Source organism: Gordonia sp. LMA167 (assembly GCF_058130025.1).
Map to the genome: position 1 here is coordinate 5,396,084 of NZ_CM176708.1, position 57,671 is coordinate 5,453,754.

Sequence of the window (57,671 nt, forward strand, 5' to 3'; positions counted from 1 at the left end):
CGCCCTGCAGAAGTTCGCCGAGGCCGATCCGGATCTGTTCACCCGCTACTACTCCAACGACGTGCTCGCCCTGATCAGCCAGGCCTGGCTCGGCCCCTGGTATCAGGTGACCTCGGCCATCAACGTCGTCAATCCCGGCGGCGAGGCACAGAACCCACACCGTGACTACCACCTCGGGTTCATGACCACCGACACCGCAGCGCGGTTCCGGGCGCACATCCATCGCCTGTCGCCGATGCTCACCCTGCAGGGTGCCGTCGCGCATGTGGACATGCCGATCGAATCCGGCCCCACGATGTATCTGCCCTTCTCGCAGACCTACGAGCCGGGCTACCTGGCGTTCAACCTGCCCGAGTTCCGGGAGTACTTCGCGAACAACTACGTGCAGTTGCCACTGTCGGCCGGCGACGCGGTGTTCTTCAATCCTGCGCTGTTCCACGCCGCGGGCCACAACACCTCGGCCGGCATCAAGCGCATGGCCAACCTGCTGCAGGTCTCCTCGGCATTCGGCCGCGCAATGGATGCGGTCGACCGGTCGGCCATCACGCGCAAGATCTATCCGGCGCTGCGTCGACTCGCCGCCGACGGCGACGCGCGCGGCGTCGCCAACGTCATCGCGGCCGCCGCCGAAGGCTATGCCTTCCCGAGCAACCTGGACCTCGACCAGCCGATCAGCGGCCTGACCGGGGAATCGCAGGCCGAGTTGCTGGCCCGCGCGATCACCGACGACTTCGACACGGCCCGCTTGGACGCCGAACTGTCCGCACTCGACGCACGGCACATCCCGTGACCGACAACCGACACGAGATGTTCGGGCAGGCATTGGCCGACAAGGTCGTACTGGTCAGCGGTGGGACCCAGGGCCTGGGTGCGGCGATCGTGCGCGCCGCGGCCGACGCCGGCGCCCGGGTCGCGTTCAGCGGACGCAACACCGAGAAGGGCAAACGCCTGGCCGCGGAGTTCGACGTTCGTCAACCGGTCGTGTTCATCGAGGCCGACCTGTCCGACCCGACAGCCGCGGCCAACACGGTGGCCACGACCGTGACCGAGTTCGGCCGGATCGACTGCCTCGTCAACTCGGCCGGGACCACCTCTCGCGGTTCACTTCTCGACACCACACCGGACCTGTTCGACAGCCATGTCGCGATCAACCTACGGGCCCCGTTCTTCACCATGCAGGCCGCGGTGAAAGACATGATCGGGCGCAAGGCATCGGGCAGCATCGTCAACATCATCACGATGTCGTCGTACGGTGGACAGCCCTATCTCGCGCCCTACTCGGCGACGAAGGCCGGCCTTGTCGGTCTGACGAAGAACGCGGCGCACGCCCACCGGTGGGATCGAGTCCGGATCAACGGACTCAACATCGGCTGGAGCGAGACCGACGGTGAGGCCGATGTGCAGAAGCGCTTCCACGGCGCCGATGACACCTGGGTCGAGCAGGCCAATGCCTCGCTGCCGATGGGCAAACTCGGTCAGCCCGACGAGATCGCCGATCTCGTCGTGTTCCTGCTGTCGGATCGCAGCGGGGTGGTCACCGGATCGGTGATCGACTGGGATCAGATCGTGATGGGAGGATTCGACTGATGGGACTGACGATCGGGGTCATCGGACTCGGACGGATCGGCGCATTCCACGCCGACACGCTCGCCGCCCTGCCGATGGTCGACGAGCTCGTGGTCACCGACGCCGTCGCCGCAGCGGTCGATGCGACCACCGCACGGCTGACGTCGGCCCGCGCGGTGACCGATGCCGACGCGTTGCTCGGCGCCGGGGTCGACGGCGTGGTCATCGCCAGTGCCACACCCACGCACGCCGAGCTCATCGAGAAGGCCGTCGCCGCAGGGATTCCCACATTGTGCGAAAAGCCGATCGCATTGTCGGTGGCCGACTCCGCCGAGGTCGTCCGGCGCGTCGGCGACTCCGGCGTGCCGGTTCAGATCGGCTACAACCGGCGCTTCGATCCGGCGATGGCCGCGGCGCGCGCCGCCGTCGCCTCCGGTGACCTCGGCTTCATCACCACGGTCCGGTCCACGACACTCGACCCGGCGCCCCCGCCATCGAGCTACATCGCCGCGTCAGGCGGGATCTTCCGGGATTGTGCCGTACACGACTTCGACACGGTCCGTTGGCTTCTCGGTGACGACGTGGTCGAGGTATACGCGACCGGCGGCACTCAGGGTGATCCGATCTTCGCCGACGTCGGTGACGTCGACACCGCATCGATCCTGCTGACCTTCGCGTCGGGCACCATCGGTGTGGTGTCGGTGACACGCTACAACGGCCGTGGATACGATTGTCGGCTGGAAGTGCACGGCAGCGCCGACTCAGTCGTCGCCGGCTGGGACGACGGCACCCCGGTCCGAAATCTCGCGCCCGACTGCGACTTTCCGGACGGCAATCGGCACAGCTTCTTCATGGACCGGTTCGCCGATGCCTATCGAGCCGAGCTCTCCGCCTTCTGTACAGCGGTGGCCGGCGGAACCGAGGAGACGGAGTCGATCTCGACTCCCTGCACAGTGCACGATGCACTGGAGGTCGCGCTGATCGCCGAGGCGGCCACCCGGTCGGTCGCCACCCACCAGCCCGTGCGCATCGAAGCCATCCGTGCCGAACTCGTTCACACACAGTGATTTCTCCACCAGCGACGTCCACCCCGGTCGTCCGCGACGACCCCCACATCGACAGTGAGGACCACCACCATGACCACCAGTGACCTGCGTATCGCCGCGGCCCCGATCTCCTGGGGCGTGTGCGAAGTCCCGGGATGGGGATATCAGCTCAGCCCCGAGCGCGTGCTGAGCGAGATGCGCGAACTCGGCATCACCGCCGCCGAAACCGGACCCGAGGGGTTTCTGCCCACCTCGCCGGCCGAACTCCGCGACACCCTGGACTCCTACGATCTGCGCTGCGTCGGCTCGTTCGTCCCGGTTGTGCTGCACGAGGCCGATCATGACCCGGCCCCCGCCGTCACCGAGGTCCTCGACCGGCTCGAGACATCGGGCGGCGATGTACTCGTGCTCGCAGCCGCGACGGGTGTCGACGGCTACGACGACCGGCCCGATCTGTCCGAGGACCAGTGGTCGACGCTGCTGGCCAACCTCGACCGACTGGGTGCGCTGGCCGAGCGGCGCGGGGTCGTCGCGGCGCTGCATCCGCATGTCGGCACCATGATCGAAAAGCGCGACGAGGTCTACCGCGTGTTGGAGAACTCGACGATCGGTCTGTGTCTCGACACCGGACACCTGCTGATCGGTGGCACCGACCCCCTCGAGGTCACCGAGGCGTTCACCGACCGGATCACCCACGCACACCTCAAGGACGTGAAACTGGAACTCGCCCAGCAGGTCCAGCGTGGTGAGATCACCTACACCGAGGCCGTGGCCCAGGGCATGTACGTTCCGCTCGGTGCGGGTGAGGCCCGGATCCGGCGCGTCGTGGCGACTCTGGTCGACGCCGGCTTCGACGGCTGGTATGTGCTCGAGCAGGACACGATCCTGGCTGACGAGGCGGACGGTGATGCGGCCGCGGGCAATGTCGCCGTCTCGATGTCGTTCCTGCGCAAGGCCGCCGAGCGACCGGTTCGAGTATGAGCGCCGAAGCGCAGCCGTTGCGGATCGGCATCCTGGGTGCGTCACGCATCGCCGAGTCGGCGATCGTCGGTCCCGCACAGGCACTCGGCCACCGTCTTGTGGCGGTCGCGGCGCGCGACCGCGGCCGAGCCGCGGCGTTCGCCGACAAATACGGCGTCGAACGGGTCCTCGACTCCTACGACGACGTGATCGCCGATCCCGAGGTCGACATCGTCTACAACCCGCTGGCGAACGCGTTGCACGGTCCGTGGAACCTCGCCGCGGTCCGCGCCCGCAAACCCGTGCTGTCCGAGAAACCGTTCGCACGCAACGAGGTCGAGGCGCGCGAAGTGGCCGACGCGGCTCGCACGGCCGGGGTGCCGATCCTCGAGGGCTTCCACTATCTGTTCCACCCCCTGATGGCCCGCACCATCGAACTGCTCGACGCCGGCACGATCGGTGCGGTGCGCAATGTCGAGGTGGTGATGGCGATGCCCTCACCCGGTGACGACGACCCGCGGTGGTCCTACGAGCTCGCGGGCGGCGCGCTGATGGATCTCGGCTGTTACTCCCTGCACGTCTCGCGCCTGCTCGGCCGGTGGTGCGGTGGCGCACCGGAGATCTCGGGTGGGCGTGCGATGTTACGCGGCCCACAGATCGATGAATCCGCCGTCCTCGACGTTCGGTATCCCAATGGCGCCAACGGAACCCAGGCCGTGTCGATGGTCGCCGGTGAGTATGTGTTCAGTCTGCGGATCGTCGGCGAGGACGGGAGTCTGTATCTGCACGACTATCTCGGACCCAACCGAGACGACCGGCTCACCGTCGTGTCAGCGAAACAGGGCACGGTCGCCGTCGAGCGACTCGGCACCCGGTCGACATACACCTATCAGCTCGAGGCGTTCGCCGCGGCGGTGCAGAACGGGGGCTCACTGCCCATCGGCCTTGATGACGCGGTCGAGAACATGCGGTACCTCGACAACGCCTATCGCGCCATCGGCCTCGAGCCGCGCTGAGGCCCCACCTCACGCCCTTCGGAACGGAACCCATCATGCGCATCGGACTGATCACTGACTCGGTCAATCACCTGCCCTTCGAGGACGCCCTCGACGTCGCGGTTGAACACAACCTGTCCTCGGTCGAAATCGCGACCGGGAATTGGTCGGAGGCACCGCACGCCGACCTCGACTCGCTCGCGTCATCCGCGCAGGCAAGGCGCGTGTTCTCCGACGCGATCACCTCGCGAGGGCTGGAGTTGAGTGCACTGACCGCCAACGGCAATCAGCTCCATCCGACCACCGGCAAACAGCACGACCAGGTGGTTCACGACACGATCGTGCTCGCCGGCGAACTCGGCGTACCGACGGTCGTCCTGATGTCCGGACTCCCCGGCGGCGCGCCCGGCGACAGCACGGCCAACTGGGTGACCACGGCGTGGCCGCCCGAAAACCTGGACATCCTGACCTACCAGTGGGAGCAGGTGGCCATTCCTTACTGGCGTGAACTCGCCGAGTTCGCCCGCACGCACGGAGTCCGACTCGCGATCGAGGCCTGCGGAAGCCAACTGGTACACAACGTGTCCGGCCTCCGGCGCCTCATCGACGCTGCTGGCCCGGATGTTGTCGGAGCCAACCTTGATCCGTCGCACCTGATGTGGATGGGCGCCGACATCCCGACTGTCATACAGGCTTTGGGCAGTTCGATCTTCCACGTTCATGCAAAGGACATCCGCGTCAACCGATGGGCTGCCGGTCCCGATGGACTGCTCGACACCGTCCCGATCACCAAGCCACATGAGCGTGCCTGGAACTACGTCACGTTGGGACTCGGACATCCCGACGGTGAGGCATTCTGGGCAGACTTCGTCTACCACCTTCGCTCCGTCGGCTACGACGGCACGCTCAACATCGAGCACGAAGACGCGCTCGTCAATTCGCTGGAGGGGGTCCGCCGCGCGGCGGACCTGCTGGCCAAGGTCGTGCTGCGCGCGGCACCGGATTGGTCGCCCGCCGATCTCTGAGCTGAGACCTTGATCCCTGGCAGGCAGCCGAGTCGCGCCCATGCCGGGGGCTTGGGTAGCATGATCAACGCGACTGGCGTAGCCGGGATCGACCGGCATGGAGCGAATTGAGTCAGACATCGACCGCCTGGGTGTCTGCGACGGTGAACGCTGGAGGCAGTCGCAGATGAATTCCGATTCGACCATCACCACCACCGACCCGCGTCATCGCGTGGTCATCATCGGTTCGGGCTTCGGTGGCCTCACCGCAGCCCGGCAACTGGCCAAGGCCGACGTCGACGTGACGGTGATCGCCCGCACCACCCACCACCTGTTCCAGCCCCTGCTCTACCAGGTGGCGACCGGGGTGATCTCGGAAGGTCAGATCGCGCCTCCCCTGCGCGTCATCTTGCGTAAACAGGACAACGTGCGGGTGGTCCTGGGCGATGTCGAGCACATAGACGTGCGCAGCCGCACCGTCACTTCTCGTCTGCTGCAACGGACCACGCTGACCGGCTACGACAGCATCATCGTCGCGGCCGGTGCCGACCAGTCGTACTTCGGCAACAACCGGTTCGCCGAGTTCGCGCCCGGTCTCAAGACGATCGACGACGCGCTGGAACTGCGCGGCCGCATCCTCGGCGCCTTCGAACAGGCCGAGTTGTCGATCGATCCGACCGAGCGCGAACGGCTCCTCACCTTCGTGGTGATCGGTGCCGGCGCGACCGGCGTCGAGATGGCCGGGCAGATCGCAGAGATGGCCACCAAGACCCTCAAAGGCGCCTTCCGCAACATCGATCCGACCGATGCCAAGGTCATCCTGCTGGACGCGGCACCGGTGGTCCTCCCGCCCTACGGCGGCAAACTCAGCGACCGTGCAACCGCACGGCTGGCGCGCAGCGGTGTCGACATCCAGATGGGTGCGATGGTCGTCGACATGGACTTCCACGGCCTGGTGGTCAAGGATCCCGACGGCACCCAACGTCGTATCGAGAGCCAGTGCAAGGTGTGGTCGGCCGGTGTCGCGGCCAGCCCACTGGGACGCCAGCTGGCCGAGCAGACAGGCGTGGAACTCGACCGCGCCGGCCGCGTGAAGGTGCGCGACGACCTGACGTTGCCCGATCACCCGGAGGTCTTCGTCGTGGGCGACATGGCGGCGGTCAATGGTGTGCCCGGCATGGCGCAGGGCGCGATCCAGGGGGCCAAGTACGCGGCAGCGGCCATCAAGGACGGCCTGAAAGGCCGGGTGCCGGACGCGCGCAAGCCGTTCTCCTACTGGGACAAGGGTTCGATGGCGACCATCGCCCGCTTCAGCGCGGTGGCCAAGATCCCGATCCCGGGCACCTCACGCAGCATCGAACTGGCCGGGTTCGTCGCCTGGATCGGGTGGCTCGTCCTGCATCTGGTCTACCTCGTCGGCTTCCGCAACCGCTTCACCACCCTCGTCGACTGGCTGTTCGCGTTCACCAGCCGCAGCCGCACTCAGCTCGCGATCACCGAGCAGCAGGTCTTCGCGCGCAACGCCATCGAGGCACTCGAGGAGCGCAACCGACTCGACGAGGCCGCCTGACCAGACTGTCTGACCAGGCTTCCGGGTGGTTCTTCCCCCGGGTGTTGTTTCGCCCCCCCAACTGCCGCCGCAGGACGAAACGATAGCCGGGGGAAGAACTTTCAGGCGACCACCGAGGCGCACCGCACGGTCTTGCCCGCCTCGCGGGCCTTGGTGGCCCACACCTCGCGAGCATCGGCGGGCAGGGCGATGAAGATGGCGTCGATGTCGGGGTCGTCGATGAGGTCCTCGTAGATCCCGTAGCTGACCATGATGCCGAGCCGGTCGGCGATCTCCCAGGCGACCGCGGTGGATGCGCTCGCGACGACTTCGATGGCACCGGAAACGGTTCCGGGCGTGCCCAGTTCACGGACCAACGCGTCATCACAGGTGTCGGCGAGCAGGCCCCACCGAACCGGCGCGCCGGCGGTTGCCGGATCGCCGCCCGCGGGCGGGGCCGAGGTCCCGCGCACCATCAGTTCGGGTTCCAGAGCAACGGCGCCGTAGAAACCGACGCCACCGGTGTTGGCGACCCGGCCGGAATCGCCCGTCAGCGATGCCACCGCGTCGACGGCGGCGCGGGCGAGTCCGACGACGTCCTGCCGGATGGTCGTGAGGTTCACATGCCCGAGCACTGCGTGGGGCCCGTCGTCGTAGCCGACGACCGACATGTCCTCGGGAACTCGTATCCCGTTGTGCCGCATGACATCGATGAATCCGACGGCCATCCGGTCGTTGGCCAGGAACGTCGCGGTCGGCAGGTTTCCCTCGGCGAGGAGTCGCTCGGCGGCCAGCGCACCGGCCTCCTCGGTGTAGTCGCCCACGAAGGTCCGGCATTCGTCGCGGTGGCCGGCCGCGGTCATCGCACCCAGATATCCGCGCAGGCGTTCGGCGGCACACGGGTGGTCACCACCCTCGACGTGAACGATAGAGCTGTGGCCGAGGTCGATCAGGTACTGCACCGCCAGGTGGGCACCACGCCATTCGTCGGTCCCGATGGTGACCGCGGTGAGGTCTGGGATGCGCTCACCGATCACCACGATCGGGACGTCGACTCCGATGCGGTCGCCGTGTTCAGCCCCGACCACGATGACGACCGCGCATCCCTGCCCGGCGAGATCGGTGACCGCACGCTCCCGCGTCCGGTTGGCGGTGTGCAGTCCCAGCGCCAAGCGGTACCCGGCACGCTCGGCCGCCCCGTACAACTCATCGACCAGAGTGGCCTCGAAGGCGCTCGACGCCCCGAAAACCACGCCCACCAGGCGTCCTTGGTCTGCCATTCCCCCGCCCTTTCCTCAGCTAAGAAAACGTATCCCGCGCGGTCATCGTCACGCCGGGAAATGGAAAACCCGCTCGGCTCCGTGCGGAGCCGAGCGGGTCGTCTGTCACCGGCCTTGCCCGGCTGTCAGCGCCGCAGCTCGTGCGACAGTGTGTCGAGCTCGTCGCCGCCGGCCATCTGCTGGGTGAGTTCGTCGAGGGTGATCTCGTCGTAGGTGCAGTCCAGCTTCTGGCGTCCACGGTTGAGGAGCACGAAGTGATCACCCACCATGTGCGCGTGGTGGGGGTTGTGCGTGATGAACACGACGCCGAATCCCTGATCCCGGGCAGCCGAGATGTAGCGCAGGACGGTGCCGGACTGTTTCACGCCGAGCGCCGCGGTGGGCTCGTCGAGGATCAGCACCCGCGCACCGAAGTAGATGGCGCGCGAGATCGCCACACACTGGCGCTGACCTCCCGAGAGGGAACCGATCGGCGCGTCCACATCGGGCAGGTCGATGCCCATCTTGAACAGCTCTTCCTTCGTGGTGGCCCGCATCGCCTGGATGTCCAGGGTCCGGAACGGCCCCTTGCGGAGTTCCTGGCCGAGGAAGAAGTTGCGCCACACCGGCATCAGGCCGACCACGGCGAGATCCTGGTAGACCGTTGCGATCCCGGCCTCGAGCGCGTGCTTGGGCGACTCGAACTTCGTCTCCTCGCCGTCGACCAGCAACTCGCCGTCGGTCTGCTGATGCAAACCGGCCATGATCTTGATCAGGGTGGACTTGCCGGCACCGTTGTCGCCGAGCACACAGGTCACCTCGCCCGCCTTCACCCGCAGACTGATGTCTTTGAGGGCGATGATGGCGCCGTAGGACTTGCCGACGTTGCGCAGTTCGATCAGTGGCACCTTGCCACCGCTGGACTCGGATTCGGGTTTGGTCTCGATTGCTGAACTCATCTCTGCTCTCACCTCTTCGCCGCGTAGTTGCGGAATGCGTTGTTGGCCACGACTGCGAACAGCAGCATCACGCCCATGAAGAACTTGAACCAGTCGGGATTCCAGCCGGCGTAGACGATGCCCTGGTTGACCATGCCGAAGATGAACGCGCCGATGGCCGCACCGATCGCCGTGCCGTAACCGCCGGTGAGCAGACACCCACCGACGACGGCGGCGATGATGTAGAAGAACTCGTTGCCCACACCCTGGCCGGACTGCACGGTGTCGAAGGCGAACAACAGGTGCATGCCGACGAACCAGGCGCAGAAGCCGACGAACATGAACATGCCGATCTTGACCGCGGTGACCGGCACACCGACCGCGCGCGCCGAGTCCTGGTTACCGCCGACGGCAAAGATCCAGTTGCCGATCCGGGTGCGCATCAACACCCAGGTGGCGGCGAGGGTGAACAGAATCCACCAGACCACGGTGATCCGCACCGACACCCCGAACACGTCGAAGGACGAGGCGAAGACCTTCTGGGCCGAGTCGAAGCCCTGCATGTCCGAGATCGACGGCGTCGCAACCTGACCGGTGACGAGCTTGGTGACCGCGAGGTTGATACCGGTGATCATCAGGAACGTCGACAGGGTGATCAAGAACGACGGGATCCTGGTCTTCATCACCAGGAAGCCGTTGAAGAATCCGACGCACAGAGCGAGGATCAGCGCGAGGAACGCTCCGACCCAGACGTTGAGGTGCAGATTGTAGGCCAGCATCGACGCCGCCAGCGACGAGAACGTCACTGCGACACCGGTGGAGAGGTCGAACTCGCCGCCGATCATCAGCACGGCGACGCCGCAAGCCATGATGCCGATGGTCGAGCTCGCATACAGAATCGTGGCCAATGCCTCCGGTGTCCGGAAGGGCGCGGCGACGATGCAGAAGAAAATGAAGATCGCGATCGCGCCGAACAGGGCGCCGATCTCCGGGCGCAACAGCAGCCGTTGGAACGGCTTCTGACGTCTCACTCGTTCATCGGTGACGACCTTGTGCGTGGACAGGTCGAGATCTTGCTGTGTACTCATCGGGGTTCCCTTCGTGAGCCCGCGGTCAGCGGGTTCCGCCCTTGGCGTACTCGGCGACGGCGTCGATGTTGGACTGGTCGATGAACGCCGGTCCGGTCAACACGGCCTGGCCACCGCCGATGGTGTTGGCGTTGGTGAGGTTGAGCCACAGCGAGTCGATCGCTTCATAGCCCTGGACGTACGGCTGCTGGTCGATCGCCCACTTGACGTCGCCCTTCTGGATCAGGTCGACCAACGCCGCGTTGGTGTCGAAGGTGACGACCTCGGCCTGCGAACCGGCGTTGCCCTTGGACTTCACCGCGGTCTGCGCGATCGGCGCGCCGAGGGTGACGACCGTGTCGATCGACGGGTCCTGCTGCAGCTTGGCCGTCATGGTCGCCTCGACCGAGGGCATGTCCTTGCTGTTGACGTTGAGGATCTCGAAGCCGCCACCGGTGAATCCCTGCTTCACACCGGCACACCGCGACTCCAGGGCGACCTGGCCCTGCTCCTGGATGACGCAGAGAACCTTCTTGCGGCCCTCCTGGGTCAGCCGCTCGCCCGCGGTCTTGCCGGCCAGGGTCTCGTCCTGCCCGAAATACTGCTGGACGCCCATCGCCTTCCAGTCATCGAATCCGGAGTTGAACGCCACCACCGGGATACCCGCGTCGATCGCCCGCTTGACCGCCGGGGCCATGGCATCGGGCTTGGCCAGTGTCAGCGCGATGCCGTCGACCTTGCTGTCGATCGCCGTCTGGACGAGGTTCGCCTGATTCGGTGCCTCGGGATCGGAGGAGTACTGGAGCTTGATGTTGTCCTTCTTGGCGGCCATCTCGGCGCCCTTGCGGATCAGGTCCCAGAACGAGTCACCCGGCACCTCGTGGGTGATCATCGCGATGGTCTTGGTGGGGGTACCCGCGTTGCCTGCGCCGCCCCCGCCGTCGCCGTTGTCGTCGGGGGCGCCGCCGGTGCTGGAACATCCGGCGATGATCAGTGCGGCGGACGACAGGGCCGCGGCGATTCCGATCAGCCGACGCGACCGGCGACGTTGCGTGGAATGCATCGTTGACTCTTCCTCTCGGTATGCAGAGTGTTCGAGGGAACACCCTCCTGTCGTAGATGTAATACCCGTCACACCCGCCCTGTCAAGACTTTGTAAGGACATTCGGTCCTAAATACCTATTTCAGGTTGGTCGCACGGCGCGTTCACCGGCTCCGGCGGGCAGACGGGCCGCCCCGTACACACACAGCACCATGAGCGTGGCAAGGACGAGGAACGTCGCCGAGTAAGCGCCGGCCGGTAAAACGGTGACGGCGGCGAACGCCGACACCGCGACCGCGCCGAGCGCGACACCGAAGGCCGACCCCAGCTCCTGGACCGCGGCGTGCACCGCATTCGCGTCGCTGAGTTCGGCCGCGTCGACGTCGGCGAACGCCAGGGTGTTGTAGGCGGAGAAGCCGATCGACCGCAGCGCGCCGGACACCACGAGCACCACCACGATCACCGCCGTCGCGGTACCGGGCCCCAGGACCGCCAGCGCGACGAACGCGACCACGGACACCACCAGATCCACCACCAGCACACGGCGGATACCCCACCGCCGCATCATCGGTGTGGTGAGTGGCTTGATGCCGACGTTGCCGACGAACAGGGCGGTCACCATGGCGCCTGCGGCGACCGGCGACCAGCCGAACTGCAGCTGGAACATCAGTGGCAGCAGGAACGGCACGGCGCTGATCACCAGGCGGTACACCGTCCCGAACCCCACCACCGAGGCGAACGACTGAATGCGCAGCACGTCCAGGTTGAGCAAGGGATGTGGCGAGACCCGCATCCGGCGCACCGCGCCGGCGCCGAGAACAGCTGCGGCGAGGACACACCCGACGATCACCGCCCACCGCGGCGAATCCGCGGCCACCTCCTGAGCGGCGAACATCGCGGCACCGACCGCCAGGGTGGTGAGTGCGACGCCGGCGACATCGAGTCGTCGGCGGCCGGCATGACTCTCGGCCGGACGACACCACAGCGCGGCCGCACCCAGACCGACGACGCCGATCGGGATGTTGATCGCGAAGATCACCCGCCAGTCGGAGTGCGTCACGATCAGACCGCCGATGAGTGGCGCCACCACCGGCGCGATCAGCGCCGGCCAGGTCAGATACGCGATGGCGCGCACCAACTGCGATCGCTGCACGGTCCGCAGCACCGCGAGCCGGCCGACGGGCACCATCATCGCGCCACCAGCCGCCTGCAGCACACGCATCGCGACCAGGGTCGTCAGGTCCGGCGCCAGCGCGCAGCCGGCCGATGCCAGCGTGAACACCGCCCCGGCAACGAGGAAGACCCGTCGCACACCGAAACGATCGGCCACCCACCCGGACAACGGGATCAGAACTGCGAGGGTGATCAGGTACGCGGTCACCACCACGGTCGCGTCCAACGGCCGCACGCCGAGGTCGGCAGCGATGGCCGGCAACGCGGTCGCGACGACGGTGGCGTCGAGGATCTCCATGAACATCGCGCCGGCCCCGAGCAGGGCCAGGGCGTACGGGAAGTCCGCGGGGCCCGGCGTCGCCCCCCGTCGCCGTCTCGCCAAGCCGCCGATCACCTCATCGACGCCGGTGATATCCAGGAAGCCTCTCGCACCGATGTCGTCATCGCGTCCAGCACCTCGGCGCTGCGCACCGCGTCGTCGATCGTGGCGCCGCCGGCCTCGCCGGCGATCGACCCACAGAAGTGTGCCGCCTCGATCACCTTGAGATCGTCGTAGCTCATCGGATTCGCCGCGCCCGGCTGGAAGGCCGCATAGTCACCGCTTCCTGGGCCGACGAATCGCGTCGCGACCGGCATGTCCTGGAAGTTGTCACCCCGACCGACCTCGAGCTCACCCATCCGCCGATAGTCCCACCGGACGACACCGGCCGTGCCGTGGATCTCGAAACCGTACGAGTTCTGCGCCCCGACCGACACCCGGCTGGCCTCCAGCACACAGCGGGCCCCCGACGCCATGCGCATCTGCGCGGACACGTAGTCCTCGTTCTCGACCGGCCCACGTTCGCCGCCGGAGGCGAGCTGATGACCGGAGGTGGCCCCGGTCGGTTTCGGCCGATCCGCGACGAAGATCGCGGTGTCGGCGACCAGGGAGTCGATGTCGCCGAGCAGGAACCACACCAGATCAGCACCGTGTGAGGCGAGATCGCCCAGCACCCCGTTGCCGCCGCGATCCCGCTGGAAACGCCAGCTCAGCGCACCGTCCGGATGAGCCGCATAGTCGCTGAACAGGCGGAACCGGGCGTGGGTGATCTCACCGATCTCGCCTGCGGCGATGAGCTCGCGGGCCGCGGCGACGGCGGGCACGTTGCGATAGTTGAATCCGACGGCGGTGGCCACCCCGGCGTCACGTGCCGCCGCGGCGACCGCACGGGCGTCAGCGGCGGTCAAACCGACCGGCTTCTCGATCCACAGGTGCTTGCCCGCGGCGGCGACCGCGACCCCGATCTCGCGATGCAGGAAGTTCGGCGCCGTCACGCTGACCGCACCGATGGTCGGATCCGCGACGACCTCGCGCCAGTCGGCGACGGTCGACGGAACGTCGAACTGGGCGGCGGCCTCGGCAGCGCGGTCGGTGACCTCGTCGGCGATGACCATCAGTCGCGGCACCGGCCTGATGTGCGGATAGTGGTGACGCAGGCGCGCATAGGCCTGCGCGTGCGCGCGACCCATCCAACCGAAACCGATGATGCCCACCGGCAGGACGACGCCGGCCTTCTCGTGTGTGTCGAAGCCGGCGGCAGTAGCGGTGTCCGCTGTCATCTGAGAGTCCTTTCAACGAGGGCCTATGACCCCTGTGATCCGTGACACTCACTATGCCAGGTAAGAATGTCAGGACAAAGTCTTGACTTTGGGATGTGAACTGACGCACAGTGGATGCCAGTGGATACGAAGGCCCGACGTCAGACCGCAGGGCCCCCACCTGTCCAACCACCAGCAGGGAGCAGTACGTGACCGCACAACACGAGACACCCACATTCGATGTGCTGGCCATCGGCCGCAGCGGTGTCGACATCTACCCACAACAGATCGGTGTCGGCCTCGAAGAGGTCACCAGCTTCGGCAAGTTCCTCGGCGGCAGCGCGGCGAACGTGACGGTGGCGGCGGCCCGGCTGGGACATACCAGCGCGCTGATCTCCGGCGTTGGCGACGACCCGTTCGGCCGGTACGTTCGCGGCGAGCTCGAGCGTCTCGGCGTCGACAACCGTTATGTGGGCATCGACGACGTGTACGCCACCCCGGTGACCTTCTGCGAGATCTTCCCGCCGGACGACTTCCCGCTCTATTTCTATCGGAAGCCGACCGCCCCGGATCTGCAGATCGAGGTCGCCGACGTCGACGTCACGGCAGTGCACGATGCCCGGCTGTATTGGTCGACTGTCACCGGACTGTCCGAGGAGCCGTCGCGCAGCGCGCACTTCGCCGCGTGGGAAGCTCGCGGTCGGCAGTCGCTGACGGTTCTGGACCTCGACTACCGCCCGATGTTCTGGTCCACCCCCGAAGCCGCCACCGAGCAGGTCCGGCGCGCCCTCGCCCATGTCACCGTCGCGGTGGGCAACAAGGAGGAGTGCGAGATCGCGGTCGGTGAGACCGACCCGCATGCGGCGGCCGACGCACTGCTCGACCTCGGCGTCGAACTGGCCATCGTCAAGCAGGGCCCGCGCGGCGTGCTCGGCAAGACCCGCTCGGAGACCGTCGAGGTCGCGCCGATCCCGGTGGATGTCGTCAACGGCCTCGGCGCCGGCGACAGCTTCGGCGGAAGCCTGTGCCACGGACTGCTCGAGGGCTGGCCGCTGGAGAAGATCCTCCGCCACGCCAATGCGGCGGGTTCGATCGTCGCCGGTCGACTCGAATGCTCGACCGCCATGCCCACCGCCGACGAGGTCTCCGCACTCGCCGAATCCGCCACGAACGCACAGGAGAAGATCAATGTCTGAGGTCGCCACGAAGGCGGGCCGTTCGGGAACGACCATCGGTCCCAACGGCATCACCGCACCGACCTGCACGACCTACGCCGACGTCACCGCTGTGCGCGCCACCCACCCGGGGGCGATCGCCGAGGCCTGGGCGCGACGCCGCCGCCGCTCGACCGTCACCGGCACCGACCGGCTCATGATCGTCGCCGCCGACCATCCGGCGCGTGGCGCGCTGGCGGTCGGATCGAACCCCACCGCGATGAACAGCCGCTCCGATCTGCTGGATCGGTTGCGCACCGCGCTGGCCAACCCCGGCGTCGACGGTGTGCTCGCGACCTCCGACATCCTCGACGACCTGCTGCTGCTCGGCGCGCTCGAGGACAAGGTGGTGTTCTCGTCGATGAACCGCGGCGGGCTCGCCGGCGCATCGTTCGAACTCGATGACCGGATGACCGCCGCCACCGCGAAGTGGACGATCGACTCGGGCCTCAACGGCGCCAAGATGCTGTGCCGTGTCGATCTCGCCGATCCCGGAACGCTGAACATGATGACCGCATGTGCCGCGGCCGTCGACGAACTCGCCGCCGGCCGGTCGATCGCGATGCTGGAACCGTTCCTGTCCTCGCGGGTCGACGGCAAGGTCCGCAACGACCTGAGCGCCGACGCCGTCATCAAGTCGATGCACATCGTCCAGGGCCTCGGTTCGACCTCGGCCTACACCTGGCTGAAGCTGCCGGTGGTCGACGAGATGGAGCGCGTCATGGACGCCACCACCCTCCCGACGCTGTTGCTGGGCGGTGACCCGCAGACCGCCCCCGACGAGACCTTCGCGAGTTGGGAACGTGCCCTGCGTATTCCGTCGGTGCGCGGCCTCATCGTGGGACGGACGCTGCTCTATCCGGGCGACGACGATGTGGCCACCGCGGTCGACACCGCGGTGAACCTGGTGAGCTGAGAGGAGACAGAGGTGAACTCGAAGTACTACATACCCGCCGGCTCGGGTACCGCGCCCCTGACGGTGGACGTCACACCCGAATCGGCCGGCTGGACCGAGTCGTCGCTGTTCGTCGTCGAACTCGGTGCCGGTGAGTCGATCACCCGCGACTCGGGCGACGACGAGATCATCGTCGTACCGTTGTCCGGGTCGGCCACGGTGTTCTCCGGTGGGCTGTCCTTCCGCCTCGAAGGTCGCGCAAGCGTTTTCGACGGGCCGAGCGACTTCGCCTACGTCGGTCGCGATTCGGAGTTCACCGTCAGCAGCGAGGCCGGCGGGCGGTTCGCCCTGTGCGGCGCCCGCGCGAAGAAACGGTTGCCGTTCCGCTATGTCCCGGCGGCCGACGTCGCCGTCGAACTGCGCGGAGCCGGGAACTGCAGCCGCCAGGTACACAACTTCGGCACCGCCGACGCGTTCGAGGCCGATTCGATCATCGCCTGTGAGGTCATCACCCCTGGCGGGAACTGGTCGAGCTACCCGTCACACAAGCACGACGAGAACTCCGAGGTGGAGTCGCAGCTCGAGGAGGTCTACTACTTCGAGATCGATCAGGGAGCCGATGGCTCACCGGGATTCGGCTATCACCGGGTCTACGGCACCCCCGAACGTCCGATCGAGGTGCTCGAGGAGGTGCGCAGCGGTGACGTCGTCCTGGTGCCGCACGGATACCACGGCCCGTCCATCGCCGCGCCCGGTTACCACATGTACTACCTGAACGTGATGGCCGGCCCCGGCGACGAACGCGCCTGGAAGATCTGCGACGACCCCGCCCACACCTGGCTGCGCGGCAGCTGGGAACACCAGGAAGTCGATCCGCGACTTCCGCTGCACGAGAAGCAGTCCCGCTGATGGATCTCGATACGCCACTCGCAAGCTCGCGGCTACTCGATCAGCGGGAGCACACTCCAGCCCCCATGCCGGCCGAGGGCGCTCCCCCGCTGATCGAGTAGCCCGAGGCTCTCCTCCCGCTGATCGAGTAGCCCGAGGCGCTCCTCCGCTGATCGAGTAGCCCGAGGCGCCAGCCGAGGGCGTATCGAGATCCCGCACCCACCCCGAACACCCACCCCACCGACCAGAAAGAAGCCATCGTGGCACCGATCAATTCCGGACGCGCCGGCGGCGTCACCGGCGTCCGCACCCCCCACGGTGAACCGACCGTCCGTCTCACCGTCGCCCAGGCGACCGTGCGTTTCCTCGCCAACCAGTATGTCGAGCGTGACGGGGAACGGTCCAAGTTCTTCGCCGGCTGCTTCGGCATCTTCGGACACGGCAATGTCGCCGGCCTCGGTCAGGCGTTGTTGCAGAACGAGATCGACGATGTGAACAGTGGCCGCGAGCTGTCACTGAAGTACGTGCTCGGCCGCAACGAGCAGGCCATGGTGCACTCCGCCGTCGGCTACGCCCGCATGAAGGACCGGCTGCAGGCGTGGGCCGTGACCGCCTCGGTCGGGCCCGGCGCGACCAACATGCTGACCGGAGCCGCCCTCGCGACGATCAACCGGTTGCCCGTGCTACTGCTGCCGGCCGACACCTTCGCCACTCGCGCCACCTCCCCGGTGCTGCAGGAACTCGAGCTCCCGTCATCCGGCGACGTCACCGTGAACGACGCGTTCAAACCGGTGTCCCGCTACTTCGATCGGGTCTGGCGCCCCGAGCAGTTGCCCGGCGCCCTGCTCGGCGCGATGCGCGTCCTCACCGACCCGGTCGAGACCGGCGCCGCCACCGTCGCCATCCCCCAGGATGTGCAGGCCGAGGCCTTCGACTTCCCGGAATCGTTGTTCGCCGAACGCACCTGGCATGTCGCCCGCCCGCTGCCGGAGCGCCGCGTCGTCGCCGAGGCCGCCGAGATCATCGCCTCGGCCAAGCGACCGCTGATCGTCGCCGGCGGTGGCGTGATCTACAGCCACGCCACCGACGCACTCGCCCGCTTCTGTGAACGCACCGGAATCCCGGTCGGCCAGAGTCAGGCCGGTAAGGGCTCACTGCCCTACGATCATCCGCAGTCCGTCGGCGCCATCGGCTCGACCGGCACCACCGCCGCCAACGCGTTGGCCGCCGACGCGGACGTGGTGATCGGCATCGGTACCCGCTACAGCGACTTCACCACCGCATCGCGTACCGCCTTCACCGGCGAGGACGTCCGGTTCGTGAACATCAATGTGGCATCCCTGGATTCGGTCAAGCACAGCGGCTACAGCGTGGTCGCCGATGCCCGCGAATCCATCGAGGCACTCGACGAGCTGCTCTCCGAGTACTCGGTCGATCCCACCTACCGCGAGCGTGTCGGAGTGCTCGCACAGGAGTGGGACGACATCGTCGAACAGGCCTACTCCCCGACCTCGGTCGGCACCAACATCGCCACCGGCGACGAGGCGCTGACCCAGGGTGCGGTCATCGGGCTGGTCAACGAGACCTCCGATCCACGCGATGTCGTCGTCTGCGCGGCCGGTTCCATGCCTGGTGACCTGCACAAGCTCTGGCGCACCCGCGATTCGAAGGGCTATCACGTCGAATACGGCTACTCGTGCATGGGCTACGAGGTCGCCGGCGGTCTCGGCGTCAAGATGGCCTGCCCCGACCGCGACGTCTTCGTCATGGTCGGTGACGGTTCGTACCTCATGATGGCGACCGAACTGGTGACCGCGGTTCAGGAGAACCTCAAGGTCATCGTGATCCTGGTGCAGAATCACGGCTTCGCGTCGATCGGTTCGCTGTCGGAATCGCTCGGTTCACAGCGATTCGGCACCAACTACCGCTACCGCGGCGAGAACGGTCGACTCGAGGGCGCCACGCTGCCGATCGACCTCGCGGCCAACGCGGCGTCACTCGGCGCCGACGTCATCCGGGCCGGCACCGCAGCCGAGTTCACCGACGCGATCAAGGCCGCGAAGGCCGCCGAGCGCACCACGGTCATCCACGTGGAGACCGACCCGCTGATCGGAGCACCTGACAGCGAATCCTGGTGGGACGTACCGGTGTCGGAGACCTCCACACTGGAGTCCACACAGCAGGCGTACGACGTCTACGAACAATGGAAGGCCGTGCAGCGGCCGTACCTCAACCCGACCGAGAACAACGGAGGAGACCAATGACCACGGATCTGCGCATCGCCGTCCTCGGCGTCGGCATGATGGGCGCCGACCACGTCGCCCGCATCACCGAGCGCACCAAGGGCGCCACCGTGACGGTGCTCAACGACTACTTCCCGGAGAAGGCCGAGGAACTCGCCGCCACCATTCCGGGTTGCCGGGTGATCAACGATCCGCTCGACGCGATCGCCGATCCGGACGTCGACGCGGTCATTCTCGCCACCCCGGGTCCCACGCATGAGAAGCAACTGCTCGCGTGTCTCGAGGCCGGCAAACCGGTGATGTGCGAGAAGCCGCTGACCACCGACGTCGCCACCTCGCTCGAGGTCGTCAAGCGTGAAGCCGAGCTGGGCCGCAAGCTCATCCAGGTCGGTTTCATGCGTCGCTTCGATCACGAGTACGAGCAGCTCAAGGGACTCATCGACGATGGCACGTTCGGCGAGCCACTGCTGGCGCACTTCGTTCATCGTAATCCGGCGGTACCGCCGAGCTTCGACAGTTCGATGATCGTCAAGGACTCCCTGGTCCACGAGGTCGACGCGACGCGGTTCTTCTTCGACGAGGAGATCACCTCGGTGCAGATCATCGCGCCGGGTGCCAACCCGAATGCCCCGCAGGGCCTGAAGGATCCGCAGATCGCGATCTTCACCACCGAATCGGGTCGCCACGTGGATGTCGAGTGCTTCGTCACCACCGGCGTCGCCTACGAGGTGCGCACCGAACTCGTCGGCGAACTCGGCTCGGCGTTCATCGGTCTCGATCAGGGTCTGATCCGCAAGCAGCGCAACCCCGTTCAGGCCGACACCGGGGACGGACGCAAGGTCGCCGGGATCTGGGGCGGTGACATCACGCCGTCCTTCGTCGAGCGGTTCGGTGTCGCCTATGACGTCGAGATCCAGCGCTGGGTCAACGCGGTTCGACGCGGCGACAACGTCGACGGTCCGGGAGCCTGGGATGGCTACGCCGCCGCAGCTGTCTGCGCGGCCGGCGTGAAGGCCCTCGAGACCGGCCAACCGCAGACCGTCGAGATGGTCTCGCGCACTTCGATTCCGGGAGCCTGAGAAGCTATCCCAAGTCGAAGAATTCCGCGGCCCCCTGGTCGAGTAGTTCCGAGCCGCCCCAACCGCTGGTCGAGTAGATCCGAGCCGCCCCAACCGCTGGTCGAGTAGATCCGAGCCGCCAGGCGAGGAACGAATCGAGACCACCCGCAGGAGGTCTCGATACGCCACTCACTCCGTTCGCGACTACTCGACCAACAGAAAACAACCACCAGTCGAGTAAACGCAACCCCCACCCCCGCCCCAACCGCTGGTCGAGTAGATCCGAGCCGCCAGGCGAAGAACGAATCGAGACCACCCCCACCAGGTCTCGATACGCCACTCACTCCGTTCGCGGCTACTCGACCAGCGAGTGAACACAGGAGAACACAATGTCCACAACCACCATCACCCACTGGGTCAACAACAAGGCCTACCCCGGCACCAGCAGCAAGACCGCGCCGGTCACCAACCCCGCTACCGGCAAGGTCACCGGCGAGGTGTCGTTGGCCAACCTCGAGGACGCCCGCGCAGTCATCGACGCCGCCACCGCCGCATTCCCCGCGTGGCGCGACACCAGCCTGGCCAAGCGCAGCGCGGTGCTGTTCAAGTTCCGCGAGCTGCTCAACGAGCGCAAGGGCGAGCTGGCCGAGATCATCACCGCAGAGCACGGCAAGGTCGTCTCCGACGCCCTCGGCGAGGTCTCGCGCGGCCAGGAGGTCGTCGAGTTCGCTTGCGGTATACCGCATCTGCTCAAAGGTGGGTTCACCGAGAACGCCTCGACCAAGGTCGACGTCTTCTCGATCCGCCAGCCGCTGGGCCCGGTCGGCATCATCAGCCCGTTCAACTTCCCCGCCATGGTGCCGATGTGGTTCTTCCCCATCGCCATCGCTGCCGGCAACACCGTCGTCCTCAAGCCGTCCGAGAAGGACCCCACAGCCTCGCTGTGGCTGGCCGAGCTGTGGAAGGAAGCCGGTCTTCCCGAAGGCGTGTTCAACGTCCTGCAGGGCGACAAGCTCGCCGTCGACGAGCTGCTGGAGAACAAGGCCATCAAGTCGATCAGCTTCGTCGGCTCCACCCCGATCGCCCAGTACGTTTACGCCACCGGCACCGCCAACGGCAAGCGCGTCCAGGCCCTCGGCGGCGCGAAGAACCACGCCATCGTGCTCCCGGATGCCGATCTCGACCTGGCCGCCGACGCCATGGTCAACGCAGGCTTCGGTTCCGCCGGTGAGCGCTGCATGGCGATCTCGGCGTGTGTCGCGGTCGGTTCGGTTGCCGACGAGCTCGTTGCGAAGATCGCCGAGCGCGCCAAGACGATCAAGACCGGCGACGGCACCAAGAACTCCGACATGGGACCGCTGGTCACCAAGGCCCACCGCGACAAGGTCAAGTCCTACGTCGACGCCGGCGAGAAGGATGGTGCCACCCTGGTGCTCGACGGTCGTGGTGTGGAGGTAGATGGTGGCGGGGCGAGCGAAGCGACGGGTGATTACACGGACGGGTTCTGGCTCGGACCCACCCTGATCGACAACGTCACCACCGACATGAGCGTCTACACGGACGAGATCTTCGGACCCGTCCTCTCCGTCGTTCGCGTCGACACCTATGACGAGGCCCTGGAGTTGATCAACTCCAACCCGTACGGCAACGGCACCGCCATCTTCACCAACGACGGTGGCGCCGCCCGACGCTTCCAGAACGAGGTCGAGGTCGGCATGGTGGGCATCAACGTCCCCATCCCGGTTCCCATGGCCTACTACAGCTTCGGCGGCTGGAAGAACTCGCTGTTCGGCGACACGCACGCCCACGGCACCGAAGGAGTCAACTTCTTCACGCGCGGCAAGGCCATCACCAGCCGGTGGCTCGACCCGTCACATGGCGGCCTGAACCTGGGCTTCCCCCAGAACGCCTGAGTCCGGACGCACGAACACGCATTACTCCCACTTACACGTGATGCTTCGCGTGTGAGTGGGAGTTTCGCGTGTGTCTCGCTCGGTGCATCCTCGAGCACGGCGAGCCGGGCGACATGCGAGGGCCTGTTCGCCCCGGTCAGCTCAAACCATACGAACCGAATTTCGGTTCCTCCTCGGGGATGCTGCCCCGAGCCCTCCACTCCGCACGCAGTCGGTCGATGGTGCGACGTTCGCGTTGATTGATCGTGGCCATGACGGCGATCATCACCAAGAGAAACACGAGTACACCGCCGAACCAGGTGGCGATGTCGGCTGCCGTCATGGTGACGAAGACTACTCGCTGCGTGCCCTCACGGCGCGACGGTCGCTCCCGTCTCGGCACTGCGTCGCGCTGCGTCGAGCACCTCGAGGACCGCGACACCTTCGCGGGCCGGGACCGGCTGCGGCGCATCGTGGTCCACCGCTTCGGCGAACTGCCGGTAGAACTCGTCGTAGCGCCCCTGCGCCGACGGCACGGTCTCGACCCCTTTCGCGGTGTGCAGCAACCCGAGCCGGTCAGAACGCTCATAGCCCCACGAGTCCGGATCGTCGGCCGGACGCAGGCCCTGTTTGATCTGATCGGTCTGCACGTCGGTACCGTCGCTGACGTAGGTCCCGTCGGAACCGTAGATGCGCCACTGCCGAGCGGACACATGATTGATCTTGCTGGCGCTGACCGTCGAGAACACTCCGCTCGTGTGCGTCATGGATACGACGAACCCGCAGTCGGTGCGCCCTTCGACCTGATCGACCCAGTCGAGATGCGCGGACACCGCCGCGACCGGCCCGAACAACCTGAGCACCTGATCGACGAGATGTGCCCCCAGATCGCGCAACAGCCCGCCACTCGGCCCGGCCTCGAGGGTTCCCGGCTCGTTCAGGTCGAACCGTGACTCGCAGCGCCAGATGTCGCCGATCCTCGGTAGCACCTCCGTGATCGTCGCGAAGTCGGTGTCCCACCGTCGGTTGTGGAACACGCTGAGCAGCACACCCGCCGATTCGGCCGCCTCGACCAGATCGCGCCCCGCCGCCGCGGTTGGGGCGAACGGTTTGTCGGCGATCACGTGGACACCGCGGTTCACCGCCTCCAGCACCAGCTCGCGGCGAGTGTCCGGTGGCGTCGTGATCGTCACCGCATCCACGCCCGCATCCAGCAGCTCACCGAGCGAATCGAAGGTCGCCACGTCGCCGAGGTCCGCCGCCACCTCGCTGCGGCGCCCGGGATTGCGCGTGACGACACCGGCGAGCTCGATCCCGCGCACCGCCCGGATGTACGGAGCGTGGAACAGACGACCACCGACGCCGTAACCGACCAGACCGAGTCGCATGAGATTCTCCCTGTTTGTAATGACATATATGATTTGCCGATCGTGCAGATCAGCGCCCTATCGCAGCGACGAGCTGTGCAATCCCTAATGCGCAGCCTTGACAGATTGTCAGGACATTATGACACTATCGGAGATAACAGCCCGTGACCACCATCACTCACACGAGCACGATGTAACCCGACACCAGGAGTTGCCATGTCAACTGCCGAGAGTTCGCAACTGACCCCAGAACGGGTCGCGCTACCGCCCCTCGGGACGGGCCCCTTCCGTCGACGCCTTCACGCGGTGGCGCTGATCGCAACGCTCGGCGGCCTGCTCTTCGGCTACGACACCGGCGTCATCAACGGCGCGCTCGAACCGATGAAGACCGACCTCGGGCTGACCGCGTTCACCGAGGGCGTGGTGACCAGTTCACTGCTGTTCGCCGCTGCATTCGGCGCCATGATCGGTGGACGGCTCTCCGACACGTGGGGTCGACGCAAATCCATCGTCCTGCTTGCCGTCTTCTTCCTGATCGGCGCGATCACGTGCGTCTTCGCACCGGGCTTCGGCGTGATGGTCCTCGGTCGCGTCGTGTTGGGCCTCGCCGTCGGCGCGGCGTCGACTGTCGTACCGGTCTACCTCGCCGAGCTCGCGCCGTACGAGATCCGCGGATCACTCGCCGGCCGCAACGAGGTCATGATCGTCGTCGGCCAGCTCGCCGCCTTCGTCGTCAACGCGATCATCGGCAACGTCTGGGGTGAGCACGAAGGCGTCTGGCGCATCATGCTGGCCGTCGCCGCACTGCCCGCGGTGTGCCTCATGGTCGGCATGCTGCGTGTACCGGAATCACCGCGTTGGCTGATCTCGCAGGGACGGCGCGACGAGGCCCTGGAGGTCCTGTCCACCATCCGGACCCGGCAACGCGCGCAGGCGGAGGTCGACATGATCACCGAGATCTCCGAGATGGAGAAGACCCGTGTCCACGGCAGCTGGTCGGCGTTGCGCGACAGCAGGTGGGTTCGTCGCATCATCCTCGTCGGCATCGGTCTGGGCGTCGCACAACAGCTCACCGGCATCAACTCGATCATGTACTACGGCCAGTCGGTGCTGAAGGAGGCCGGCTTCGACTCCAACGCCGCCCTGATCGCCAACATCGCGCCCGGCGTCATCGCGGTCGTCGGATCCATCACGGCACTCTGGCTGGCCCAGCACATGAACCGGCGCACCACACTGTTGATCGGTTACAGCCTGACCACCGTGTGCCATTTCCTCATCGGCATCGCGTCGGTTCTGCTTCCTGTCGGTAATCCGCTGCGACCGTACGTGATCCTCATCCTGGTCGTCTTGTTCGTCGGCTCAATGCAGACCTTCCTCAACGTCGCCACCTGGGTGCTGCTCTCGGAGATCTTCCCGTTGCAGATCCGCGGACTCGCGATCGGCATCTCGGTGTTCTGCCTGTGGATGGCGAATGCCTTCCTGGGCCTGTTCTTCCCCACGCTCGTCGACGCGATCGGCATCACCGGGACGTTCTTCATGTTCGGTGTGATCGGCCTGTTCGCACTCGTCTTCGTCTACACCCAGGCACCGGAGACCCGCGGCCGCACCCTCGAGGAGGTCGAAGACGACGTGACGACCGGAGCGATCTACACGCACCACCTGCGCGCGAAGTAGCGCACCGAACGTTGGCGAGCGTCCGGCCCCTACCGGCGCGCGGTGGTACTCCGCACGACGAGCCGCGGCCCTCGCACGACCGCCGGCGGCTCGCCCCCCTCGATCATCGCCAGCGCCCCGCGGACCGCGTCGGTGGCCATCTCCTGCGCGTCCTGCGACACCGTGGTCAGTGGCACCCGGAGCCGTGCCGCGACACGAGCGTCGTCGTAACCCATCACCGAGATGTCCTCGGGCACGCGGAGGCCCGCGCCTATGATCGAGTCGATCACGCCGATGGCGCAGTCGTCGTTGAAGGCGAGGACGGCAGTGGGCGGCCGTCCGGTGAGTACCTCGCTCATGGCGCGCGCTCCGTCGATCTGCCCGAGCCCGCCGCGGACCACCCTGCCATCGAATCCGTGCCGTGCCATCGCCTCGCGGAAGCCGTCACGTCGCTCGGCGGCACCGGGGGCGTCGGCCCCGTCGATGTGAACGATCTGCTCGTGCCCGAGACCGACGAGGTGCTCGACGCCGAGGCCGATACCTGCCGTGTCATCACTGCGGACATATCCGACCCCGGGAGCCTCGACGGATCGCGCGACGACGACGACCGGCAATCGGGTGGCCACCGTCGCGAACTCGGCGTCGGCGAGCCGCGGGCCGAGCAGAATCGCCGCCTCACAGCGCTCGCGCAGCACGGTGTCCAACGCCCGCGACTCCGACCGACTCGGCGCGACGGCACTGATCACCACTTCGTAGTCGGCCTCGTCGGCCGCCGCGTAGATCGCCTCGACCAGGTCCCCGTGGAACGGCTCGCGTAACTCGAAGGTGACACCGAGCAGCCGCGACGACGCCTGCCGCAACTTCCGTGCCCGCTGGTCGGGGACGTAACCCATCTCGTCGGCGATCCGCAGCACCCGTTCGCGGGTCTCCTCACTCGCGCCCGGAACACCCCGCATGACGATCGACACCAGGGCCTTCGACACTCCTGCCGCGCGCGCGACATCGATGAGCGTCGTGCGCCCGCCCGCCTTCTCGGCCATCCCAGTCCCCTTGACCCGTTGTGAGCTGTCGCACTACTCTAGCCTAGAACGTTCTACTAGAACGTTCTAGTCGCCCTTACACCACCTGATCGGACTCTCCACATGACGACATCGCGCTCCGTCGCCGCGGCCACGGCGGCCGCCCACGTTCCATCGGCACCCGTACGGATCGCCACGATCGGCGCCGGCCGCATCGGCAGCAACCACACCGAACTCGTGGCGCGGCACGTCCCCGATGCGGTGGTGGCCGCTGTCGCCGATCCGGTCGACGGCGCTGCCGAACGCCTGGCCGACACTGTCGGAGCCGGCTTCGCCACCACCGACATCGACGACGTGCTCGCGTCTCCCGACGTCGACGCTGTCCTGATCACGGCCCCCGCGCGAAGCCACAGTGATCTGGTCTGCCGCGCGGCCTCCGCGGGCAAACATGTCTTCTGCGAGAAGCCGATGGCCGTGACCCTCGACGAGGCCGACCGGGCCATCGCCGAAGCCGACGCGGCGGGCATTGTTCTGCAGGTCGGCTTCAACCGGCGGTTCGCACCGGGATTCGCCGCCGCCCGTCGCGCCGTCGACGACGGCCGAGTCGGAACGCCGCAACTACTGCGGTCGCTGACCCGCGATCCCGGCCCCTGGCAGGTCGATCCGGCCCGTGTCCCCCAGTGGACGATCTTCCTCGAAACCTTGATCCACGATTTCGACACGCTCTGCTTCCTCAACCCCGGCGCGCGACCGGTGGCGGTGCACGCCTTCGCCGACGCCCTGATCCGGCCGGATGCCCGGGATTCCGGCCATCTGGACACGGCCGTCGTGACGATCACCTTCGACAACGGCGCGATCGCCACCGCCGAGGCCAGCTTCTCCGCGCTCTACGGGTACGACGTCCGCGGTGAGGTCTTCGGGTCGGCAGGCATGGCCACCGCCGGCGATGGACGTACCACCGACATGACCTTCTACGGCGCCGGCGGCGTCGAGATCGACACGGCCCGACGCGACACCGTCCTGCTGCACAGCGCTTATGTCGGCGAACTGACGGCGTTCGTCGACGCGGTCCGCGACGGCACGCCCGCCGTCGTCGGTGGCGCCGATGCCCGCACCGCGCTGCAGATCGCGCTGGCCGCAATCCGCAGCGTCGAGACCGGCACCACCGTTTCGATCGACGAGGTGCGCTGATGAGCTACCGACTCGCCGCCAGCGCCGAGATGCTTTACCTCGATCGCCCTTTCATCGATCGAGTCCGAGCCATCCACGAGCGCGGACTGTCCGTCGAGATCTGGGACTGGTCGACCAAGGACATCGATGGCCTCGTCGACACCGGCGCCGACTTCGTGTCGATGACCGGTTATCTCCGCGGGAATCTCACCGACGAGGACGGCATCGCGGAGTTCCTCACGACAGCCGAGGAGTCGTTGAAAGTGGCTGCGCGGCTGAATTGTCCGAGCCTCAACGTGCACGGCACCGGCCTCGGTCCCGAAGGCCTGCCGGACAAGCCCGTCGAGGTGGTCACCCCGACGATGTGGTTGACTGCCGCCGACACGCTGACGCGCCTCGCGGAGCTCGGTGAGCGACACGGGCGGGTGTTCACCCTGGAGAACCTCAACCTCGCCGTCGACCACCCCGGCACGCCGTTCGCCACCGCCGCCGACACCATGGCGCTGGTCCGAGCCGTCGACTCCCCGCACCTGCGGATGAACCTGGACCTTTACCACGCGCAGATCGGCGAGGGGAACCTGATCGAACTCTGCCGCGCCGCACTGCCGTTCGTCGGTGAGATCCAGGTCGCCGACGTTCCCGGGAGATGCGAGCCGGGCACCGGCGAGATCAACTATCCCGCGATCGCCAAGGTACTCGGGGAGATCGGCTACGACGGGGTCATCGGCCTCGAAGGATGGGCCAGCTCGGATCCGGACGCCGCGCTGGACGCGTTCACGGCGGCGTTCGGCTGAGGGCGAGTTCATGACCGCTCGGGTGTCGGGACCGGGGACGGCCGTTGGGGACCCTCGAACGAACCCGACTCGATGCAGCTGTCGAATTGGCCGGGCGCAAGCTCGCCGTCGGCCCGACTGTCAAAGCGCTCGAATCGGTGGGCGGCAGCAAGTCCGAGTCCGCCGAGTAATCAGGCGGACGACGCTGTACCGGCGACTGCGGCAGTTCGGCCTCGACGAAGGCGAACTGCTCGCTGCAGGTTCCGGTGGCGTCAGTCGCCCAGCGACAGCAGCGCATCCAGCACGGCGCGCAGCGCGGGGCTGCTGTCGTCACGTCGCCACGCAGCACGCAGGTCGACGTCGGGGGCCTCGTCGGTCAACGGAATGAAAACCACATGCGGATCGTCGGCATTGTGCGCCACCGACCGCAAGGTGAGATGACAACCGACCTCGGCACTCACCAACGCCAGGGCCGTCAGGGTATCGGGGGCCACCTGCACCACGTCGGCGACAAAGCCACTGTCATGGGCCAGCCGGCGCAGGCGATCGGGCAGCACGGCACCTTCGTGTGGTGGTAGCGACACAAAGCTGTCGCCCTGAAGCCGGTCGAGGCTGATCGAGTGCAATCCGGCGAGCGGATGGGTGTCCGGTAACGCCACGACCAGCGAATCGGTCACGACGACCTTCGTCGAAACGTCGGGCGGGACGACGTCCCAGCGACCCAATGCGAGGTCGGTCTGCCCCTGAACGAGTTTCGTCATCGCCGGCTGCGCGAAATTCTGACTGGAGAGCACGAGCTGGATTCCAGGCCGTTCTGATCGCACCACGCGGGCAAGCCGGGCGACCAGCTGGTGTGTCGAGATGCCGGCGAACGCGATCCGAACGAGACCGACCTCACCCTCCTGCGCAGACCTGACAGCCGCTTCCGCACGGCGCAGCGCCGACAGCACCTCACGAGCGGGCTCCAGCAGGGCATGACCGGCCGCCGTCAGCTGCACCGACCGGGTGTTGCGGTCGAAGAGCCGAGTTCCCAGCTCCCTTTCCAACTGTTTGATCGTCCGGCTCAGCGGCGGCTGCGCCATATGCAGCCGCTGCGCTGCGCGACCGAAGTGCAGCTCCTCGGCGACCGCCAGGAAGGCCCGGATATCATTGAGGTCCATCGCCGTGTCGTCGACCTTTCATACCAGGAGGGTATTACACATCAATCAACTAAGTATTGGACTGATCATAATCGATCTCGGATAGTTGATGCATGGTCACCCAGAACCCCGACGTCCCGGACGATGTCTTCACCGACGTCCTCAAGCAGATCAACCATTTCGTCCGTACTCGGGTCGTGCCGCGCGAGCTCGAGATCCTGGCAAACGACGCCATCCCCGACGACCTCCGCCGCGATGCAGCCGAGATGGGCCTGTTCGGCTACGCCATTCCGCAGGAGTGGGGAGGCCTGGGCCTCGACCTCATGCAGGACGTCGAGGTCGCGATGGAACTCGGCTACACATCGCTGAGTCTGCGGTCGATGTTCGGCACCAACAACGGCATCGCCGGCCAGGTGCTCGTCGGGTTCGGCACCGACGAACAGAAGGCGACGTGGTTGCCGGGCATCGCGGCCGGCGAGATCGTGGCCAGTTTCGCGTTGACCGAGCCGGGCGCCGGATCGAATCCGGCGGGGCTGCGCACGACGGCCACCGCCGACGGCGATGGCTGGCTCATCAGCGGCAGCAAGCGGTTCATCACCAACGCGCCGGACGCGGGACTGTTCGTCGTATTCGCGCGGACCGATCCGAAACCGGAGAGCGGCAACGGGATCGGCGTGTTCCTGGTACCCGCCGACACCTCCGGCGTCGAGGTCGGGGTCAAGGACGCGAAGATGGGCCAGGAGGGCTCCCACACCGCGGACGTGACGTTCAACGGTGTAAGGGTGGGGCCCGAGGCCCTCGTCGGCGGCGATGTCGCCGTCGGGTATCGCGCGGCCATGACCATCCTGGCCCGCGGGCGGGTGCATATCGCGGCGCTGTCGGTGGGACAGGCGCAACGGGCGCTCGACGAATCCGTGGCCTACGCCGCCACGTCCACCCAGGGCGGCACGCCGATCGGCGACTTCCAACTCGTGCAGGCGATGATCGCCGACATGCAAACCGGGGTGATGGCCGGACGTGCCCTCGTCCGCGACGCCGCTCGTGCGTGGGTCGAAGACACCGACCGCCGCATCGCCCCCTCGGCCGCGAAGTTGTTCTGCACCGAAATGGTCGGCAAGGTCGCCGATCTCGCGGTTCAGGTGCATGGTGGTACCGGCTACATGCGGGAGGTCCCGGTGGAACGTATCTATCGGGACGTGCGCCTGCTCCGACTCTACGAAGGCACCAGCGAGATTCAGCGCCTGATCATCGGCGGCGGACTGATCCGCGCCGAGAGCAAGAAGTCGTCATGATCGCTCCGCTGGACGGCTATACCGTGGTGGCGATCGAACAGGCCGTCGCCGCACCACTGGCCACCCGGAACCTCGCCGATCTCGGCGCGCGGGTGATCAAGGTCGAACGGGTCGACGGCGGCGACCTCGCCCGCGGCTACGACCACGTCGTCGAGGGGACCGGAGCACATTTCGTGTGGCTCAACCGTGGCAAACAGTCGCTGGCTGTCGATCTGAAAGCACCTGCGGGACTGTCAATCGTGCGGAACCTGATCGATCAGGCCGACGTGTTCCTGCAGAACCTGGCGCCCGGTGCCGCAGCCCGGCTGGGCCTGGGAGCAGAAGAATTGCGGCGCGATCATCCCGAGTTGGTCACCGTCGATCTGTCCGGTTACGGAATCGGTGGTCCGCTCGAACAGCGCAAGGCCTATGACATGCTCATCCAGGCGGAGTCCGGGCTGATCTCGATCACCGGAACGCCCGACGATCCCGTCAAGACCGGCATCCCCACCGCCGACATAGCATCCGGAATGTACTGCGCACAAGCGGTTCTCGCAGCACTGCTACGGCGGTCCCGCACCGGTGAGGGAGCAGCGATCGAGGTGTCGATGCTGGAGTCGACGATCGAGTGGATGGGGCACGCCATGTACACCCAGATGTACGGAGGCACCCAGCCGCCCCGGATGGGTGTCAGTCACATCTCCATCGCCCCGTACGACTCGTTCCCCACCAGCGACGGGCAGATCCTGATCGGTGTGCAGAACGATCGCGGCTGGCGCACGTTGGTGACCAGCGTCCTCGACGTCCCCGAACTCGCCGACGACCCACGGTTCGTCACCAACGTCGCCCGCGTGCGCAATCGCGCCGCCTGCGACGAGTCGGTCGCCAGGGCAACGATGTGCTGGAGCACAAGCGAATTGGATGCCCGGCTCGCCGCCGCCGGCGTGCCGGCCGCACAGGTCAAGCAGGTCGCCGACATGGTCGATCATCCACAGTTGGCCGCTCGCAATCGGTGGCGCACCGTGGACACGGAGAGCGCCACGGCACGAGCCCTTCTCCCTCCGGCGACGTTCGCCGACTTCGAGGCCCCGATGGGCCCGGTGCCCGCCCTGGGCGAACACACCGTGACACTGCTCGGAGAGTCCGGCCTGGACGACGCGGCCGTCACGGCCGCGATCGAGTCCGGCGTCATCCACCAGGCAACAACCACCTCGCCCACACTCGCACGCTGAAGATACTGCACCGCAGCATATTTCCGGAAGGAACCATCCTCATGCTCCATGGAAAGACCGCCATCATCACCGGAGGCGCCCAGGGCATCGGCCTGGCCATCGCCCGGACATTCGCCGACAACGGCGCCCAGATCGTCATCGGTGATCTGGGCGAAGCACAGGCCAAACAAGCCGCCGCGGGCCTGCCCACCGACGCCATCGGCGTCGGTTGCAATGTCGGCGACGCCGACGATGTCACGGGGCTCATCCGAGCCGCCGTCGACGCATTCGGTTCGCTCGACATCATGGTGAACAACGCAGGCATCACCCGCGACGCGACGATGCGCAAGATGACCGAAGACGATTTCGACGCCGTCATCACCGTCCATCTCAAGGGCACGTGGAACGGAACCCGCCTGGCCGCCGCCCACATGCGCCAGCACGGGGGTGGATCGATCCTCAACATGTCATCGATATCGGGCAAAGTGGGCTTCATCGGCCAGACGAACTACTCGGCAGCGAAGGCCGGCATCGTCGGCCTGACCAAGGCGGCCGCCAAGGAAGTTGCCCACCTTGGCGTGCGGGTCAACGCCATCCAACCCGGCCTCATCCGGACGGCGATGACCGAGGCCATGCCGCAGAAGGCGTGGGATCAGAAGATGGGCGAGATTCCCATGCAGCGTGCCGGTGAGCCCGATGAGATCGCCTCGGTTGCTCTGTTTTACGCCTCGGACATGTCGTCGTATATGACGGGGACTGTCGCCGAGGTGACGGGTGGACGGTACATGTGAGATCGCAGGGCCGGGCTACAGTGGCTTCGGCGCCGAGCTCCCACGATGGCCGTCGCCGAGCGTGAGGAGGTGACCGTGTCCGGTGACATGATGCGCGCCGTTGTCGTCGACGCCCCCGGCCCCCCGGAAGCCCTGCACCTGCGCGAGGTCCCGACGCCGACACCCACGAACGGCTGGGTACTGATCCGCGTCGAGGCGTTCGGGCTGAACCGATCCGAACTGCATTTCCGTCGCGGCATGGCCGACTTCGGGACCTTCCCTCGCATCCCCGGACTCGAGGCAGTCGGCACCGTGGTCGACTGTCCGGGCGATGAGTTCGCAATCGGCACGCAGGTCGCCGCTCTGATGGGCGGCATGGGACGCACCTTCGACGGCGGCTACGCGCAGTACACGTGTGTGCCGGCCACGAACGTGATCGGATTCCACAGTGACCTGCCGTGGTCGACTCTCGGGGCCGTCCCGGAGATGCTGCAGACGGCACATGGATCGCTCACCGTCGGTATCGACGGTCACGCCGGACAGACGGTGCTGATCCGCGGCGGCACATCATCGATCGGTCTCGCACTGGCCGTCTTGGCTCGACGCGCCGGACTGCGCATCATCTCCACGACACGCAACCCGGCGCGACACGAGTTCCTCCAGCAGTTCGCCGACCACGTCGTCATCGACGACGGCGAGATCGCCCAACACGTGCGTTCCATCGCCGCTGACGGCGTGGACGCTGCCGTGGAACTGGTCGGCACCAACACACTTCGCGACACCCTGGCATCGACGCGAACACATGGGGTGGTGTGTTTCACCGGCATGCTCTCGGACCAGTGGACCATTCCCGACTTCTACCCGATGGACTATCTACCCAACGGCGTTCGCCTCACTGCCTACTCGGGTGGCGCCTCGGATCTCCCGGCGACGGTGCTCCAAGCGTTCGTCGACGACGTCGCATCCGACAGGGCGACCGTTCCGATCGGGAAGGTGTACGCGCTCGACGACATCGTGGCGGCGCACACCGATATGGAGAACGGAACCCTCACCGGTAAAGGTGTGGTCCTCACCCGCTGATAGCAGCCGGCCGGACCACCCCGAGCACGCTGTCGAGGACCGCCCGCGCCGCCCGCGACGGCGTCCGCGTGGACGAATGGGCGATCGAGATCTCCCACACCAATTGCTTGTCCGAGCACGGCAGGATCGGTCCGTCGGCCTGTTCGCGGGCAACTCCGAGCGGAACCAGCGTGACACCGAAGCCCTTGACCGCCAGACTCATTCCGAAGAACTGGTCGGCCACCTCGATCACCGTCCGGCGAACGGGGATCTCCCGGTCCACCACCGCCCGCGTCCCCCACCCCGGCGGGTAATCGATCACGCGCTCCTCGGCCAGATCAGCGGTCGTAAAGGACCCGGCGTCCGCCAGATGGTGATCCGGTGAACACACGAGGACCAGCGGTTCGGCCGCCAGGCGGTAGACGGTGATCCCGGGGACGTGCTCCGGATAGGCGCCCAGGAACGCGAGGTCCAGGGTGCCGGCACGGAGGCCGACAATGTTGCCCGAGGTGCCACGCGGATTCTGTCGCATCGCGATCGTGATCCCGGGATGCCTCCGATGGAGGTCCGCCAAGGCCTCGGCCAGGTCGATGGACACCACGTTGACCAGCGCGCCGACGGCAACCTCGCCGCTGATGTCGCCGCGCATCCCCGCGACGGCGTCAAAGACCTCGGCGCGCGCACGCAGCGCCGCGCGCGCCGGCCCCACCACGGCACGACCGGTGTCGGTGAGGATGAGCACTGTCGGCGTTCGATCGAACAGCCGCTCCCCGAGTTCACGTTCCAGCTTCGCAACCCCGGTCGACACCGCCGACTGGACGACATTGAGAGAACGTGCGGCCGCGGTGAACGTCCCCTGGTCGCAGCAGGCGAGGAAATACTCCAGATGCCGTAGCTCCACTGCCACCTCCATCACAAATCGAGATACTTACATCGAAATCTATCGCTTCTCCAGAAGCTACCGGGTCCGGATGATGGAGGCATGACAGTGACCACCGGCAACCCCACACGCACCCAGACACACCTCAGTCACGTCGTGGTGTTCCTGTTCGCGGTGACCGCCGGGTCGTCGGCGGGCTGCCTGTATTACCTGCAGCCACTCCTGCACGAGATCAGCATCGACTTCTCGATCTCCACCGCAGCCGCGGGGCTGGTGGTGGCCCTCACGCAGATCGGCTATCTCCTCGGACTCGCCTTCGTCGTCCCGCTGGGCGATTTCGTCAACCGCCGTCGACTCGTGACCGGCCTGTTGGTCGTCTCCTGCGTCGCGCTGGTGGCAGCGGGACTGATGCCTTCCTACGGCGGCCTGTTGACCATGGTGTTCGCGCTCGGTGTCTCCGCATCGGCCGCTCAGGTCGTCGTGCCGTGGGCGGCCGCGATCGCCGGACCGTACGAACGCGGCGCCGTGGTGGGACACGTGATGAGCGGACTGCTCATCGGTATCCTGTTCTCCCGCGTCCTGTCGGGGCTGGTCGCCGAGATCGGCGGATGGCGGGCGATCCTGTTCGTCGCTGCGGCAGTGCAGTTGGCGATGGCCCTGGCGGTGTGGTTCCGGGCGCCCGGTGCGCGACCCGCGGCTGCCGGATCTCGCCAGAGCTATCCGCAGGTGCTGGCCTCCATCCTGACCCTCGTGCGGCAACAACCGGTGTTGCGTCACCGCATGATCCTGGGCGGTCTCAACATGGCGGCATTCAGCGGTCTGTGGACTGCGATCGCCTTCCTGTTGGCCGGCGGCGGGGACTCGCGCTACGACTACTCCGAGGCCGCGATCGGGCTCTTCGGCCTGGCAGGCGTGGCTGGCGCGCTCGGCGCACCGATCGTCGGCAAGCTGGCCGACCGCGGCTACCTGCGGCACACGAACTATCTCGTGTGGGCGGTACAGATCGCGGGCTGGCTCCTGCTGTGGGCCGGTGGTCGCGACGTCGTGATCCTCATCGTCGCCCTGCTGGTGTTCGACTTCGGCGTGCAGGGCGTGCAGCTGGCCAATCAGACCGGCGTCTACTCACTCGACGACCGAGCTCGTTCCCGTCTGACGACGGCCTATATGGTGGCGTACTTCGCGGGCGGCGTGATCGGGTCGTCGGTGGGCGCGTGGGCCTATCAGGCCGGGGGCTGGGCGCTCGTCTGCGGACTCGGGATCGGTTCGGCCGTGGTCGGGTTCCTGGCGTGGGCCGGGTTCGCGTGGACCGAACGCGAGGATTCGGTGCAAGGGGTCGCCGCGCACGCCGAGTTGCGTGGCGCAGTGCGCGAGTGAGGTTGCGCGCCCGGGTACAGGGGTTTCGATACGGTCTCGGCTAGCGCCTCAACCTACTCAACCAGCGAAAGGTGAACTCGGCTAGCGCCTCAACCTACTCAACCAGCGAAAGGTGAACTCGCCTGGCGCCTCAACCTACTCAACCAGCGGACACTCGACCGCAGGCGATCCCACTGAGATCACTTACGCGACAGCTTCTTTCGACGCAGCTCGGCGATCGCGGTCTTGAGTCCGCGGGTGCGGGGCATGCCGGCGAACCGACGCTCCGAGGCCGTCTCGGGTGCGTCGTCGGCGGTGTCGCGAAGGAAGCTGTCCGGCAGCGCTAGCTTGTTGATGGTCCGCAGTGTCTGCATGTACTGCATGAACAGCGAACCCGTCGTGTACGGCAGGTCGTATTTGTCGCAGAGATCGCGCACCCGCACACCGATCTCGGCATAACGGTTACTGGGTAGGTCCGGGTAGAGGTGATGCTCGATCTGGTAGCAGAGGTTGCCGCTCATGAACGCCATCGCAGGCCCGGCCCGGAAGTTGGCGGTCCCGAGCATCTGGCGGAGGTACCACTGTCCGGGGGTCTCGTCGGTCAGCGAGTCGACGGTGAATTTCTCTGCGCCGTCAGGGAAATGGCCGCAGAAGATCACCACGTAGGCCCACAGGTTGCGGATGAGGTTCGCGCTGAGGTTGGCCGTCAGGGTGTGCCGGAAGTTGGGTCCGGTCATCGCCGGGAACAGCACGTAGTCCTTGGCAACCTGCTTACCGACCTTGCGGGCGAATTCCTTGATCTGCGGGACCGCGACCTCTTTGGGCTTCTTGCCCTGGATGACCTCACGCAACTCGAGGTCATGCAATCCGATCCCCCATTCAAAGGTGGCGGCGAGGATCAGGTTGAACAGCGGCTGCAATGCTCGCCGCGGCTCCCACGGTTCGTCGCGGGTCACGCGGAGGATCTTGTAGCCGACGTCGTGGTCCATGCCGACGACGTTGGTGTATTTGTGGTGAATGTAGTTGTGCGAGTGCTTCCAATGCGGGGACGCGCACACCATGTCCCACTCCCACGTCGTGGAGTGCACCTCGGGATCGTTCATCCAATCCCACTGCCCGTGCATCACATTGTGGCCGAGCTCCATGTTCTCGATGATCTTCGAGAGTGCGAGAGCGCCGGTACCCAGCACCCACAATGACCGCTTGTGGCTGCCGAAGAGCGCGAGTCGCCCAGCGACCTCGAGGGCACGATGCGCAAGGATCGTCCGACGCAGGTAGCGCACATCGCGCAGTCCACGGTCGGCTTCGATCTCGCGCCGCAATGCGTCGAGTTCCGCACCCAGCGCCTCGACGTCGGCATCGCTCAGGTGGGCGTAGGCATTGATATCGGTGATGGCCATCAGAACCCATTATGCGCGTCCGCCGACCCGACGATCGTCGGACCATCGGGGCGGCAGGTCACGCGTGGTATCAGGCCGCCCGGGGCCGCTCGACGACCGGCGCCGCAGGCACGCTGCCCCGACGTCCGCGGCTGCGCAGCCCCTTGATGGCCGAGACCAGGCCCTTGCGCCTGCCGGTGGCCGGATCGAGCACGGCCTGCAGCCGGACATCCTCGGCAAGGCCCTGTTTGAATCGGCGCTCCGACGCCGTCTCGGGCGCATCGTCGGCGGTGGCCTTGAGGTACTTGTTCGGCAGCGACAGCTTGGCGATCGTGCGCCAGGCCTTCGCGTACTGGACCGGGAACGATCCGGTGGTATAGGGCAGGTCGTACTTCTCGCACAGCGCGCGCACCCGCAGCGAGATCTCCGGCAGCCGATTGCTCGGCAGGTCCGGGAAGATGTGGTGCTCGATCTGGTACGACAGGTTGCCGCTCATGAAGCCGAGGACCGGCCCGGAGCGGAAGTTGGCACTGCCCAGCATCTGTCGCAGGTACCACTCGGCCCGGGTCTCGCTGTCGACGTCCTGCCGGGTGAACTTCTCCGCACCGTCGGGGAAATGACCGCAGAAGATGACCGCGTTGGTCCACACGTTGCGGATCGCGTTGCCCATCAGGTTCGCCGTCAGTGCCTTGCCGAACGCGCGACCGAAGCCGACTTGACGACCGGCGGTGACGCCAACCAGGGCGGGGTAGACGGCGTAGTCCTTGGCAACCTGCTTGCCGACCTTCTTGCCGACGTCGGCGAGGTCGCGGTGGAACTGCTCCTTGGCCTCCGGCGTGCGACGCTTCTTGCCGAGCTCCAGATGCTGAACGGCGACACCGTATTCGAAGGCCAGCGCGAGCAGCGTGTTGTACGCGAGGTTACCGAGGTAGAACGGTCGCCACCGCTGGTCACGGGTGACGCGCAGGAGTCCGTAGCCCACGTCGTCGTCCATGCCGAGCACGTTGGTGTACTTGTGATGGATGTAGTTGTGGGTGTGCTTCCAGTGCGCCGACGGGTCGGTGTTGTCCCACTCCCAGGTGGTGGAATGGACCTCGGGATCGTTCATCCAATCCCACTGCCCGTGCATCACGTTGTGGCCTAGTTCCATGTTCTCGATGATCTTGGCGATGCCGAGCGCACCGGCGCCGGCCCACCACATCGAGCGCTTCGAGGAACCGAAGATCAATGCACGTCCCGCGAGTTCCATACCGCGCTGGAAGCGGATGGTGTTGCGGATGTATCGCGCATCGCGTTCACCACGATCTGCCTCGATGTCGGCGCGGATCGCGTCGAGCTCGCGTCCGAGTGCATCGAGATCGGCGTCGGTCAGATGGGCATATTCGGTAATGTCGGTGATCGCCATTCGCCCTCCCAGAGGTCGTGGAGCAAGTGTCTTTGAGTCTTTCCGGTGGTGTGGCCCTGAGTTCTATGGGCTACCTACCATTCCGTAACTTACGCAAGCGTAGGTTGCCGGGGGCGGCGTTGTCCACCCCTTGCGGGCACGGACGCTCGAATGTGATCCACCCCACGCAGCAGCGGGCCGACGATCGGGGACGGACGATCAGGGGCGCAGCAACTCGAATCCGACGAGGTCCTCGAGATGACCGTCCGAACTCGCGGCCAGCGGCTGAGTGCCGAATTCGTGGAAGCCCGCGCGACGCGCCAACGCCTTGCTGCCCTCGTTGGAGTCAGCGGCGAACATCGTCATGCGCCGCAGATCGAGAACCTCGAAACAGTGCCGGATCGCGGCCGGAAATGCTTCACCGAGCACTCCACGACCACGCGCTTCGGGGTGGGTGTAGAAGCCCACCTCCGCACCGGTCACGTCGTCGATCTCGAAGATCGAGATGTCCCCCAGGTAATCGTCGGTGTCCTTGTCGGCGACGGCCCACGTGCAGGTCTCGCCGCGCGCCGCCGTCCACCACTTGCGGGTGCGCTCGGCGGCGGCGTGTTCGGTCGTCAACGGATGAGGTCGACCGAACAGGTACTTGCGTGAGACGGGGTCGTCGAGGGTTTCGCGGATCCGTTCGTCATCGGCCTCACTCAATGGCCGCAAACAGAATCGCTCCGTCTCGAAAGTGGTTGCACGCCAACTGGATTTCCGAGAGAAGTCGTCGCCGGCGCGCCATTTCGCGCACCAGGCATCAACCACCTTGCTGTTCATCTCCAGCCAGTCCGGTACCGCCGCGGTCAACGTGAACCCTGCCCGGTGCGCTGCGCGCAGACCGGCGAGGTTACCTTCGGCGGCCTGCCAGCGCACCACCTCGACGTCGCGCGCGGCCACGGCGTACTCCATCGCGAGGATGATCGCCCGACGCGCCAGGCCCAGTCCGCGAGCGTCGGGGTGCAGCACGAAGCCGATGTCGACGATGCGGCCCGTCCCCTGTAGGTCGACGCTGCCGACGAAGCGTCCGTCGTGCTCGATCGCCCAGGTCATCGCTTCACCGGTCCGCCAGCCGGACACCGCATGGCTGATGTACCGCTCGGCATCCGAGCGGCCGTACGGGGATGGCATCAACGCCCATCGCATTGTCAGCGGATCAGTCGCGTATTCGATCACGCGGTCGACGTCTGCGGGACCATGCGCCCGCAGCGTCACGCCCCCGTCGGACAGGACGGGTACTTCCATCATCTCGGGCAGTTGAGCGCGCACGCGGATCTCCTCCGTGGTCGACATTCAGCCGTCACGGTCGAGCCTAACGTGCCACGGTCAGGACGCCAGCCGAACCATCGACCTCACGTCCGCGCGAGCCTCACACGTCCAGGGTGCAGTCGCCTGCGGCGACGGAGATGCAGGTCTGGATACGTTCACCTTCGACGTGCTCGACACCGGAGCGCAGATCCCGGACGCAGCCGCGGTCCAACATCACCACGCAGCTCTGACAGATGCCCATCCGGCAGCCAAAGGGCATGATCACCCCGGCCTCTTCACCGGCCTCGAGCAGTGTGGTCGCGCCGTCGGCCTCGGTGACCCGCCCCGTCCGGCCGAAGGTGACCGCACCGCCCTCGGCGCCGACCGCGCCGCGTTCGAGCGCGAATCGTTCGATGTGCAGGTGATCCCCGCGGCCGGCTGCGTCGAACATGCCGCGTAGCGCGTCGAGGAATCCGCCGGGACCACATGCCCAGGTTTGTCGTTCCGCCCAGTCGCCGACCAGTTCGGTGAGCCGCTCGGGCGTGACCTTCCCGTCGGTGCGGGTGTACTGGACGTGCAGATCGATGAGTCCGTCGTCGGCCATCCGCGACAGCTCGTCGGCGAAGAGCAGGTCGGCCTTCGTCGGCGTCGAGTGCACGAGCCGGATGTCGGTGTGTTGGCCACGGTGCCCGATCATCCGCAGCATCGCCATGATCGGGGTGATGCCGCTGCCGGCCGTCGCGAAGAGGATCTTGGTGGGAAGCGGTTCGGGAAGCACGAACTCGCCGCGCGGTGCGGCCAGGCGAACCACCGTGCCGGGTTGCACGCCCTTGACCAGGTGCGAGGACAGGAACCCCTCGGGCATCGCCTTGACGGTGATGGCGATCGTGCGATCGTGTCCGCGGACCGTCCCCGATGTGACGGGAACCGAGGTCAGTGAATACGACCGCCAGGTCCAGCGCCCGTCGACCAGCACGCCGATCCCCACGTACTGCCCGGGTGCGTAGTCGAACGAGAAACCCCAGCCCGGGCGGATGCGGATGGTGGCCGTGTCCTCGGTCTCCGGGGTCACCGACACCACCTTGCCGCGTAGCTCACGGGCGGACCACAGCGGATTGGCAAGGTGAAGGTAGTCGTCGGGCAGCAATGGCGTGGTGATCCTCGCGAACGCCGCGCGCGCCCATTGGGCACCACGATTGCGGGCCGCCACCCCGGCCACCGGTTCCTCGAAACGCTCGAGCCATCCCACCTGAAGACCACCTCACCGGGTGACCCGCGAGTCACACCATCGACAACCTACGCTTCCGTAGGTACAACCTACGCTACCGTAAGTTACCTGAGTTGATGGCACGAGTCTCACGGCGATGCGGCTCGGCGGGGCGCTCGCAGGCCGTTCGGCGACGGTTCAGAGCAGCTCCAGCAGGAACGGCAGTTCCTGCGTCGCGTACCACGCCAGGTCGAAGTCCTCGACATCCCCGACGGCGAGTTCGGCATCCTGATCCCCCAGGTCGGCGGCATCGATCACCACCACCGCGGCGCGTACCTTGGGCTCCGCCTCGGCGACGTCGACGTGCACCGACGCAATGTCCCGAAGCGGCACCGGCCCGGCGATCCGCACCACGGCGTCGTCGAGCTCCGGATGCAGGGTGACGTCGGCGACGTCGGCCGACACCACGACGCGGCGCGGCGGGAGTCTCGGGGTGTCACCTGGTTTGGTGGTCTGCTCGTCCGCGGCGAGTTCGGCGTCGCCGGCACTGTCGCCGGGTTCGGACGCCTCCCCGGCCAGCAGGCGCAGCGATGCGCGGGCGGCCTCACGCATGGCCACCTCGGCGAGTTCCTCGTCGTCGCCGGACAGGAACGATTCACGCAGCGTGGGTGTCAACGCGAAACCGGTGCCGCCGATCGCACGGAACTCGCCGCTGTCGGTGAGCTGCATCAGCATCGCCAACGTCGCCGGTAGGTACACCCTCATCGCAGTCGTTTCCTCACCGTCGGCTCGATCGCCGACCCTAGCGGTCACCTGATAAGACCTTGCGGCCGTGTGTCTTTCACCATCGGTCACTTGGTGGCCACGAGTTCCTCGTAGGACTCGGTCACGTAGTCGGTCATGGCGGGCAGATCGCTCATCACGCCACGGTCGGCGATGAAGGCGAACTGCAGATTGTTGTGGTAGTCGGTGATGTTGATCGCCAGCGCACGTTGCGCCATCAACGTCGGGATGGCATACATCTCGGAGACCGGACAACCGCGGACGTACCGACCGGCCACCGGCGATGTCCCCATCCCCACCGGCACGTTGTAGCTCCGCCGGTTCAGACTGCGGAACGCGCGCGAACTCAGTTCCGGGAAGGGCACCACGCCGAGCTCCGGGAGCAACGGCTGCGGGCCCATCGAGAGTCGGCGCGAGGACTGCGAATACCGGTTGGCCAGTCCGGCGACCTGCGCGAGGCGGACGGCCGGGTTGTCCTCCCCGACCGGCAGATCTGTCACGAAGCTCGGTTTGCCCACGGCGATCCATCGTCCGTCGGCGTCGACGCGCCGCTCCACCGAGGGGTCCCGGGCCGACAGGGGCAGCACGACCCGCACCGTGTCGCCGGACTGGACGGATTCCTCGAAGGAGAGCATCCAGCGTCGCATCACGCCCGAGATGATGGCGAGTTCGACGTCGTTGACCGTGCAGTCGTAGTGGTCGGCGATCTTGGCGCAGCCGCGACGCGGCACCGTCGCGACGGCAAAGATCCGAGTCGACGTCGTCGAGTTGTTGAGCCTGCTCGGTGGCGCGGAGTCGCTGATCTGCTGCACGAAACCACCGACCCGGCGGATCGTGCTCTCGGCGGTGGTCCGCAAATCCGACACGATCGAGTTGCCGTGGATCAGCGAGTCGATCAGGTCGCCCGGTCGGGAGAACGCCTCGGCGATCGCGCCGACCGTCAAAGTGGTCGCGCCGGGCGGGGCTCCCGGCATCCACAGATCCTCGGCGAGCGGTTCCACCTCTGGTTCCTCGTCGCAGATCGCCTCGCTGATCTCGAGTGAGGTCTCACCGTCGACCAGACAGCGGTGCGTCTTGGTCAGGATCGCGAGCTTGCCATCCGGGAGACCCTCGATGAGGTACATCTCCCACAGCGGCCGAGTCCGGTCCAGTGGGCGTGACATCACGCGGGCGATCAGATCCTGCAACTGGGCCGTGTCACCGGGGCGTGGGAGCCCGGATCGGCGGATGTGGAAATTGATGTCGAAATCGGGGTCGTCGACCCATACCGGACGGGCCAGCCCCAGAGTCACCTCCCGCACGATCTGTCGGTATCGGGGGATGAGCTGGAGGCGGTTCTCGACCAGCGCGACAAGCCTCGGATAATCCAGTGGCACAGCGGTCGGCGTGGCGGACTTCTCGGCGTCCGGATCAGCCGCGTTCTCCGTCTCGGTTCGCCTGACCTGCGGCGCGGGCTTGTCCTGCGCTGACGGCTTGTCGCTCGCCTGCGCTTTGTCGGCCACCAGCGCTTTGTCGGGATTCTTGGGTTGGCGGGACTCTGCGGGATCGATGATGAGCAGCGCACCGAGGTGCGTTGTGGTGCCGGACTCGTCGAGAAAGTAGAACATCGCTTCGCGCGGGGAGAGTCGGTTGACCACGTCAGTGATCGTAGTGCCTCGAAAGGTCACACCGACACGTTGTGCGCATCCGCCGCACGTCGCGCAGTTGCCGACGCAGCGGATGGGCCGTGCCCGACCAGCGATCACGCAACCACCCCACTCGAGGGTTGCGACGAAGCCGGACCTCAGACGAGGGTAAAAGTGACCAGCTGCCAACGATATTCGACGGCGCGGCGCAGAACCGAGTGGTGGCGGGCGGGGGCGTTGCGTACCCGCCGCGGCAGCTGCTCGATGCGGGCCGCGAAAGCCCGGACGCGCTCGCCTCGTTGGTAGCTGCCGAAGATCTCGGCGGAGCCGGGTCCCCGCATCTGCACGTGTACGCGCCGCAGGGTGGCGGTGGTGTCCCCGTTCGACGACCCTCCCCCGGGTGCCCGCCCCGCCCCGTGAACCCGAACCAGGGTGGCCACCTGGTCGAGAAGCTGCGGGGGCGCCATGCTGTCCAGCTGATTGACGCTACGTCGCCGGTCCAGGATCTCGAGGACCAGTGTGACGGTGCCGATGGCGAACCGCCGGGCATCGACGGTTGCCGCGGACAACGCCGGGCGAGGCCGGGTGGAGCCAAGGGTCCCCGCAGCGGCCGACGTCGCCACCGGGCGGAGCTGCCCAACGGCATCGGGAGGTCGGGCCGGCGGTTCGTAGGGTTCGGCGGGCCGGATCAGGACTCGGGGCGTCTCCATAGATATCGGACGCATCACACCCGTCGACGGTTCCGGTCACTGGAGAAGTTCTTGGAATTTTCTTGTGGGCCCTTCGTGACGCTCGCGAGCTCGCTCCTCAGGGAACGGGTGGTGACGCTCGCGAGCTCGCTCCTCAGGGACCGGGTGGTGACGCTCGCGAGCTCGCTCCCTTCGTGACGCTCGCAAGCTCGCTCCTCAGGGCGGCGCCTCAGGGAACGGGTGGTGACGCTCGCGAGCTCGCTCTTGACACCTGCACCACGAATCGGGTGATGAGACCAACACCGGCCTCGCCACCAAAATTCCACCCGATCCCTGAGGAGGTCCGGAGCGCCAGCGGAGGACCGTCACGAAGGGCCGCCCTTCGTGACGCATCCTCGCAGGCTCGGAGGCTCCTCAGGGAGCGTGGGGTGAGGCATCCTCGCAGGCTCGGAGGCTCCTCAGGGAGCGTGGGGTGACGCATCCTCGCAGGCTCCTCAGGGAGCGAGGGGTGACGCATCCTCGCAGGCTCGCAGGCTCCTCAGGGAGCGAGGGGTGACGCATCCTCGCAGGCTCCTCAGGGAGCGTGGGGTGACGCATCCTCGCAGGCTCCTCAGGGAGCGTGGGGTGACGCATCCTCGCAGGCTCCTCAGGGAGCGTGGGGTGACGCATCCTCGCAGGACGACGGGTGACGCTCAGCGACGCTTCTTGCGTGCCTTCGGCGGCTTGGCGCGACCGCTCTTGGCGGTCTCGCGAGCCGCGGCCCGACGTTCGCGGCGAGTGGCAGAGACCAGCGCCGGGTCGTCGAGCTCCTCGTCCTCGGAATGGATCTCCGTTCCGCCACCCTCGGCGGGACCCGAATAGGTCATCGGGACCTCGGACTGTTCGACGCCGACGGCCCGCAGCGCGGGCGGCACGTCCTGCTGCGCGTCTGCCGCTGCCGGGGCGCTGCCGTTGCCGGCGACACCGGCCGGTGCGGGCGTGGGGATCGGAATCTGCGCGACCGGGCCCGGCGTCGGCGCCGGGGCCTGCTCGGTCTGCACCTGCACGTTGAACAGGAACCCGAGAGCCTCCTCCTTGAGCCCCTCGAGCATGCCGCTGAACATGTCGTATCCCTCGCGCTGATACTCCACCACCGGGTCGCGCTGGGCCATCGACCGCAGGTGGATACCTTCGCGCAGGTAGTCCATCTCGTAGAGGTGGTCCTGCCATTTGCGGTCCAGAACGGTCAGCAGAATCGTGCGTTCGAGCTGACGCATGGCGCCCTCGCCGGCGATCTGCTCGATCTCGGCCTCACGCGCCTCGTAGGCCTTGCGCGCATCGCCGATCAAGATCTCCTCGAGATCTTCCGCGCTGATGTCGTCGCGCTCACCGAACTCGTTCTCGCCGACGACCTCCTTCGGGTCCAGGGAGATCGGATACAGCGTGCGCAGCGCGTTCCAGAGCTCGTCGAGATCCCAATCCTCGGCGTATCCCTCGGCGGTGGCGCCCTGGACATAGGCGGTGACCACGTCCTCGATCATGGTCTGAACCTGCTCGCGGTGGTCCTCGCCCTCGAGGATGCGGCGACGCTCGCCATAGATGACCTTGCGCTGCTCGTTCATCACCTCGTCGTACTTGAGGACGTTCTTGCGGACCTCGAAGTTCTGCTGCTCGACCTGCGTCTGTGCACTGCGGATGGCCTTGGTGACCATCTTCGCCTCGATCGGCACGTCATCGGGCAGGTTGACCCGGTTCATGATCGATTCGAGCGCGGCACCGTTGAAGCGCCGCATCAGCTCGTCGCCGAGCGAGAGGTAGAAGCGCGATTCGCCCGGGTCACCCTGACGGCCCGAACGGCCGCGCAGCTGATTGTCGATGCGTCGTGACTCGTGACGCTCGGTACCCAGCACATAGAGGCCGCCGGCCTCCTTGACCGCCTCTGCCTCGTCGGCTGCGGCGGCGCGGGCCACCTCGATCGCCTCGGGCCACGCCTCCTCGTAATCGTCGGGCGTGTTCACCGGGTCGAGTCCGGCCTTGCGCAGGCGGATGTCGGCCAGGATGTCGGGATTACCGCCGAGCACGACGTCGGTACCGCGACCCGCCATGTTGGTGGCGACGGTCACCGCGCCGGTACGACCGGCCTCGGCGATGATCTGCGCCTCCTGCTCGTGGAACTTTGCGTTGAGCACGTTGTGCGGGATGTCACGTTTGGCCAGCTGCCGGGACAGATACTCCGAACGCTCGACGCTGGTGGTACCGATCAGCACCGGTTGGCCGACCTGATGACGCTCGGTGATGTCGTCGACGACCGCGGCGAACTTGGCCTCTTCGGTCTTGTAGATGAGGTCGGTCTGATCCTTGCGGATCATCGGCTTGTTCGTCGGGATCGGCAGCACACCGAGCTTGTAGATCTGGTCGAACTCGGCGGCCTCGGTCTCGGCGGTGCCCGTCATGCCGGCCAGCTTGTCGTACATGCGGAAGTAGTTCTGCAGGGTGATCGTCGCCAGGGTCTGGTTCTCCGCCTTGATCTCGACGTGTTCCTTGGCCTCGATCGCCTGGTGCAGGCCTTCGTTGAACCGGCGGCCGTCCAGGACGCGACCGGTGAACTCGTCGACGATGAGCACCTCACCGTTGCGGACGATGTAGTCCTTGTCGCGGTGGAAGTGTTCCTTGACCTTGATGGCGTTGTTCAGATAGCTGACCAGCGGGGAATTGGCGGCCTCGTAGAGATTGTCGATGCCGAGCTGATCCTCGACGAACTCGACACCCGCCTCGTGTACACCAATGGTCTTCTTCTTGATGTCGACCTCGTAGTGCACGTCGCGCTCGAGAAGCGGTGCGATACGGGCAAACTCGAGATACCACTTGCTCGACCCCTCGGCGGGACCCGAGATGATCAGCGGGGTACGGGCCTCGTCGACGAGGATCGAGTCGACCTCGTCGACGATCGCGTAGTTGTGCCCGCGCTGCACCAACTCCGCCAGTGAGTGCGCCATGTTGTCGCGCAGGTAGTCGAAGCCGAACTCGTTGTTGGTGCCGTAGGTGATGTCGGCGGCATACGCCTCGCGACGCTGGTCGGGGCTCATCCCGGTGAGGATCACCGCGGTATCGAGGCCGAGGAAGCGGTGGACACGCCCCATCCACTCCGCGTCACGCTTGGCCAGGTAGTCGTTGACGGTGACGACGTGCACGCCATCACCCGCCAGGGCGTTGAGGTAGGCCGGCAGCACACAGGTGAGGGTCTTGCCCTCACCGGTCTTCATCTCGGCGATGTTGCCGTAATGCAGCGCCGCACCGCCCATGATCTGGACGTGGAAGTGCTTCTGCTCGAGTACCCGCCAGGCGGCTTCGCGGGCCACCGCAAAGGCCTCGGGGAGCAGCTCGTCGAGGTCCGCGCCGTCGGCGATGCGCTCCTTGAACTCGTCGGTCTTCGCGCGCAGTTCGTCGTCGGTCAGAGCCTCGACCTCGTCGGACAGCGCTTCGACGTGCGATGCGATCGCATCGAGACGCTTGACCATGCGGCCTTCACCGACGCGCAACAGCTTGTTCAGCACCGTGGATCGAGTCCCTCACTCATGTCGACTACACACGAAATCCGGCCTGCAACCAGCGCAGGCCGGATCCCATGGTACTCAGCTCGCCTAAGTGCAACCTGATCGGTGCTGCGATCAGGTGTTACATCGCACCGGACGAGACCCGGTCAGGCCAGACGGATGAGCCCGTAGTCGAAGGCGTGGCGCCGATAGACCACCGACGCCTGATCCGTCTCCTTGTCGTGGAACAGGAAGAAGTCGTGACCGACGAGTTCCATCTCGTAGAGGGCGTCATCCACCGACATCGGGACCGCTTCGTGCTCCTTGATCCGTACGACGTGTCCGGGAGTGTGCTCCTCGACGCCGTCGTCCCAGGACTTCTCGACGTCGGCCGAGCCGGTGGCGTCGGGCTGGACGGTGAGCTGGTTGTCCCGCAGCTGGGGGGCACCGATCTCGGTGGCCTCGGCGACCGAGATGGGCCGCCGGTTCCCGTAGGACACCCGCCGACGGTCCTTGACGCGGCGCAATCGGGACTCGAGCTTGTCGAGTGCTCCTTCGAGGGCCGCGTAGAAGTTCTCACCACACGCCTGCGCGCGCGCCTTGGGACCCTTGCCGATCGCGGTGATCTCGACCTGTTGACACACCTTCGATTGCCGACGGTTGCGTTCGTGGAACAGCTCGACGTCGAAGCGGAAGATGGAAGGGTCGAAGCGCTCGAGCCGAGCTAGCTTGTCTCCCACATAGATTCGGTAGTGCCCGGGTATCTCGACGTTACGGCCGTTGAATACGACCGTGGCCGTCGGTTCGGCGGGTTCGTCGGCGTCGACGGTTCCGGCAGGACGGACGAACGCGAAACTGGGGTCGAACGCCGGGTCTTCACCGGACTGACTGTCAGTCGCGGCGTCCCGGACGGAATCGGCGGGGCGTTGCTCGCCGACCTTCGATTCGCGATGGCCTTTTCGATGGATGACTGTTGACATAAACAACTTCCTCCTTCAGATGGTTCCACGTCCGAACCACGCAGAGGGCCAGCTGCGCGAACCCGATCACCCACCGGTAGTGGCGGCAGTGTGCCGCAATGGGGGGGACGTCGCCCTGGGCGGAATGGTCCGCTCCTGCAAATGCCTGCGGGGACTACCGCCAGGTCCCCGGGAGAAGAGATTTGGCACTGGGTGCAGCGACGTATCAGATCCGTTGTCTCGCTGACGCCTTCGTCGTCGGATAGGAATCGTGGCCATGCCAGCCGACGGCTGGCACTCACGGGCAGGGGCCTCACCTCCTCGCGAAAAGCGGCGGCTACCTTCTGTGCCTTCGACCGTAGCCCGAAGTTCGCCTACTGGCCACGTTTCGGGCCAACATCGGCGTGTATGCGCACGAGACAGGACGGAGGTCCCGGCTCGTTGTCCCCAAACGTCCCGCCATCCACATTTCCGGAGCAGGTGCCGGTTCGCCACGGATTGCCCGGATCGGTCCGGCACGATCACCTGATGAACCGAGGACGACGCGGTCTGGCCGCGCGCACCGTGGAGATTCTGACCTCCGGCGCCGACCTGATGGTGCCCACGGTCTGCGGCGGTTGCGACGCTCCGGGTGTCCCGTGGTGTGACGGGTGCGCCGCGGTGCTCGCCGACACCCCGGTGCGGCTCGAACCACGCGTCGAGGTCGGCGTCGATGCGTGGGCGCTCGGGCGGTATCGCGGCCCCTACCGTGGGGCGCTGATATCGGTGAAGGAGCATGGCCGGCGAGACCTGTGCGCACCACTGGGCCTGGCGCTGGCCCGGGGCATCGCCACGCTGGCGCACTGGGAGGAGTTACCCGATACCAACCGCCTGACCCTGATCCCGGCACCGACCCGGTCCGCGTCGGCACGCCGTCGCGGAGGCGATCACGCCACCGCGATCGCCCGGGCGACCGCGGACCAGCTCGGCCCACGCGTCCGGGTCGCCGACCTGCTGTTCACCGCCATGGGCGCCCGGGATTCCGCCGGCCTCGACGCACGCGAGCGGGTGGCGAACCTGTCCGGCAGCATTCGGGTGCGGGGTTCGCGCACTCATCTGCTCCGCCAGCCGATCGGCACAGCGATATTGGTCGACGACATCCTCACCACCGGTGCCACCGCGGCCGAGTCGGCACGTGTCCTCGCCGCGCACGGGGTGACGCTGAATGCCGTGATGGTTGTCGCGGGAGCCTGAGCGCCCGAGTCCTCAGGGCAGAACCGGGATGGCGTCGGGTGCCATCGCGGGCTCGACCTCGGTCCAGTACTGGTCGGGCTGGCCGTGCGAGCTGCCGAGCCGGAGTACCCCGTGGGTGTCGCCGACGTAGACGGTCGACTGGTCGGCCACGACCGCCCGCACCGGTGGCGAGAGGTTGCCCGAGAGCAGCCCGACCGCGGGTGTGCCGTTGATCGACAACTGCACCACCGGAGATTCGAGTGCACTGCGGGCCACCATCACCGTGGTCGGCGACGCCCAGTCCAGCGATACGGCCTGGCCACCGATGTTGTAGGCGGCGATCCTCGGGCTGGTCAACGACATCCCGCCGTCGGCGTTGGTGGACACCACCGCGAACACCACCTGCCCGCCGACGATGAGAGCGGCACGTACACCGTCCGGTGCCACTTGCAGCTCGGTGATCGGGCCGCGTGCCACGGTCGCGATCGAGGCGGCGTCCACCGTCGTCAGGCGGGTGCTGTCGCCGGTCTCGTCGCGTACCCACTGCACCGGACGACCGTCGACCACCGCCCACACCGTGTTGGAATCCTGCGCGAAGGATGGCCGGGTGATCGAATCCCCCGAGACCACCACGCCCTGGTCGGAGCCGTACGGGCCGATCACCAGGTCCAGCCGCGGTCCCGCACCGGTGTGCGCCAGGACCGCGGCCGAGCGTTGACCATCCGAGGAGATGACCGCCGACCGCACGTCGCGGGTCCTGCCCAGCGGCCCGTCGACCGGCACCGTGCCCGAGTCGGTGACCTTGAGAAGAGCACCGGAACGGATGATGTTCAGTCCGACGTCGGTGGACGGAACCGACGACGGATCGAACGACTTCACGTCCGCCGTCTGCCATCCGGACGCCCGCTCCGGGATCAGCGGCCCGCCGTCGGCGTTGATGACATACGGACCACCGATGTCTGCCGAGTCGAGTGTCCAGATGATCTGCGCCGCCATCGCGGTGCGGTCTCGCGTCGAACTCGACCCGATCCCGGTCAGCTCGATCCGCACCCCACCGTCGGACATCGAGATCACCGGGCCGCGCAGCGCGGAACCGTTGGGGAAGCCGCTGTCGACCGAACCCGCGAGTTCCGATGACGGCCCGGCGATCAGATGGTTGATCAGCTCGGTCGGCTCGGCATCCTTGCCCGAGTAGAGCCACCTCGGGTCGGCGACCAGGTGCTGCAGGCTGCGGTCGGTGAAATACAGGTTGACGCCACGATAGGCGGAGTCGAACTGATTGCGGTCGATCATCGTCCCGTTCGGGAGCGGTCCGTCGATCCGCCATTCGTCACCCACCCGGGCCAGGGACAGCGTCGTCTCGACCCGTCCCGTCGCCGGGAGCAGTTGGCCGTCGGTCTTCAGTGTTCCGACGTTGTCGCCGATCAGCCGCAGACGTACCGCGTCCTCGCTGCGCTGGTCGACGAAGATGTTGATCTCGTCGACGATGAGCATGTCACCGCGGTCGTCCCATTGCTCCGAGGCCGCTGTCGTGAGGAAGTTTCGTGCCGCACGATGCCCTGAATCGGGGTCGGCGGTCGCCTTGAGGAAGGCGCGGATCAGCGACTCGGGGTCCATGTCGGGTTGCGGTACCGGAACCGCGTTGGTGGGGCCCTGCTGTTCGAATGCGGTGATCGGCTGGGGTGAGGAACTGTTGGGGATCGAGCCGCATCCGGCCACCACGCAGGTCGACGCGACCAGGATCAGCACCAGCAGTCCGATCACGCGCCGGCCACCGCGCCGGCGCGCACCACGGTCAGTCGGCGCCACGGCCACCTCCCCCGGTGCTGGACTCCGACGGCGTCGGATCAGGCGGCCCGTCCTCGGGTTCGGGCACGGCGTCGGTCTCCTTCACCGCGGCAGACCGCGCGGCGGCCGCGGAACGGGCGAGCGTTCCACCGACCGGCTTGAGCGGCAGCGGACTGCCCAGCACCTTGTGTCCTCGCTCCAGCGGAAGTGTCAACCGGAAGCAGGCGCCCTTGCCCGGCTCACCCCACGCCTCCAACCGTCCCTGATGCAGGCGGGCGTCCTCGATACTGATCGCGAGTCCCAGACCGGTGCCGCCGGATCGGCGGAACCGGGACGGGTCCGAACGCCAGAAGCGGTTGAAGACGAGCTTCTCCTCGCCCGGCCGCAACCCGATGCCGTTGTCGCGAACCGTGATCGCCACCGCGTCACCGTCGGACCGCATGGTGAGGACCACGGGTTTGCGCTCGCCGTGATCGATCGCGTTGGCCAGCAGGTTTCGCAGGATCCGCTCCACTCGGCGCGGATCGATCTCCGCGATGACCGGCTCGGTGGGAAGGTCCAGGACCAGTTCGGTGCCGGTCTCCTCGGCCAGGTGACTCACCGTCGCGAGCGCACCGTCGATCGGGATCGCCATGTCCATCCGCTCGGCCGCGAGCTCGGCCATGCCGGCATCGTGCCGCGAGATCTCCAGCAGCTCGTTGAGCAACGTCTCGAACCGGTCCAGCTCTTTGTCGAGGAGTTCGACCGACCGCTTGCGCACCGGGTCCAGCTCGTCGCGGCCCTCGTAGAGCACATCACTGGCCATGCGCACCGTGGTCAGCGGCGTGCGCAGCTCATGGCTGACATCGGAGGTGAACTGGCGTTGCAGCCCGCCGAACTCCTCGAGATGGGTGATCTGTTTCGACAGACTCTCCGCCATGTCGTTGAACGACATCGCCAGGCGGGCCATGTCGTCCTCACCGCGGACCGGCATCCGTTCCTTGAGCCGGCCGTCGGCGAACCGTACCGCGATCCGGGATGCGGACCGGACCGGCAACACCACCTGCCGCGAGACCAGCCAGGCGATGGCCGCGAGCAGACCCAGCAACACCACCGCACCGGTCACGAGCGTTCCGCGCACGAGGTCGACGGTGTTCTGCTCACTGGTCAGCGGAAACACGAGATACAACTCGAGCCCGGCCACCGCCGCATTCGTGGGTGTCCCGACGATGAGCGCGGGTTCGGAACCGCCGGACGCGGTCGGGATGGACGAGTACTGATAGGCGACCTGCCCGCCCTTCACCATGTCCCGCAAATTGTCGGGAATCTCCGCGATGGGACCGACGCCGCTGTCGGTGCCGTCCTCCGCCGAACCGGGGACCAGCAGGACGGTGTCGAATGTCCCGACCGTGCCGGAATTCTCCGTGGTGTCGACGTCACGGTCGGTGAGCAGCGATCGGGTCTGTCGGAGCCGGTTCTGCACCGACATGTTGCCGTCGCTGCTGGCCAGATCACGCTCCACGGCGATTCGGGCCCGCTCGACCTCTTCGGTGGCGGCGGTCAGTTTCACATCCAGCAGCCGATCGGTGATCTGGCTGATCAGCACGAACACCAGGATCAAGATGACGACAAAAGACAGCACCAACGTCGACACCACCACACGCAGCTGCAGGGATCGGCGCCAGATCCGCCCGAAGGCTCGACCGATCCTGCTCGCAGCGCGGGTGATGCGCCCGAAGGTGCTGTTGACGCGACGTCTGGGTCGACCGATCACGGCGGGCCGGCCTTGTAGCCGACCCCCCTCACCGTCAATACGACCTCAGGATTCTCCGGGTCGGTTTCGACCTTCGCTCGCAGACGCTGGACATGCACGTTCACGAGTCTAGTGTCCGCCGGATGGCGGTAGCCCCACACCTGCTCCAGCAGTACGTCGCGGGTGAACACCTGCCGCGGCTTGCGCGCCAGCGCGACCAGCAGATCGAACTCCAGCGGCGTCAGCGAGATGGGGACGCCGTCACGGGTCACCTTGTGCGCGGGAACGTCGATCTCGACGGGCCCGATCGACAGCAGCTCCGCGGGTTCCTCGTCGGTACGGCGCAGACGGGCGCGGACCCGGGCCACGAGTTCCTTCGGTTTGAACGGCTTGACCATGTAGTCGTCGGCGCCGGACTCCAGGCCCAGCACGACGTCGACGGTGTCGGACTTCGCGGTGAGCATCACGATCGGCACACCGGAGTCGGCGCGCAGAACCCGGCAGACGTCGATGCCGTTCATCCCCGGGAGCATCAGGTCCAGCAATACCAGATCGGGGCGGATCTCCCGCACCGCCGTCAACGCCTGGGTGCCGTCGCCGACCACGAACGGTTCGAAACCTTCACCCCGCAGCACGATCGTGAGCATCTCGGCGAGTGCGGCGTCGTCGTCGACGACGAGAATGCGAGGCTTCATGTATCCAATGGTGACACTTTCGTGACTCAACCGCGGAGATGACGCGCCGAACCCGGCTCGCCGTCACTCCGCGACGCATCGTCACGGCCCCTCCCGGAACACGATCCCGATGACGTTAAGATCCCCCACGTGGGCCAACTCATAGCGGTCGAGGGACTCGACGGCGCGGGCAAGAACACTCTCGTGTCCGCGCTGGTCGATCGATGGCGACGAGACGGCGTCCGGGTGTGGACCCTGACCTTCCCCCGCTACGGCGAATCGGTGACCGCCGACCTCGCCGCCGAGGCCCTGCACGGCCGGCACGGGGATCTGCGCGACAGCGTGTACGCGATGGCCCTCATGTTCGCCCTCGACCGGGCCGGCGCGGCCGACGAGATCCGCCGTGCCATCGCCGATCACGACATCGTGCTGCTCGATCGGTACGTGGCGTCGAACGCCGCGTACAACGCCGCGCGGCTCGAACAGGACGCCGACGGCGAGATGGTCGATTGGGTCAGAGACATCGAGTTCGGCCGATTCGGCCTGCCGGTTCCCGACCATCATGTGCTGCTCGGTGTTCCACCGAAGGTGGCCATGGATCGGGCGGCGCATCGCGCCGCGACCGACGCGACCCGGCCCCGCGACGCCTACGAACGCGACCAGGAACTCCAGCATCGCGTGGACGCGGTGTATCGGCAACTCGCCCAGAACAATTGGATGTCACCGTGGATGTCGACCGCCGACAGCGGGACCGACGACCTCGCGGTGCGTCTACTCGACGAATGACCTCCGTGCCGATCACCTGCGATTTCGATAGCCTGGAAGTTCCAGCCCACCGCGGGAAGGATGCGCCTTGACCTACCAGCAGCCACCCGGCGCTCCGCCGCCGGGTTCCCCGCCTCCCGGCCCGCAGGCCTCGACCCCACCGCCCCATCCCCAGACCGTGCCGCCACAGGCCCACCCTCAATGGTTTGCACCGAGCCCCGGTCCCGATGCGCCTCCGCCTCACCGCCACAGCCGCCCGGATTCCGTGGCCCAGGAACCATTTCGAGCAGCACCACCCCCGGCCCCGCCGATGTATCCGAGCGGGCCACCCCCGTATCAGGCACCCCCGGGTGCCCCGTTTCCCGGCGCACCCTTCCCGGGCGGGCACCTGCCGCCCTTCCCGCCTCCGCCACCGCCACGTCGAAACGGCGGCATGATCGCCGGAATCGTGGTCGGCGTACTCGCCGTCCTGGCGGTGGCGGTCCTGGTCGTGACCGTCGCGTTCCGGACCGCCGCCCCCTCCGACGATCCCGTCGCCACGAACACACCGGCCCCCACGACCACCGCGGCGCCCGGCGTAGCAGGGACCCCTGCCAGTCAGGCCGACCTCATCGCCATCCGGACCGCGATGCAGGCCTTCGTCGACGCGGTGAACTCACGCAACGTCGGCAGGATTCAGGGCGCAGTGTGCAGCGCGGTGCGCCCGCAGGTCACCGAACCGCTCGACATCACCGGCAACGTCGTCCTCGAGGAACTGAGTCAGGTCACCGTGACCGGAGACTCTGCCGAATCGAAGGTGACCACCCACCTCGAACTCGGCAACCAGCGATCCACCACCAAGCAGGACGACGAGAACTTCGCGCGCGAGGACGGCACCTGGTACGTGTGCCCGGGTGCCGAACCGGATATCGGGACGTAGCGCTTTCGTCTTTTCACGCCGACAGAACCTCGCTTCGCGCCGACAGAACCCAGCTTCGCGCCGACAGAACCCAGCTTCGCGCCGACAGAACCCAGCTTCGCGCCGACAGAACCCAGCTTCGCGCCGACAGAACCCAGCTTCGCGCCGACAGAACCCAGAATTTCACCGAGCGAACCCACGGTTCCCCTGTCGGGTGCGATTCGGGATCGCGGTGGGTTCGCTCGGTGAAATTCTGAGTTCTGTCGACTACCGTGCTGGGCGCGTCGGGAGGTCGGCTTCCGCGACTACCCTGCTGGGCGCGTCGGGAGGTCGGGCTCCGCGACCACCGTGCTGGGCGCGTCGGGAGGTCGGGCTCCGCGACTGCCGTGCTGGGCGGCATCGGGCGGCCGCTCCCGTGCTGGGCAGCGATGCCGGCGAGGGTTGGCCCGCGCGACTAGTACCGGTAGTGGTCGGGCTTGTAAGGGCCTTCGACGTCGACGTTGATGTACTCGGCCTGCTCCTTGGTGAGCTTGGTCAGCGTGCCACCGAGCGCCTCGACGTGGATGCGGGCGACCTTCTCGTCCAGGTGCTTGGGCAGACGGTAGACCTCGTTGTCGTACTCGTCGTTCTTGGTCCACAACTCGATCTGCGCGATGACCTGGTTGGAGAAGCTGTTGCTCATCACGAACGACGGGTGACCCGTCGCGTTACCCAGGTTCAGCAGACGTCCCTCGGACAGCACGATGATCGACTTGCCGCTGTCGAAAATCCACTGATCGACCTGCGGCTTGATGTTGATCCGCTTCGCGCCCGAGTTCTCCAGACCGGCCATGTCGATCTCGTTGTCGAAGTGGCCGATGTTGCCGAGGATCGCCTGGTGCTTCATCTCGCGCATGTGCTCGAGCGTGATGATGCCGAGGTTACCGGTCGAGGTGATCACGATGTCGGCGTCCTTGATGGCCTGCTCGACGGTGACGACATCGAAACCGTCCATCAGTGCCTGGAGCGCGTTGATCGGATCGATCTCGGTGACCTGCACGCGGGCGCCCTGCCCGGCCAAGGACTCGGCGCAGCCCTTACCCACGTCACCATAGCCGCAGATCAGCACCTTCTTGCCGCCGATCAGCACGTCGGTGCCGCGGTTGATGCCGTCGATCAGCGAGTGGCGGGTGCCGTACTTGTTGTCGAACTTCGACTTGGTGACCGAGTCGTTGACATTGATCGCGGGGAAGGTCAACTCGCCGGCCGCCGCGAACTGGTACAGCCGCAGAACGCCGGTGGTGGTCTCCTCGGTGACGCCCTGGACCGAGTCCGCGATCGTCGACCACTTGGTCTTGTCGGACTCGAATCGCGAGCGCAGCAGTTCGAGGAAGACCTTGTACTCGGCGGGATGATCGTCCTCGGCGGGCGGCACCACACCGGCCTTCTCGAACTCCGCCCCACGCAGCACGAGCATCGTGGCGTCGCCGCCGTCATCGAGAATCATGTTCGCCGGCTCGTCAGGCCAGGTGAGCATCTGCTCGGCCGCCCACCAGTATTCCTCCAGGGACTCGCCCTTCCAGGCGAACACCGGGACGCCCTTGGGCTCATCAGGTGTGCCGTGCGGCCCCACCACGACAGCTGCCGCGGCGTGATCCTGGGTGGAGAAGATGTTGCACGATGCCCAACGGACCTGCGCGCCGAGCGCGACCAGGGTCTCGATGAGGACTGCGGTCTGCACCGTCATGTGCAGCGATCCGGAG

At 66.7% G+C, this 57,671-nt stretch carries 48 protein-coding genes and 1 riboswitch (2 of these 49 running past the window's edge); of the genes, 24 read left to right on the plus strand and 24 right to left on the minus strand.

The features are described from left to right. From ACVT6V_RS24570 to ACVT6V_RS24600, 7 genes are all read left to right on the plus strand, one after another. Positions 1 to 790, plus strand: the 3' portion of a protein-coding gene (locus ACVT6V_RS24570) for a phytanoyl-CoA dioxygenase family protein (protein ID WP_489896697.1). The gene continues 416 nt to the left of window position 1, outside the view; only the last 790 of its 1,206 coding nucleotides appear in the window; its start codon lies off the left edge, out of view; it ends in the stop codon at positions 788 to 790. 17 nt (positions 791 to 807) lie between these two features. Continuing rightward, positions 808 to 1,587, plus strand: a complete 780-nt coding sequence (locus ACVT6V_RS24575; protein WP_489901001.1) for an SDR family oxidoreductase — start codon at positions 808 to 810, stop codon at positions 1,585 to 1,587. Beyond that, the gene (locus tag ACVT6V_RS24580) at positions 1,587 to 2,633 is read left to right on the plus strand and encodes a Gfo/Idh/MocA family protein (RefSeq protein ID WP_489896698.1); all 1,047 of its coding nucleotides are present in this window, start codon (positions 1,587 to 1,589) and stop codon (positions 2,631 to 2,633) included. The genes ACVT6V_RS24575 and ACVT6V_RS24580 overlap by 1 nt, the downstream gene beginning before the upstream one ends. A gap of 69 nt (positions 2,634 to 2,702) precedes the next feature. Next, positions 2,703 to 3,593: a sugar phosphate isomerase/epimerase family protein gene (locus tag ACVT6V_RS24585; RefSeq protein ID WP_489896699.1), complete on the plus strand. Its 891-nt coding sequence runs from the start codon at positions 2,703 to 2,705 to the stop codon at positions 3,591 to 3,593. After that, a complete protein-coding gene (locus tag ACVT6V_RS24590; RefSeq protein ID WP_489896700.1) occupies positions 3,590 to 4,588 on the plus strand; it encodes a Gfo/Idh/MocA family protein in 999 nt (332 codons plus the stop codon). Before ACVT6V_RS24585 ends, ACVT6V_RS24590 begins: the two co-directional genes overlap by 4 nt. 35 nt (positions 4,589 to 4,623) lie before the next feature. Then, the gene (locus ACVT6V_RS24595) at positions 4,624 to 5,592 is read left to right on the plus strand and encodes a sugar phosphate isomerase/epimerase family protein (RefSeq protein WP_489896701.1); all 969 of its coding nucleotides are present in this window, start codon (positions 4,624 to 4,626) and stop codon (positions 5,590 to 5,592) included. 61 nt (positions 5,593 to 5,653) lie between these two features. Beyond that, positions 5,654 to 5,732: riboswitch (ZMP/ZTP riboswitch) on the plus strand. Between the two features lie 26 nt (positions 5,733 to 5,758). After that, entirely contained in the window at positions 5,759 to 7,141 is a 1,383-nt protein-coding gene (locus ACVT6V_RS24600; RefSeq protein WP_489896702.1) for an NAD(P)/FAD-dependent oxidoreductase, read from the plus strand. 101 nt (positions 7,142 to 7,242) lie between these two features. Here ACVT6V_RS24600 and ACVT6V_RS24605 read toward each other — a convergent pair whose 3' ends face one another. The 6 genes from ACVT6V_RS24605 to ACVT6V_RS24630 form a co-directional block, all read right to left on the minus strand. Beyond that, positions 7,243 to 8,400 carry a LacI family DNA-binding transcriptional regulator gene (locus ACVT6V_RS24605; protein ID WP_489896703.1) on the minus strand — a complete coding sequence of 386 codons (1,158 nt, stop codon included), beginning with the start codon at positions 8,398 to 8,400 and terminating at the stop codon, positions 7,243 to 7,245. A 125-nt stretch (positions 8,401 to 8,525) separates the two neighbouring features. Next, complete coding sequence (locus ACVT6V_RS24610) at positions 8,526 to 9,338, minus strand: ATP-binding cassette domain-containing protein (protein ID WP_489896704.1); 813 nt, start codon at positions 9,336 to 9,338, stop codon at positions 8,526 to 8,528. 8 nt (positions 9,339 to 9,346) lie between these two features. Next, positions 9,347 to 10,405: an ABC transporter permease gene (locus tag ACVT6V_RS24615; protein ID WP_489896705.1), complete on the minus strand. Its 1,059-nt coding sequence runs from the start codon at positions 10,403 to 10,405 to the stop codon at positions 9,347 to 9,349. Between the two features lie 25 nt (positions 10,406 to 10,430). Then, entirely contained in the window at positions 10,431 to 11,447 is a 1,017-nt protein-coding gene (locus tag ACVT6V_RS24620) for a substrate-binding domain-containing protein (protein ID WP_489896706.1), read from the minus strand. Between the two features lie 121 nt (positions 11,448 to 11,568). Then, positions 11,569 to 12,897, minus strand: coding sequence for an MFS transporter (locus ACVT6V_RS24625; RefSeq protein WP_489901002.1), 1,329 nt, complete (start codon positions 12,895 to 12,897; stop codon positions 11,569 to 11,571). Between the two features lie 92 nt (positions 12,898 to 12,989). Continuing rightward, positions 12,990 to 14,198, minus strand: coding sequence for a Gfo/Idh/MocA family protein (locus ACVT6V_RS24630; protein WP_489896707.1), 1,209 nt, complete (start codon positions 14,196 to 14,198; stop codon positions 12,990 to 12,992). Positions 14,199 to 14,386: 188 nt separating this feature from the next. Between ACVT6V_RS24630 and iolC the strand changes: the two genes are divergently transcribed. From iolC to ACVT6V_RS24660, 6 genes are all read left to right on the plus strand, one after another. Further along, positions 14,387 to 15,373: a 5-dehydro-2-deoxygluconokinase gene (gene iolC / locus ACVT6V_RS24635; RefSeq protein WP_489896708.1), complete on the plus strand. Its 987-nt coding sequence runs from the start codon at positions 14,387 to 14,389 to the stop codon at positions 15,371 to 15,373. Continuing rightward, positions 15,366 to 16,307, plus strand: a complete 942-nt coding sequence (locus ACVT6V_RS24640) for a Cgl0159 family (beta/alpha)8-fold protein (RefSeq protein WP_489896709.1) — start codon at positions 15,366 to 15,368, stop codon at positions 16,305 to 16,307. Before iolC ends, ACVT6V_RS24640 begins: the two co-directional genes overlap by 8 nt. A 12-nt stretch (positions 16,308 to 16,319) precedes the next feature. Beyond that, positions 16,320 to 17,195, plus strand: a complete 876-nt coding sequence (gene iolB, locus ACVT6V_RS24645) for a 5-deoxy-glucuronate isomerase (protein ID WP_489896710.1) — start codon at positions 16,320 to 16,322, stop codon at positions 17,193 to 17,195. Between the two features lie 239 nt (positions 17,196 to 17,434). Continuing rightward, positions 17,435 to 19,438 carry a 3D-(3,5/4)-trihydroxycyclohexane-1,2-dione acylhydrolase (decyclizing) gene (gene iolD / locus ACVT6V_RS24650; RefSeq protein WP_489896711.1) on the plus strand — a complete coding sequence of 668 codons (2,004 nt, stop codon included), beginning with the start codon at positions 17,435 to 17,437 and terminating at the stop codon, positions 19,436 to 19,438. Beyond that, the gene (locus tag ACVT6V_RS24655) at positions 19,435 to 20,496 is read left to right on the plus strand and encodes a Gfo/Idh/MocA family protein (RefSeq protein ID WP_489896712.1); all 1,062 of its coding nucleotides are present in this window, start codon (positions 19,435 to 19,437) and stop codon (positions 20,494 to 20,496) included. The genes iolD and ACVT6V_RS24655 overlap by 4 nt, the downstream gene beginning before the upstream one ends. A gap of 368 nt (positions 20,497 to 20,864) precedes the next feature. Continuing rightward, positions 20,865 to 22,388: a CoA-acylating methylmalonate-semialdehyde dehydrogenase gene (locus ACVT6V_RS24660; protein ID WP_489896713.1), complete on the plus strand. Its 1,524-nt coding sequence runs from the start codon at positions 20,865 to 20,867 to the stop codon at positions 22,386 to 22,388. Positions 22,389 to 22,524: 136 nt separating this feature from the next. On the opposite strand, the gene ACVT6V_RS24665 is transcribed toward ACVT6V_RS24660, so the two are convergent. Next, entirely contained in the window at positions 22,525 to 22,710 is a 186-nt protein-coding gene (locus ACVT6V_RS24665) for a hypothetical protein (RefSeq protein ID WP_489896714.1), read from the minus strand. A 28-nt stretch (positions 22,711 to 22,738) separates the two neighbouring features. Further along, positions 22,739 to 23,755 carry a Gfo/Idh/MocA family protein gene (locus ACVT6V_RS24670; RefSeq protein WP_489896715.1) on the minus strand — a complete coding sequence of 339 codons (1,017 nt, stop codon included), beginning with the start codon at positions 23,753 to 23,755 and terminating at the stop codon, positions 22,739 to 22,741. Positions 23,756 to 23,950: 195 nt separating this feature from the next. Here ACVT6V_RS24670 and ACVT6V_RS24675 point away from each other — a divergent pair, with 195 nt between their 5' ends. Beyond that, positions 23,951 to 25,408: a sugar porter family MFS transporter gene (locus ACVT6V_RS24675; RefSeq protein WP_489896716.1), complete on the plus strand. Its 1,458-nt coding sequence runs from the start codon at positions 23,951 to 23,953 to the stop codon at positions 25,406 to 25,408. Positions 25,409 to 25,437: 29 nt separating this feature from the next. Here ACVT6V_RS24675 and ACVT6V_RS24680 read toward each other — a convergent pair whose 3' ends face one another. Continuing rightward, on the minus strand, positions 25,438 to 26,427 hold the full coding sequence (locus tag ACVT6V_RS24680) for a LacI family DNA-binding transcriptional regulator (protein ID WP_489896717.1): 990 nt from the start codon (positions 26,425 to 26,427) through the stop codon (positions 25,438 to 25,440). 102 nt (positions 26,428 to 26,529) lie between these two features. Between ACVT6V_RS24680 and ACVT6V_RS24685 the strand changes: the two genes are divergently transcribed. Further along, on the plus strand, positions 26,530 to 27,597 hold the full coding sequence (locus ACVT6V_RS24685; protein ID WP_489896718.1) for a Gfo/Idh/MocA family oxidoreductase: 1,068 nt from the start codon (positions 26,530 to 26,532) through the stop codon (positions 27,595 to 27,597). After that, on the plus strand, positions 27,597 to 28,370 hold the full coding sequence (locus ACVT6V_RS24690) for a TIM barrel protein (RefSeq protein WP_489896719.1): 774 nt from the start codon (positions 27,597 to 27,599) through the stop codon (positions 28,368 to 28,370). The genes ACVT6V_RS24685 and ACVT6V_RS24690 overlap by 1 nt, the downstream gene beginning before the upstream one ends. A gap of 251 nt (positions 28,371 to 28,621) precedes the next feature. On the opposite strand, the gene ACVT6V_RS24695 is transcribed toward ACVT6V_RS24690, so the two are convergent. Then, positions 28,622 to 29,509 (minus strand): LysR substrate-binding domain-containing protein, encoded by an 888-nt coding sequence (locus ACVT6V_RS24695; protein ID WP_489896720.1) that lies wholly within the window; start codon positions 29,507 to 29,509, stop codon positions 28,622 to 28,624. A gap of 92 nt (positions 29,510 to 29,601) precedes the next feature. Here ACVT6V_RS24695 and ACVT6V_RS24700 point away from each other — a divergent pair, with 92 nt between their 5' ends. From ACVT6V_RS24700 to ACVT6V_RS24715, 4 genes are all read left to right on the plus strand, one after another. Next, positions 29,602 to 30,780, plus strand: coding sequence for an acyl-CoA dehydrogenase family protein (locus tag ACVT6V_RS24700; RefSeq protein WP_489896721.1), 1,179 nt, complete (start codon positions 29,602 to 29,604; stop codon positions 30,778 to 30,780). Next, entirely contained in the window at positions 30,777 to 31,991 is a 1,215-nt protein-coding gene (locus tag ACVT6V_RS24705; protein WP_489896722.1) for a CaiB/BaiF CoA transferase family protein, read from the plus strand. Before ACVT6V_RS24700 ends, ACVT6V_RS24705 begins: the two co-directional genes overlap by 4 nt. A 41-nt stretch (positions 31,992 to 32,032) precedes the next feature. Then, positions 32,033 to 32,761, plus strand: a complete 729-nt coding sequence (gene fabG, locus ACVT6V_RS24710) for a 3-oxoacyl-ACP reductase FabG (RefSeq protein ID WP_489896723.1) — start codon at positions 32,033 to 32,035, stop codon at positions 32,759 to 32,761. Between the two features lie 75 nt (positions 32,762 to 32,836). Beyond that, positions 32,837 to 33,820: a zinc-binding alcohol dehydrogenase family protein gene (locus tag ACVT6V_RS24715; protein WP_489896724.1), complete on the plus strand. Its 984-nt coding sequence runs from the start codon at positions 32,837 to 32,839 to the stop codon at positions 33,818 to 33,820. On the opposite strand, the gene ACVT6V_RS24720 is transcribed toward ACVT6V_RS24715, so the two are convergent. Beyond that, the gene (locus ACVT6V_RS24720) at positions 33,810 to 34,700 is read right to left on the minus strand and encodes a LysR family transcriptional regulator (RefSeq protein ID WP_489896725.1); all 891 of its coding nucleotides are present in this window, start codon (positions 34,698 to 34,700) and stop codon (positions 33,810 to 33,812) included. The genes ACVT6V_RS24715 and ACVT6V_RS24720 overlap by 11 nt on opposite strands. A gap of 81 nt (positions 34,701 to 34,781) precedes the next feature. Here ACVT6V_RS24720 and ACVT6V_RS24725 point away from each other — a divergent pair, with 81 nt between their 5' ends. Beyond that, a complete protein-coding gene (locus tag ACVT6V_RS24725; protein ID WP_489896726.1) occupies positions 34,782 to 36,053 on the plus strand; it encodes an MFS transporter in 1,272 nt (423 codons plus the stop codon). A 179-nt stretch (positions 36,054 to 36,232) separates the two neighbouring features. Here ACVT6V_RS24725 and ACVT6V_RS24730 read toward each other — a convergent pair whose 3' ends face one another. From ACVT6V_RS24730 to hpf, 9 genes are all read right to left on the minus strand, one after another. Further along, positions 36,233 to 37,432, minus strand: a complete 1,200-nt coding sequence (locus ACVT6V_RS24730) for a fatty acid desaturase family protein (protein ID WP_489896727.1) — start codon at positions 37,430 to 37,432, stop codon at positions 36,233 to 36,235. A gap of 70 nt (positions 37,433 to 37,502) precedes the next feature. Then, positions 37,503 to 38,816 (minus strand): fatty acid desaturase family protein, encoded by a 1,314-nt coding sequence (locus ACVT6V_RS24735; protein ID WP_489896728.1) that lies wholly within the window; start codon positions 38,814 to 38,816, stop codon positions 37,503 to 37,505. 198 nt (positions 38,817 to 39,014) lie between these two features. Continuing rightward, entirely contained in the window at positions 39,015 to 40,106 is a 1,092-nt protein-coding gene (locus tag ACVT6V_RS24740) for a GNAT family N-acetyltransferase (protein ID WP_489896729.1), read from the minus strand. A gap of 100 nt (positions 40,107 to 40,206) precedes the next feature. Continuing rightward, positions 40,207 to 41,334, minus strand: coding sequence for a ferredoxin reductase (locus tag ACVT6V_RS24745; RefSeq protein WP_489896730.1), 1,128 nt, complete (start codon positions 41,332 to 41,334; stop codon positions 40,207 to 40,209). Positions 41,335 to 41,490: 156 nt separating this feature from the next. Continuing rightward, positions 41,491 to 42,057: a DUF6912 family protein gene (locus ACVT6V_RS24750; RefSeq protein WP_489896731.1), complete on the minus strand. Its 567-nt coding sequence runs from the start codon at positions 42,055 to 42,057 to the stop codon at positions 41,491 to 41,493. Positions 42,058 to 42,143: 86 nt separating this feature from the next. Then, the gene (locus ACVT6V_RS24755) at positions 42,144 to 43,712 is read right to left on the minus strand and encodes a wax ester/triacylglycerol synthase domain-containing protein (RefSeq protein ID WP_489896732.1); all 1,569 of its coding nucleotides are present in this window, start codon (positions 43,710 to 43,712) and stop codon (positions 42,144 to 42,146) included. Between the two features lie 146 nt (positions 43,713 to 43,858). Then, positions 43,859 to 44,425, minus strand: a complete 567-nt coding sequence (locus ACVT6V_RS24760; protein WP_489896733.1) for an Rv3235 family protein — start codon at positions 44,423 to 44,425, stop codon at positions 43,859 to 43,861. Between the two features lie 656 nt (positions 44,426 to 45,081). Further along, positions 45,082 to 47,922, minus strand: coding sequence for a preprotein translocase subunit SecA (gene secA, locus ACVT6V_RS24765; RefSeq protein WP_489896734.1), 2,841 nt, complete (start codon positions 47,920 to 47,922; stop codon positions 45,082 to 45,084). 146 nt (positions 47,923 to 48,068) lie between these two features. Further along, positions 48,069 to 48,881, minus strand: a complete 813-nt coding sequence (gene hpf / locus ACVT6V_RS24770; protein WP_489896735.1) for a ribosome hibernation-promoting factor, HPF/YfiA family — start codon at positions 48,879 to 48,881, stop codon at positions 48,069 to 48,071. A gap of 507 nt (positions 48,882 to 49,388) precedes the next feature. Between hpf and ACVT6V_RS24775 the strand changes: the two genes are divergently transcribed. Further along, complete coding sequence (locus ACVT6V_RS24775) at positions 49,389 to 50,093, plus strand: ComF family protein (RefSeq protein ID WP_489896736.1); 705 nt, start codon at positions 49,389 to 49,391, stop codon at positions 50,091 to 50,093. 12 nt (positions 50,094 to 50,105) lie between these two features. Here the strand turns inward: ACVT6V_RS24775 and lpqB are convergent, their stop codons facing one another. From lpqB to mtrA, 3 genes are read right to left on the minus strand one after another with little or no spacing between them, the layout of a single operon-like run. Then, positions 50,106 to 51,881 carry an MtrAB system accessory lipoprotein LpqB gene (lpqB, locus tag ACVT6V_RS24780; protein WP_489896737.1) on the minus strand — a complete coding sequence of 592 codons (1,776 nt, stop codon included), beginning with the start codon at positions 51,879 to 51,881 and terminating at the stop codon, positions 50,106 to 50,108. Then, positions 51,868 to 53,613: an MtrAB system histidine kinase MtrB gene (gene mtrB, locus ACVT6V_RS24785; protein ID WP_489896738.1), complete on the minus strand. Its 1,746-nt coding sequence runs from the start codon at positions 53,611 to 53,613 to the stop codon at positions 51,868 to 51,870. Before mtrB ends, lpqB begins: the two co-directional genes overlap by 14 nt. Further along, entirely contained in the window at positions 53,610 to 54,287 is a 678-nt protein-coding gene (gene mtrA, locus ACVT6V_RS24790; RefSeq protein WP_004023513.1) for an MtrAB system response regulator MtrA, read from the minus strand. Before mtrA ends, mtrB begins: the two co-directional genes overlap by 4 nt. A gap of 129 nt (positions 54,288 to 54,416) precedes the next feature. Between mtrA and ACVT6V_RS24795 the strand changes: the two genes are divergently transcribed. After that, positions 54,417 to 55,052 (plus strand): dTMP kinase, encoded by a 636-nt coding sequence (locus tag ACVT6V_RS24795; RefSeq protein WP_489896739.1) that lies wholly within the window; start codon positions 54,417 to 54,419, stop codon positions 55,050 to 55,052. A 412-nt stretch (positions 55,053 to 55,464) separates the two neighbouring features. Then, positions 55,465 to 55,950, plus strand: coding sequence for an Rv0361 family membrane protein (locus ACVT6V_RS24800; RefSeq protein ID WP_489896740.1), 486 nt, complete (start codon positions 55,465 to 55,467; stop codon positions 55,948 to 55,950). 433 nt (positions 55,951 to 56,383) lie between these two features. On the opposite strand, the gene ahcY is transcribed toward ACVT6V_RS24800, so the two are convergent. After that, a protein-coding gene (gene ahcY / locus ACVT6V_RS24805; protein ID WP_489896741.1) for an adenosylhomocysteinase crosses the window boundary here: on the minus strand, positions 56,384 to 57,671 show its 3' portion. It continues 179 nt past the right edge of the window; the window shows 1,288 of its 1,467 coding nt (coding positions 180-1,467); the start codon falls outside the window, past its right edge; it ends in the stop codon at positions 56,384 to 56,386.

What these genes read in the sequence shown, in the direction of transcription:
- ACVT6V_RS24590 (WP_489896700.1), top strand. Translation starts at nt 3,590, where the DNA reads ATGAGCGCCGAAGCGCAGCCGTTGCGGATCGGCATCCTGGGTGCGTCA.
- ACVT6V_RS24660 (WP_489896713.1), top strand. Translation starts at nt 20,865, where the DNA reads ATGTCCACAACCACCATCACCCACTGGGTCAACAACAAGGCCTACCCC.
- ACVT6V_RS24750 (WP_489896731.1), bottom strand. Translation starts at nt 42,057, where the DNA reads ATGAGGGTGTACCTACCGGCGACGTTGGCGATGCTGATGCAGCTCACC.
- ACVT6V_RS24675 (WP_489896716.1), top strand. Translation starts at nt 23,951, where the DNA reads ATGTCAACTGCCGAGAGTTCGCAACTGACCCCAGAACGGGTCGCGCTA.
- ACVT6V_RS24585 (WP_489896699.1), top strand. Translation starts at nt 2,703, where the DNA reads ATGACCACCAGTGACCTGCGTATCGCCGCGGCCCCGATCTCCTGGGGC.
- ACVT6V_RS24620 (WP_489896706.1), bottom strand. Translation starts at nt 11,447, where the DNA reads ATGCATTCCACGCAACGTCGCCGGTCGCGTCGGCTGATCGGAATCGCC.
- ACVT6V_RS24690 (WP_489896719.1), top strand. Translation starts at nt 27,597, where the DNA reads ATGAGCTACCGACTCGCCGCCAGCGCCGAGATGCTTTACCTCGATCGC.
- ACVT6V_RS24735 (WP_489896728.1), bottom strand. Translation starts at nt 38,816, where the DNA reads ATGGCGATCACCGACATTACCGAATATGCCCATCTGACCGACGCCGAT.
- ACVT6V_RS24775 (WP_489896736.1), top strand. Translation starts at nt 49,389, where the DNA reads ATGAACCGAGGACGACGCGGTCTGGCCGCGCGCACCGTGGAGATTCTG.
- mtrA (WP_004023513.1), bottom strand. Translation starts at nt 54,287, where the DNA reads ATGAAGCCTCGCATTCTCGTCGTCGACGACGACGCCGCACTCGCCGAG.
- ACVT6V_RS24605 (WP_489896703.1), bottom strand. Translation starts at nt 8,400, where the DNA reads ATGGCAGACCAAGGACGCCTGGTGGGCGTGGTTTTCGGGGCGTCGAGC.
- ACVT6V_RS24685 (WP_489896718.1), top strand. Translation starts at nt 26,530, where the DNA reads ATGACGACATCGCGCTCCGTCGCCGCGGCCACGGCGGCCGCCCACGTT.
- ACVT6V_RS24625 (WP_489901002.1), bottom strand. Translation starts at nt 12,897, where the DNA reads ATGGAGATCCTCGACGCCACCGTCGTCGCGACCGCGTTGCCGGCCATC.
- ACVT6V_RS24760 (WP_489896733.1), bottom strand. Translation starts at nt 44,425, where the DNA reads ATGCGTCCGATATCTATGGAGACGCCCCGAGTCCTGATCCGGCCCGCC.
- ACVT6V_RS24595 (WP_489896701.1), top strand. Translation starts at nt 4,624, where the DNA reads ATGCGCATCGGACTGATCACTGACTCGGTCAATCACCTGCCCTTCGAG.
- ACVT6V_RS24705 (WP_489896722.1), top strand. Translation starts at nt 30,777, where the DNA reads ATGATCGCTCCGCTGGACGGCTATACCGTGGTGGCGATCGAACAGGCC.
- ACVT6V_RS24640 (WP_489896709.1), top strand. Translation starts at nt 15,366, where the DNA reads ATGTCTGAGGTCGCCACGAAGGCGGGCCGTTCGGGAACGACCATCGGT.
- ACVT6V_RS24670 (WP_489896715.1), bottom strand. Translation starts at nt 23,755, where the DNA reads ATGCGACTCGGTCTGGTCGGTTACGGCGTCGGTGGTCGTCTGTTCCAC.
- ACVT6V_RS24700 (WP_489896721.1), top strand. Translation starts at nt 29,602, where the DNA reads ATGGTCACCCAGAACCCCGACGTCCCGGACGATGTCTTCACCGACGTC.
- ACVT6V_RS24730 (WP_489896727.1), bottom strand. Translation starts at nt 37,432, where the DNA reads ATGGCCATCACCGATATCAATGCCTACGCCCACCTGAGCGATGCCGAC.
- ACVT6V_RS24800 (WP_489896740.1), top strand. Translation starts at nt 55,465, where the DNA reads ATGATCGCCGGAATCGTGGTCGGCGTACTCGCCGTCCTGGCGGTGGCG.
- ACVT6V_RS24610 (WP_489896704.1), bottom strand. Translation starts at nt 9,338, where the DNA reads ATGAGTTCAGCAATCGAGACCAAACCCGAATCCGAGTCCAGCGGTGGC.
- ACVT6V_RS24615 (WP_489896705.1), bottom strand. Translation starts at nt 10,405, where the DNA reads ATGAGTACACAGCAAGATCTCGACCTGTCCACGCACAAGGTCGTCACC.
- fabG (WP_489896723.1), top strand. Translation starts at nt 32,033, where the DNA reads ATGCTCCATGGAAAGACCGCCATCATCACCGGAGGCGCCCAGGGCATC.
- ACVT6V_RS24725 (WP_489896726.1), top strand. Translation starts at nt 34,782, where the DNA reads ATGACAGTGACCACCGGCAACCCCACACGCACCCAGACACACCTCAGT.
- ACVT6V_RS24580 (WP_489896698.1), top strand. Translation starts at nt 1,587, where the DNA reads ATGGGACTGACGATCGGGGTCATCGGACTCGGACGGATCGGCGCATTC.
- ACVT6V_RS24630 (WP_489896707.1), bottom strand. Translation starts at nt 14,198, where the DNA reads ATGACAGCGGACACCGCTACTGCCGCCGGCTTCGACACACACGAGAAG.
- hpf (WP_489896735.1), bottom strand. Translation starts at nt 48,881, where the DNA reads ATGTCAACAGTCATCCATCGAAAAGGCCATCGCGAATCGAAGGTCGGC.
- ACVT6V_RS24600 (WP_489896702.1), top strand. Translation starts at nt 5,759, where the DNA reads ATGAATTCCGATTCGACCATCACCACCACCGACCCGCGTCATCGCGTG.
- ACVT6V_RS24575 (WP_489901001.1), top strand. Translation starts at nt 808, where the DNA reads ATGTTCGGGCAGGCATTGGCCGACAAGGTCGTACTGGTCAGCGGTGGG.
- ACVT6V_RS24695 (WP_489896720.1), bottom strand. Translation starts at nt 29,509, where the DNA reads ATGGACCTCAATGATATCCGGGCCTTCCTGGCGGTCGCCGAGGAGCTG.
- ACVT6V_RS24655 (WP_489896712.1), top strand. Translation starts at nt 19,435, where the DNA reads ATGACCACGGATCTGCGCATCGCCGTCCTCGGCGTCGGCATGATGGGC.
- ACVT6V_RS24665 (WP_489896714.1), bottom strand. Translation starts at nt 22,710, where the DNA reads ATGACGGCAGCCGACATCGCCACCTGGTTCGGCGGTGTACTCGTGTTT.
- ACVT6V_RS24680 (WP_489896717.1), bottom strand. Translation starts at nt 26,427, where the DNA reads ATGGCCGAGAAGGCGGGCGGGCGCACGACGCTCATCGATGTCGCGCGC.